Annotated in this window: 58 protein-coding genes and 1 pseudogene (1 of these 59 running past the window's edge); 56 read left to right on the top strand and 3 right to left on the bottom strand. The window is 39.8% G+C overall.

Features of this window, described 5'->3' with window-relative positions:
* On the top strand, nt 1-1,351 hold the 3' portion of the coding sequence (locus tag HED67_RS00320; RefSeq protein WP_221717167.1) for a hypothetical protein. 815 nt of this gene lie to the left of the window's left edge; the window shows 1,351 of its 2,166 coding nt (coding positions 816-2,166); the start codon falls outside the window, past its left edge; it ends in the stop codon at nt 1,349-1,351.
* Nucleotides 1,352-1,353: 2 nt separating this feature from the next.
* Here HED67_RS00320 and HED67_RS00315 read toward each other — a convergent pair whose 3' ends face one another.
* A complete protein-coding gene (locus HED67_RS00315) occupies nt 1,354-2,016 on the bottom strand; it encodes a Crp/Fnr family transcriptional regulator (RefSeq protein ID WP_215631987.1) in 663 nt (220 codons plus the stop codon).
* Nucleotides 2,017-2,101: 85 nt separating this feature from the next.
* Here HED67_RS00315 and hcp point away from each other — a divergent pair, with 85 nt between their 5' ends.
* The 13 genes from hcp (at nt 2,102) to HED67_RS00250 (ending at nt 19,378) form a co-directional block, all read left to right on the top strand.
* Nucleotides 2,102-3,700, top strand: a complete 1,599-nt coding sequence (gene hcp / locus HED67_RS00310) for a hydroxylamine reductase (protein ID WP_221717166.1) — start codon at nt 2,102-2,104, stop codon at nt 3,698-3,700.
* A gap of 326 nt (nt 3,701-4,026) precedes the next feature.
* Nucleotides 4,027-5,412 (top strand): ABC transporter substrate-binding protein, encoded by a 1,386-nt coding sequence (locus HED67_RS00305; RefSeq protein ID WP_221717165.1) that lies wholly within the window; start codon nt 4,027-4,029, stop codon nt 5,410-5,412.
* A 150-nt stretch (nt 5,413-5,562) separates the two neighbouring features.
* Nucleotides 5,563-6,405, top strand: a complete 843-nt coding sequence (locus tag HED67_RS00300; RefSeq protein WP_117539193.1) for a carbohydrate ABC transporter permease — start codon at nt 5,563-5,565, stop codon at nt 6,403-6,405.
* Nucleotides 6,406-7,242, top strand: a complete 837-nt coding sequence (locus tag HED67_RS00295; RefSeq protein ID WP_221717164.1) for a carbohydrate ABC transporter permease — start codon at nt 6,406-6,408, stop codon at nt 7,240-7,242.
* A 112-nt stretch (nt 7,243-7,354) separates the two neighbouring features.
* Nucleotides 7,355-8,389 (top strand): LacI family DNA-binding transcriptional regulator, encoded by a 1,035-nt coding sequence (locus HED67_RS00290; RefSeq protein ID WP_221717163.1) that lies wholly within the window; start codon nt 7,355-7,357, stop codon nt 8,387-8,389.
* A complete protein-coding gene (gene malQ / locus HED67_RS00285) occupies nt 8,386-9,870 on the top strand; it encodes a 4-alpha-glucanotransferase (RefSeq protein WP_221717162.1) in 1,485 nt (494 codons plus the stop codon). Before HED67_RS00290 ends, malQ begins: the two co-directional genes overlap by 4 nt.
* Before the next feature lie 203 nt (nt 9,871-10,073).
* Nucleotides 10,074-11,468, top strand: a complete 1,395-nt coding sequence (locus tag HED67_RS00280; RefSeq protein WP_221717161.1) for an alanine/glycine:cation symporter family protein — start codon at nt 10,074-10,076, stop codon at nt 11,466-11,468.
* A gap of 303 nt (nt 11,469-11,771) precedes the next feature.
* On the top strand, nt 11,772-13,016 hold the full coding sequence (locus HED67_RS00275; protein ID WP_221717160.1) for an ammonium transporter: 1,245 nt from the start codon (nt 11,772-11,774) through the stop codon (nt 13,014-13,016).
* Nucleotides 13,017-13,115: 99 nt separating this feature from the next.
* The gene (locus tag HED67_RS00270; protein WP_215631996.1) at nt 13,116-13,463 is read left to right on the top strand and encodes a P-II family nitrogen regulator; all 348 of its coding nucleotides are present in this window, start codon (nt 13,116-13,118) and stop codon (nt 13,461-13,463) included.
* Nucleotides 13,464-13,827: 364 nt separating this feature from the next.
* The gene (locus tag HED67_RS00265) at nt 13,828-15,309 is read left to right on the top strand and encodes a hypothetical protein (protein ID WP_221717159.1); all 1,482 of its coding nucleotides are present in this window, start codon (nt 13,828-13,830) and stop codon (nt 15,307-15,309) included.
* Between the two features lie 375 nt (nt 15,310-15,684).
* Nucleotides 15,685-17,424, top strand: coding sequence for a class I adenylate-forming enzyme family protein (locus HED67_RS00260; protein ID WP_221717158.1), 1,740 nt, complete (start codon nt 15,685-15,687; stop codon nt 17,422-17,424).
* 361 nt (nt 17,425-17,785) lie between these two features.
* Nucleotides 17,786-18,241, top strand: coding sequence for a MarR family winged helix-turn-helix transcriptional regulator (locus tag HED67_RS00255; protein ID WP_221717157.1), 456 nt, complete (start codon nt 17,786-17,788; stop codon nt 18,239-18,241).
* 75 nt (nt 18,242-18,316) lie between these two features.
* Entirely contained in the window at nt 18,317-19,378 is a 1,062-nt protein-coding gene (locus HED67_RS00250) for an FUSC family protein (protein ID WP_215632000.1), read from the top strand.
* A 388-nt stretch (nt 19,379-19,766) separates the two neighbouring features.
* Here HED67_RS00250 and HED67_RS00245 read toward each other — a convergent pair whose 3' ends face one another.
* Entirely contained in the window at nt 19,767-21,101 is a 1,335-nt protein-coding gene (locus HED67_RS00245) for an MATE family efflux transporter (RefSeq protein WP_221717156.1), read from the bottom strand.
* A 149-nt stretch (nt 21,102-21,250) separates the two neighbouring features.
* Here HED67_RS00245 and HED67_RS00240 point away from each other — a divergent pair, with 149 nt between their 5' ends.
* The 42 genes and pseudogenes from HED67_RS00240 (at nt 21,251) to HED67_RS00040 (ending at nt 56,568) form a co-directional block, all read left to right on the top strand.
* Nucleotides 21,251-22,069: a MerR family transcriptional regulator gene (locus HED67_RS00240; RefSeq protein ID WP_221717155.1), complete on the top strand. Its 819-nt coding sequence runs from the start codon at nt 21,251-21,253 to the stop codon at nt 22,067-22,069.
* Nucleotides 22,070-22,132: 63 nt separating this feature from the next.
* The gene (locus tag HED67_RS00235; protein WP_221717154.1) at nt 22,133-23,236 is read left to right on the top strand and encodes a pyridoxal phosphate-dependent aminotransferase; all 1,104 of its coding nucleotides are present in this window, start codon (nt 22,133-22,135) and stop codon (nt 23,234-23,236) included.
* A gap of 180 nt (nt 23,237-23,416) precedes the next feature.
* Entirely contained in the window at nt 23,417-23,959 is a 543-nt protein-coding gene (locus tag HED67_RS00230) for an NADH peroxidase (protein WP_221717153.1), read from the top strand.
* A gap of 207 nt (nt 23,960-24,166) precedes the next feature.
* Nucleotides 24,167-25,039, top strand: coding sequence for a YitT family protein (locus HED67_RS00225; protein WP_215632005.1), 873 nt, complete (start codon nt 24,167-24,169; stop codon nt 25,037-25,039).
* A gap of 87 nt (nt 25,040-25,126) precedes the next feature.
* Entirely contained in the window at nt 25,127-25,717 is a 591-nt protein-coding gene (locus HED67_RS00220) for a nitroreductase family protein (RefSeq protein WP_221717152.1), read from the top strand.
* 141 nt (nt 25,718-25,858) lie between these two features.
* Nucleotides 25,859-26,494, top strand: a complete 636-nt coding sequence (locus tag HED67_RS00215; RefSeq protein ID WP_221717151.1) for a helix-turn-helix domain-containing protein — start codon at nt 25,859-25,861, stop codon at nt 26,492-26,494.
* 119 nt (nt 26,495-26,613) lie between these two features.
* Nucleotides 26,614-26,931: a hypothetical protein gene (locus HED67_RS00210; RefSeq protein ID WP_221717150.1), complete on the top strand. Its 318-nt coding sequence runs from the start codon at nt 26,614-26,616 to the stop codon at nt 26,929-26,931.
* A gap of 187 nt (nt 26,932-27,118) precedes the next feature.
* A complete protein-coding gene (locus HED67_RS00205) occupies nt 27,119-27,409 on the top strand; it encodes a type II toxin-antitoxin system death-on-curing family toxin (protein ID WP_331467079.1) in 291 nt (96 codons plus the stop codon).
* Between the two features lie 247 nt (nt 27,410-27,656).
* The gene (locus HED67_RS00200) at nt 27,657-28,715 is read left to right on the top strand and encodes a Fic family protein (RefSeq protein WP_221717149.1); all 1,059 of its coding nucleotides are present in this window, start codon (nt 27,657-27,659) and stop codon (nt 28,713-28,715) included.
* Nucleotide 28,716: 1 nt separating this feature from the next.
* Nucleotides 28,717-30,222 carry a class I SAM-dependent DNA methyltransferase gene (locus HED67_RS00195; RefSeq protein ID WP_221717148.1) on the top strand — a complete coding sequence of 502 codons (1,506 nt, stop codon included), beginning with the start codon at nt 28,717-28,719 and terminating at the stop codon, nt 30,220-30,222.
* 48 nt (nt 30,223-30,270) lie between these two features.
* Complete coding sequence (locus tag HED67_RS00190; RefSeq protein WP_221717147.1) at nt 30,271-31,452, top strand: restriction endonuclease subunit S; 1,182 nt, start codon at nt 30,271-30,273, stop codon at nt 31,450-31,452.
* A 28-nt stretch (nt 31,453-31,480) separates the two neighbouring features.
* On the top strand, nt 31,481-32,377 hold the full coding sequence (locus tag HED67_RS00185; protein WP_221717146.1) for an HAD family hydrolase: 897 nt from the start codon (nt 31,481-31,483) through the stop codon (nt 32,375-32,377).
* Between the two features lie 61 nt (nt 32,378-32,438).
* A pseudogene (locus HED67_RS00180) lies at nt 32,439-33,122 on the top strand (tyrosine-type recombinase/integrase); the annotation flags it as partial.
* Between the two features lie 192 nt (nt 33,123-33,314).
* Nucleotides 33,315-33,785 carry a hypothetical protein gene (locus HED67_RS00175; RefSeq protein WP_221717144.1) on the top strand — a complete coding sequence of 157 codons (471 nt, stop codon included), beginning with the start codon at nt 33,315-33,317 and terminating at the stop codon, nt 33,783-33,785.
* A gap of 110 nt (nt 33,786-33,895) precedes the next feature.
* A complete protein-coding gene (locus HED67_RS00170) occupies nt 33,896-34,051 on the top strand; it encodes a hypothetical protein (RefSeq protein ID WP_221717143.1) in 156 nt (51 codons plus the stop codon).
* A 78-nt stretch (nt 34,052-34,129) separates the two neighbouring features.
* Nucleotides 34,130-34,447 carry a hypothetical protein gene (locus HED67_RS00165; RefSeq protein ID WP_221717142.1) on the top strand — a complete coding sequence of 106 codons (318 nt, stop codon included), beginning with the start codon at nt 34,130-34,132 and terminating at the stop codon, nt 34,445-34,447.
* A gap of 19 nt (nt 34,448-34,466) precedes the next feature.
* Nucleotides 34,467-37,757, top strand: coding sequence for a DEAD/DEAH box helicase family protein (locus tag HED67_RS00160; protein WP_221717141.1), 3,291 nt, complete (start codon nt 34,467-34,469; stop codon nt 37,755-37,757).
* Between the two features lie 200 nt (nt 37,758-37,957).
* Nucleotides 37,958-38,278: a nucleotide pyrophosphohydrolase gene (locus HED67_RS00155; protein ID WP_221717140.1), complete on the top strand. Its 321-nt coding sequence runs from the start codon at nt 37,958-37,960 to the stop codon at nt 38,276-38,278.
* Between the two features lie 113 nt (nt 38,279-38,391).
* The gene (locus tag HED67_RS00150; protein ID WP_221717139.1) at nt 38,392-39,432 is read left to right on the top strand and encodes an alcohol dehydrogenase; all 1,041 of its coding nucleotides are present in this window, start codon (nt 38,392-38,394) and stop codon (nt 39,430-39,432) included.
* A 91-nt stretch (nt 39,433-39,523) separates the two neighbouring features.
* Nucleotides 39,524-39,886 carry an amidohydrolase family protein gene (locus HED67_RS00145; protein WP_246612041.1) on the top strand — a complete coding sequence of 121 codons (363 nt, stop codon included), beginning with the start codon at nt 39,524-39,526 and terminating at the stop codon, nt 39,884-39,886.
* 226 nt (nt 39,887-40,112) lie between these two features.
* Nucleotides 40,113-40,703 (top strand): TetR/AcrR family transcriptional regulator, encoded by a 591-nt coding sequence (locus HED67_RS00140; RefSeq protein ID WP_215689997.1) that lies wholly within the window; start codon nt 40,113-40,115, stop codon nt 40,701-40,703.
* 14 nt (nt 40,704-40,717) lie between these two features.
* The gene (locus HED67_RS00135) at nt 40,718-41,368 is read left to right on the top strand and encodes a GNAT family N-acetyltransferase (protein WP_221717138.1); all 651 of its coding nucleotides are present in this window, start codon (nt 40,718-40,720) and stop codon (nt 41,366-41,368) included.
* A 221-nt stretch (nt 41,369-41,589) separates the two neighbouring features.
* Entirely contained in the window at nt 41,590-42,501 is a 912-nt protein-coding gene (locus HED67_RS00130) for an ABC transporter ATP-binding protein (protein WP_221717137.1), read from the top strand.
* On the top strand, nt 42,501-43,403 hold the full coding sequence (locus HED67_RS00125) for an ABC transporter permease (protein WP_221717136.1): 903 nt from the start codon (nt 42,501-42,503) through the stop codon (nt 43,401-43,403). Before HED67_RS00130 ends, HED67_RS00125 begins: the two co-directional genes overlap by 1 nt.
* A 55-nt stretch (nt 43,404-43,458) precedes the next feature.
* On the top strand, nt 43,459-44,073 hold the full coding sequence (locus HED67_RS00120; protein ID WP_221717135.1) for a TetR/AcrR family transcriptional regulator: 615 nt from the start codon (nt 43,459-43,461) through the stop codon (nt 44,071-44,073).
* Nucleotides 44,074-44,236: 163 nt separating this feature from the next.
* Nucleotides 44,237-44,983 carry an N-acetyltransferase gene (locus HED67_RS00115; protein ID WP_221717134.1) on the top strand — a complete coding sequence of 249 codons (747 nt, stop codon included), beginning with the start codon at nt 44,237-44,239 and terminating at the stop codon, nt 44,981-44,983.
* Between the two features lie 26 nt (nt 44,984-45,009).
* Nucleotides 45,010-45,426, top strand: a complete 417-nt coding sequence (locus HED67_RS00110; RefSeq protein ID WP_221717133.1) for a hypothetical protein — start codon at nt 45,010-45,012, stop codon at nt 45,424-45,426.
* Nucleotides 45,427-45,436: 10 nt separating this feature from the next.
* On the top strand, nt 45,437-45,904 hold the full coding sequence (locus tag HED67_RS00105) for a GNAT family N-acetyltransferase (protein ID WP_221717132.1): 468 nt from the start codon (nt 45,437-45,439) through the stop codon (nt 45,902-45,904).
* Between the two features lie 47 nt (nt 45,905-45,951).
* Nucleotides 45,952-46,335 carry a VOC family protein gene (locus HED67_RS00100; RefSeq protein WP_221717131.1) on the top strand — a complete coding sequence of 128 codons (384 nt, stop codon included), beginning with the start codon at nt 45,952-45,954 and terminating at the stop codon, nt 46,333-46,335.
* A 33-nt stretch (nt 46,336-46,368) separates the two neighbouring features.
* Nucleotides 46,369-46,683 (top strand): TfoX/Sxy family protein, encoded by a 315-nt coding sequence (locus tag HED67_RS00095; RefSeq protein WP_221717130.1) that lies wholly within the window; start codon nt 46,369-46,371, stop codon nt 46,681-46,683.
* Nucleotides 46,684-46,791: 108 nt separating this feature from the next.
* Nucleotides 46,792-48,045 carry an ATP-binding protein gene (locus HED67_RS00090; protein WP_221717129.1) on the top strand — a complete coding sequence of 418 codons (1,254 nt, stop codon included), beginning with the start codon at nt 46,792-46,794 and terminating at the stop codon, nt 48,043-48,045.
* A gap of 121 nt (nt 48,046-48,166) precedes the next feature.
* Nucleotides 48,167-48,388: a hypothetical protein gene (locus HED67_RS00085; protein WP_221717128.1), complete on the top strand. Its 222-nt coding sequence runs from the start codon at nt 48,167-48,169 to the stop codon at nt 48,386-48,388.
* A 96-nt stretch (nt 48,389-48,484) separates the two neighbouring features.
* Nucleotides 48,485-48,610: an excisionase gene (locus HED67_RS17610; RefSeq protein ID WP_408639813.1), complete on the top strand. Its 126-nt coding sequence runs from the start codon at nt 48,485-48,487 to the stop codon at nt 48,608-48,610.
* 144 nt (nt 48,611-48,754) lie between these two features.
* Nucleotides 48,755-48,922 (top strand): plasmid mobilization protein, encoded by a 168-nt coding sequence (locus HED67_RS00075; RefSeq protein ID WP_221717127.1) that lies wholly within the window; start codon nt 48,755-48,757, stop codon nt 48,920-48,922.
* 27 nt (nt 48,923-48,949) lie between these two features.
* Nucleotides 48,950-51,490 carry a restriction endonuclease subunit M gene (locus HED67_RS00070; RefSeq protein ID WP_221717126.1) on the top strand — a complete coding sequence of 847 codons (2,541 nt, stop codon included), beginning with the start codon at nt 48,950-48,952 and terminating at the stop codon, nt 51,488-51,490.
* Between the two features lie 182 nt (nt 51,491-51,672).
* Nucleotides 51,673-52,887, top strand: coding sequence for a restriction endonuclease subunit S (locus tag HED67_RS00065; protein ID WP_221717125.1), 1,215 nt, complete (start codon nt 51,673-51,675; stop codon nt 52,885-52,887).
* A 332-nt stretch (nt 52,888-53,219) separates the two neighbouring features.
* The gene (locus HED67_RS00060) at nt 53,220-53,504 is read left to right on the top strand and encodes a transposase (protein ID WP_221717124.1); all 285 of its coding nucleotides are present in this window, start codon (nt 53,220-53,222) and stop codon (nt 53,502-53,504) included.
* Nucleotides 53,501-54,334, top strand: coding sequence for an IS3 family transposase (locus HED67_RS00055; RefSeq protein ID WP_246612039.1), 834 nt, complete (start codon nt 53,501-53,503; stop codon nt 54,332-54,334). Before HED67_RS00060 ends, HED67_RS00055 begins: the two co-directional genes overlap by 4 nt.
* Nucleotides 54,288-54,416 (top strand): hypothetical protein, encoded by a 129-nt coding sequence (locus tag HED67_RS17475; RefSeq protein WP_334300932.1) that lies wholly within the window; start codon nt 54,288-54,290, stop codon nt 54,414-54,416. The genes HED67_RS00055 and HED67_RS17475 overlap by 47 nt, the downstream gene beginning before the upstream one ends.
* A gap of 417 nt (nt 54,417-54,833) precedes the next feature.
* Complete coding sequence (locus tag HED67_RS00050; protein WP_055060280.1) at nt 54,834-55,211, top strand: TnpV protein; 378 nt, start codon at nt 54,834-54,836, stop codon at nt 55,209-55,211.
* Between the two features lie 105 nt (nt 55,212-55,316).
* Nucleotides 55,317-55,796, top strand: coding sequence for an MGMT family protein (locus HED67_RS00045; RefSeq protein WP_055154158.1), 480 nt, complete (start codon nt 55,317-55,319; stop codon nt 55,794-55,796).
* 121 nt (nt 55,797-55,917) lie between these two features.
* Nucleotides 55,918-56,568 carry a helix-turn-helix transcriptional regulator gene (locus HED67_RS00040; protein ID WP_055060282.1) on the top strand — a complete coding sequence of 217 codons (651 nt, stop codon included), beginning with the start codon at nt 55,918-55,920 and terminating at the stop codon, nt 56,566-56,568.
* A gap of 106 nt (nt 56,569-56,674) precedes the next feature.
* Here HED67_RS00040 and HED67_RS00035 read toward each other — a convergent pair whose 3' ends face one another.
* Complete coding sequence (locus HED67_RS00035) at nt 56,675-57,481, bottom strand: helix-turn-helix transcriptional regulator (protein WP_055154162.1); 807 nt, start codon at nt 57,479-57,481, stop codon at nt 56,675-56,677.
* Nucleotides 57,482-57,671 lie beyond the last annotated feature (190 nt).

Raw genomic sequence — 57,671 nt, 5'->3', positions numbered from 1 at the left:
CACAGAAGATGTTGATGTTCCGGAATATGTGGAACTGACAGCGGATGTGACAGATTTTTCACTGGATTTCACAGCAACCATTATCTCCAACGGTATGTTCGGCAATATGGATACGGATGACTTGAAAGATGTAGATGACCTGATTGATGCCATGGATGATTTATCAGAGGCTTCAGACAAACTGGTGGACGGCGCTGCAGAGCTGGCAGATGGTGCGGATGAATTGGGTGACTATTTTGGACAGTATCTGACAGGGGTATCTGCAATGGATGAAGGTTCCGCAGGTTTAATGAAAGGGCTGAAAACCGTCAATGACCAGAAAGGCGCACTTCTTGAAGGTGCCAAAGGCCTGCAGCAGGGACTTGAAACATTGAATCAGTCATTGGCAACAGTGAATCTGGATGGACAGTCTGTGGATATGCAGCCGATGTCAGCAGCCGCAGCAGCACTGGCACAGGATACAGCAAAATTAAAAGAAGCGCTGACAGTCATGCAGTCAACGTTAAATGATGTGAAAACCTTTGCCAATGATGCAAAATCTTATAAGGAATCTGTTCAGAAAAAGACTTCCGAGGCAAAAGGTGCACTGGATGCAGTGGATTTGAGCGAGGTAGAGAAAAAGGCAGAATCAGAAGCAAAAGAGCAGGCATCAAAGGCTGTGAAAGAGGCTCTTGCGGGTACAGATTTGACAGATGATCAGAAAGCTGAGATTCAGTCAAAAGTGAAAGACAGTATTTCAATTTCTGATACAACGGATACGGCTTCAGGAAAGATTGCCGAGGCAAAAAATGCGCTGAAAGATATGCCGGATCTTGAGATTCCGGAGTTTTCACTGGGTACAGATACAATTACCGCATTGGTTGAAGATATGCAGAAGCAGCTGCAGGCACTGGGACAGTATTCAGAAGCCTTGTCGAATCTTGGCACACAGATGTCCGGACTCTCAGGCACACTGGAACAGTTAAAATCCGGTGTCAGCAGCCTGGCCTCCGGCAGCGGTCAGCTTACCGAAGGCGTGCAGGCTTTGAACGATGGTATTGAGCAGCTTTATCAGGGATCGGTGGCATTAAATGACGGTACGGGACAGCTCATCACAGCCGGAAATGCTATCTCTAAAGGATTTGATGGCCTGTCAGAGGGAACAGATGCCCTCAGTGACGGCATGAAAGAATTTGACAAAGAGGGCATTCAGGAACTGAAGAAACTGGCCGGGGATGACCTGGAAAACATTATTACACGTGTACGTGCTCTGAAAAAAGCAGATGAGCAGTACAACAACTTTTCTGGTCTTGAAAAAGGCAAAACCGGAAGTGTACGCTTTATTGTAGAAACAGACGAGATAAAAAAGTAAAGCTATTCTAATATTTTAAATTGGTTCTTATGATAATCTATCCGGCCTTCCCGGCGCAATTTGCTGAGTTCTGCGGACATAGCACTGCGCTCGACGCCGAGATAATCCGCCAACTCCTGGCGGTCATAAGGAATCGCAAAAATTCGGCTTTTATTTTGTTTGGCCTGCATCAGCAGATAAGCCATCAGCTTTTCCTTGGTGGTCCGTTTGGAAGTCAGCTCAATCTTCTGATTCAGCATAATGTTTTTGGCGGCAACAATATGTAGAAGGTTGGCGATAATCCGATTATGAAATTCACAGGAATTGCCGCAGGTGGTGATGACACGGCGGCAGTCCAGCAGAAGAATCTCACTGTCGGTAACTGCGGTTGCAGTGACCGGCAGTTTTTCTATGCCCGCGCAGGCAAAAGCTTCGCCAAAGAGCTGTGACGGCTCCATCATGGAAATGATATTGCGGTTGCCGAAAAAATCATCTTTGGCAATCTGGACTTTGCCGGTTAATACAACACCAATAAGACTTGCCGGTTCCCCTTCCCAGAAAATCGGCTGGTTCTTTGAATAGGAAGCAGTCCGTGCTCCGAGACAGGTCAGCATGCCATCTAAATCATCCTCAGAGATACCTTGAAAAAGTGCTGATTTTTTTATCACTGGAAAATATTCTCTCATAAAAGAACTCCTTTTGTTGGAATTACAACGTAACTTTTGGGCAAAGTATACTATGATAGGTTCATAAAGTCAAGGAGGTATTCCAATGGAAAATAATATGTTTTGTTTTCAGTGTGAGCAGACAGCCGGATGCGGCGGATGTACAGGCAGAGCAGGTGTCTGCGGCAAACAGGCAGATACGGCACAGCTTCAGGATCAACTGACAGGGGCACTCATCGGTCTTGCCCGTGCGGCAGAGGGAAATGTACCGGGACCTTCCACTGATAAAGTCATTATCGAGGGATTATTTACAACCGTCACAAATGTGAATTTTAATAATGAAACCATTAACGCTCTGATCAATCGTGTCCATGAGGAGAAGCATAAACTGGTGCCGGACTGTGGATCATGCGGTTCTCCATGCGGCAGAACAGAAGATTATGATATGAAAGGCATCTGGGAAGCAGATGAGGATATTCGTTCATTAAAATCACTGATTCTTTTTGGTATCCGAGGTATGGCAGCCTATGCTTATCATGCTGCTGTGCTTGGATACACTGACAAAGATGTTAATCAATTTTTCTATAAGGCTCTTTTTGTCATCGGTGAAAATTGGAAAGTGGATGAGCTTCTGCCGGTAGTTATGGAAGTGGGAGAAGTGAATCTGAAGTGTATGGCACTCCTGGATAAGGCCAATACAGAGACTTACGGGACGCCGGAGCCGACAACCGTTCCTTTAACTGTAGAAAAAGGCCCGTTTATTGTTGTGACAGGTCATGATCTGTATGATCTCAAACAGCTTTTGGAGCAGACAAAAGATAAGGGTATCAATATTTACACCCATGGCGAGATGCTTCCGGCTCATGCTTATCCTGAGTTGAAAAAATATCCGCATCTTAAAGGCAATTTCGGTACCGCATGGCAGAACCAGCAGAAAGAATTTGCCAATATGCCAGCACCGGTTCTGTTTACAACCAACTGTCTGATGCCGCCGAAAGCAAGTTATGCAGACAGAGTATTTACTACAGAGATGGTGTCTTATCCGGAAATCGTGCATATCGGCGATGAAAAAGATTTCTCACCGGTGATCGAGAAAGCACTGGAACTTGGTGGTTATAAGGAAGATCAGCATTTTACCGGCATCAACGGCGGGCATGAAGTGACAACCGGTTTTGGTCACGGCACAATTCTGTCAGTGGCTGATAAAGTGGTTGAAGCGGTTAAAGCCGGAGATATCCGTCATTTCTTCCTGGTGGGCGGCTGTGACGGTGCAAGACCGGGCAGAAATTATTTCACGGATTTTGTGAAGCAGACACCAAAGGATAGCATTGTACTGACATTAGCCTGTGGTAAGTACCGTTTTAACGATTTAGATCTGGGAACCATTGGCGGTCTGCCTCGCCTTATGGATATGGGACAATGTAATGATGCTTATGGCGCGATCCAAGTGGCAGTGGCGTTGGCCAATGCCTTTGGCTGTGGTGTCAATGATCTGCCGCTGTCCATGGTACTGTCCTGGTATGAGCAGAAAGCGGTCTGCATCCTGCTGACGCTGCTGCATCTCGGCATCAAGAATATTCTTCTCGGACCGACACTGCCGGCATTTATCTCACCAAATGTACTGAAGATTCTGGTGGATACCTACAATATCGGTGCGGTGACAACACCGGAAGCAGATATGGCGCGATGCCTTGGAAGAGAGTAATAATTGCGATAATGAGTGAAACTCATAAAGCGTGTTTTATCTCGTCAGGGCAGAGAGCGTGCAGTCTGAGACGAATTTTTAACGATGTCGAAAATAGTCAGAAAAACAGGCGAATCTCATGATGAGAATGGCAAAAACAGGAAAACAGCATGTCAATCTGCACAAAAACAGAGACTTAAAATATGAATAACTAACAATTTGACAAAAAAGCAAGAGAATTCTCTTGCTTTTTTTGTTGAAGTGGTATATGATGTAATTACAGAGTTGGAAACGTTTCCAGAAACGTTTCCGGGAAGGTTTTATCTTTAAAACGAGGAGGAATCATAATGAAAAAAAGAAGTTTATTAGCTTTGGCCATGGTTGGCGCACTCAGTGTTTCCATGCTTGCAGGCTGTGGCAGCTCTTCAACAAAAGAGACACAGGCTCCTGCAGGTTCTGAGGCAGCAACAGAGGCAGCAACAGAGGCAGCGAAAGAAAGCACAGCAGCAGGCGACGGCAAGGTTTATTATCTGAACTTTAAGCCTGAACAGGATGCACAGTGGCAGGAACTGGCTAAGCTGTACACAGAAGAGACTGGTGTTCCTGTAACAGTTTTAACAGCTGCATCAGGTAATTATGAGACAACACTGAAGTCAGAGATGGCTAAGACAGATGCACCAACATTATTCCAGGTAAATGGTCCTGTTGGTCTGGCTTCTTGGAAAGATTACTGCTACGATCTGAAGGATTCTAAGATCGCAGGTGAACTGACAAATGATGAATTTGCTCTGATGGATGGCGATTCTATGGCAGGTATCGGCTATGTTATCGAGACATACGGCATCATTTACAATAAAGCCCTTCTTGAAAAAGCAGGTTATACACAGGATGATATCAAGAGCTTTGATGATCTGAAGAAAGTTGCTGAAGACATCACAGCACGTAAGGATGAGCTTGGCTTCTCAGCCTTTACATCCGCAGGTATGGATGGCTCTTCTGACTGGAGATTCAAGACACATCTTGCAAATCTTCCAATCTACTATGAATACAAAGCAGACGACATCGATACAACAGATGCCATCAAAGGTACATACCTTGACAACTATAGAAATATCTGGAATCTTTACATCAACAACGCAACATGTGATCCGTCCCTTCTTTCCACAAAGACAGGTGATGATGCAGTTGCTGAATTCGTAACAGAACAGGCTGTATTCTATCAGAATGGTACATGGGCATACAACGATGTTGCAGAACTCGGTGATGACAACCTTGGCATGCTGCCAATCTACATCGGTGCTGAAGGTGAAGACAAACAGGGTCTTTGTACAGGTACAGAGAACTACTGGTGTGTTAACAGCAAAGCAAGCGAAGCAGATATCCAGGCTACACTTGATTTCATGTACTGGTGTGTAACATCTGAAGTTGGTACAAAAGCTATGTGCGGCGGCGAAAGTGCAATGCCATCCGGTGACGCAGGCATGGGCTTCGTTATTCCTTTCAAAGGCAATCTTGAATCATCTAATCCTCTGGTTAACATCGCTAACCAGTATGTAGCTGATGGCTATACACCAGTTGCATGGACATTCTCCACAATGCCTTCAGAAGAATGGAAGAACGGTGTTGGTTCTGCTCTGACAACATACGCAGCAGACCAGACAGATGATAACTGGGCAGCAGTTGTAAGTGCATTCGTAGACGGATGGGCTAAAGAAGCAGCAGCTTCCAAATAATCAGGAACGCAAACGGTTTTATATCGTAACTGTAGATTAAAAGACAGTGGGCGGGCATCCCTTGCCCGCCCACTGGTTTTTTATGCGGGTAGAATCTGCCAAGCATATTTGGACTCGCACTGTTATCAACTTAAGAGGGAGGTTGATTCTGTGGAAAAGGCTATTAAACGTTATCTTCCGATATTCGTTTTACCGACTCTGGCTGCATTTATCATAGGCTTTATCGCGCCGTTTATTATGGGTGTTGGACTGTCCTTTTGTGAATTTACGACAGTCAAAGATGCGAAATTTGTAGGTATCAGCAATTATGTAAAAGCATTTCAGGATACAATTTTCAGACATTCGTTTTGGTATACGGCACTTTTTGCGATTGTATCACTGATAGTGATTAATGTCTGCGCCTTTGCACTGGCGCTGGCTCTGACTAGGAAAATGAGAGGAACAAACATCTTCAGGACGATTTTCTTTATGCCGAACCTGATCGGTGGTATTGTTCTTGGATATATATGGCAGCTGATTTTTAACGGTATTCTTGCAAAATATTCCACAGCGCTGGCATTGAACCAGTGGCTGGGCTTCTGGGGACTGATCATTCTGGTATCCTGGCAGCAGATTGGTTATATGATGATCATCTATATTGCCGGACTTCAGTCTATTCCTGGAGAAGTTATGGAAGCAGCACAGATTGACGGTGCCAACAGCTGGCAGCGCTTATGGAAAGTTACCATTCCGATGATGATGCCGTCTATTACGATTTGTACATTCTTATCCATTACCAACGGATTTAAGCTTTTCGACCAGAACCTGTCATTGACAGCTGGTGAGCCGTCCAAATTATCTGAAATGATGGCGCTGAATATTTACAACACATTCTATGGCCGTTCAGGATGGGAAGGTGTTGGGCAGGCTAAAGCGGTTATTTTCTTTGTCATCGTTGTGGCTATTGGTCTTGTTCAGCTGAGAGCAACACGTTCGAAGGAGGTGCAGCAGTAAATGAAGAACAAAAAGACATTGAGCTGGATCGGTACAATCTTTTTTACTATATTGGGTCTCGTTTATATTGCACCGATTATTATTGTATTATTTAACTCATTTAAGAAGAAATCATTTATCAATCTGGAACCCTTTAAGCTTCCGTCAGCGAAGAACTTCATTGGTTTGGACAACTATACAACTGCATTGAATCAGTATGGTCTGCTGAAGGCTGTAGGATGGACAGTATTTATTACTGTGGGTTCTGTTATCGTTATTCTGATCTGTACTTCTATGTGTGCATGGGCAATTACCCGAGTGAAGAATAAGTTTACGAATGCATTTTATTTATTATGTGTTTTCTCAATGGTTGTACCATTTCAGATGGTCATGTTTACATTGTCATTAATCGCGGACCGACTGAGATTAAATACACCTTGGGGCATCATTATTATTTATCTGGGATTTGGTGCCGGGTTGGCCGTCTTTATGTTCTGCGGTTTTGTTAAATCCATTCCTATTGAAATAGAAGAAGCGGCTATGATTGACGGATGCAATCCGGTGCGTACATTCTTCTCAGTTGTATTGCCGATCATGCAGCCAACTTATATTTCAGTGGGTATTCTTGAGACAATGTGGATCTGGAATGACTTCCTGCTGCCATATCTTGTTTTGGATATTAATAAATATAAGACGATTTCCATCGCAATCCAGTATATGAAGGGCAGTTATGGACGAGTAGATATGGGCGCGATCATGGCGGCGCTGATTATGGCGGTTATTCCTGTTATTATCTTTTATCTTGCCTGCCAGAAATATATTATCGAGGGTGTTGCAGCCGGTGCTGTTAAGGGTTAGAATTATATGCGGAAATCCTGCTGAGAAATGTGTCTGCGAAGCAGACTGACATTTTGTATCAGGATTCGCAGACAGATATTGAATCTGAAACCTGAAGAGAGAGGTAAAAACTGTGACAATAAAAGACATTGCAAAGGAAGCCGGATATTCCGTAGGTACAGTCTCAAGGGTACTGAATAATCATCCGGATGTTTCTGACAAGGCCAGGAAAAAGGTCATGGCCGTTGTCAAAAAAAATCATTTTAAACTGAACAATAATGCGAAGCATCTGAAACAGCAGTCTAACAGTGGTATTGCAGTGATTGTCAAAGGTAATAATAACATGCTTTTTGCAACGATTGTTGAAAAGCTTCAGGGATTGATCAAAGAGCGTGGCTATGTCTGTCTGATCTACTATATTGATGAGGATGAGAATGAAGTTGAACAGGCACTGCAGATTTGTCGTGAACGGCAGCCCATGGGCATTCTTTTTCTAGGCAGCGATTTAGAGTATTATCGCGGTCGTTTTGGGGATGCCGGCATTCCGGGGCTGCTGGTTACAAACTCGGCAGAGGGGATGGAACTTGAGAATCTTTCAAGCGTCAGTACGGATGATGAAGGTGCGGCACAGACGGCGATAGAGTATCTGTTCACGCTGGGACACAGAGAAATCGGTGTATTAGGCGGCAAATTGGAGAATTCTTACGCAGCAAGATCCAGATATATGGGCTGCCGGAGAGCATTTGAACTCCGTGGACGGAATTTTGACAGGAGCCGACAGTATGAAGGTGCCAGATTTTCTATGGAAGATGGTTATCATGGCATGCTGAGAATGCTGAACAAGATGCCTGAGGTGACAGCCGTTTTTGCTATGTCAGATGTGATGGCGATTGGGGCCATTCGGGCCATCAAAGACCGGGGCCTTCGGGTACCGGAAGATATTTCGGTGATTGGCTTTGATGGTATTGTACTCAGTCAGTATATGTGTCCGAGATTGACGACCATCAAGCAGGATAGTGAGATTATTGCCAGACGTAGTCTGGAGATACTGCTTGGCAATATCCGGGAGGAGCTTCCGGTGACGTATGAGAGAATTCCGTCACTTTTTATAAGGGGTGAAAGTACCTGCGCTCTGTTAGAACAGAATAAAGGAGATGAGAAAAAGTGAGGAAAAGCGGTATTTTGATGCACCTGGCGTCTCTGCCGTCTGAATACGGCGTTGGAACGATGGGGGCAGCGGCAAGAAAGTTTGCTGATTTCCTCAGCGATGCAGGCCAGCAGTATTGGCAGCTTCTGCCAATCTGTCCGACCAGTTACGGTGATTCGCCGTATCAGTCCTTTTCTACATTTGCAGGCAATCCTTATTTCATTGATTTGGATTTGCTGGCGTCTGAAGGGCTTTTGGATAAAAAAGAATATGTATCTGTTAATTGGGGTGATGATGTATCACGAATTGATTATGGAAGACTTTATGAACAACGCTATCCGGTCTTAAAATTGGCCGCAAAACGTTTTTTGGAAAATGAACCGGAAGATTTTGAGACATTTTGCGAGCTGCAGGCTTTCTGGCTGGAAGATTATGCGCTGTTTATGACATTGAAGGATGCCCATGACGGCTGTTCATGGTGGCAGTGGGAGGATGAACTGAAAAGACGCGATCATTCGGCCATTGATAAAGTACGCGAAACAATGGCTGAACAGATTGCTTTCTGGAAAGTGCTGCAGTATTTCTTCTTCCGTCAGTGGAAGAGTCTGAAGCAGTATGTCAATGACAAAGGCATTGATTTTATCGGTGATCTGCCGATTTATGTTTCCCAGGACAGTGTGGATGTCTGGGCCCATCCGGAACTTTTCCAGCTGGATGAGAATCTGATGCCGAAGGAAGTTTCCGGTTGTCCGCCGGATGGCTTTTCTGCCACAGGACAGTTGTGGGGCAATCCGCTCTTTGACTGGGACAAGATGGCAGAAGATGATTATGCATGGTGGGTTGGAAGAATCGATTATTTCTGTCATATTTATGATGTACTGAGAATCGACCATTTCCGAGGCTTTGATTCTTATTTTGCGATTCCGTATGGCGCTGAGACAGCCAAAGACGGTTACTGGAAGCAGGGGCCGGGCATGAAACTTTTCAATGCGGTGGAAGCCAAGATTGGTAAACAGCCGATTATTGCCGAAGATTTAGGCTTTCTGACAGACTCTGTCAAGAAACTTTTGGCTGACAGCGGATTTCCGGGTATGAAAGTCTTTGAATTGGGCTTTGACAGCAGGGATACCAATGGCAACGGCTATCAGCCGCATAACTTTATCAGGGACTGTGTGGCTTATACAGGAACTCATGACAATGATACTATTCAGGGCTGGTTTGCATCCGCGGATCCTGTTGATGCCGAATGGGCCAGAGAATACTTTCGACTGACCAAAGAGGAAGGCTATCACTGGGGTATGATGCGGGCTTTGTGGGGCAGTGTGGCAGACACAGCCATCGTGCAGGCGCAGGATCTTCTGGGACTTGGCAGCGAAGCCAGAATGAACGAGCCGTCCACTGTGGGGCGGAACTGGCAGTGGCGGGCATTGCCGGGAGTGTTCACAGAAGAACTGGCACAGAAGATACATCGGATGATGGTGCTGTATGAGAGAGTGAACTAAAACAGAATTTAAGAGAGAGATTATATAAAGCGGCCGTGAGTGGAAAACTCACGGTCGTTTTTTAGAGTCCTATCAGATAGAATATAAAAGACAAGTTAGTATTGAGCTTTTAACTTTTTTACTGTATACTGTTAAAGGTGAAAGTGATAAAGCACAACTTTTAATAACTATGGCGTTTTGCTATTTAGGGAAGGAAATTTAGAATGTTTATTGTACAGCTTATTGAAGCCACCTACAATTTTCTGTGGGGCGACTTATTTCAAATTCCGCTGCCGGGCGGCGGTTCTATCGGCATTTCACTGCTGATTATATTTCTTGTGCCGGCGGCGGTTTATTTTACGATTCGTACGCGTTTTATGCAGCTTCGCCTGTTCCCGGATATGGTGCGTGCACTGACGGAACAAAAGAGCGGGGAAAATGGTCTGTCACCTTTTCAGACTTTGATTGTATCCACGGCCACCCGTGTCGGTATGGGGAATCTTGTGGGTGTTGTAGCGGCTATTTCTGCCGGTGGTGCAGGCGCCGTTTTCTGGATGTGGATCATGGCGGTTTTGGGTTCAGCCACAGCTTTTATTGAGGCCACACTGGCACAGCTTTATAAAGAAAAAGACCCGCTCTACGGCGGTTATCGCGGTGGACCGGCTTATTATATTCACCGCTTTTTCGAGCGCAAAGAAGGCAGGAAGAAAAGGTATGTTCTGCCGGCGGTATTATTTGCCATTTCGGGTCTGATCTGCTGGTGCGGTATCAGTCAGGTCATCAGTAATTCGGTTTCGGAATCATTTAACAATGCCTTTAACATTCCGCCGCTTTATACAACGATCGCACTGGTAATTTTGGCGGCTGTGATCGTGCTCAGGAAAAATGCGACGGTCAAGGTGCTGGATGTATTGGTACCGGTGATGGCCGTTTTATATTTTGTGATCACATTGATTATCATCGGAATGAATATAACGGCATTGCCGGGGGTTTTTCAGCGTATTTTTGAAGAAGCTTTCGGCATCCGGCAGTTTGCCGGCGGAAGTTTTGGCGCTATTTTGATGAATGGTGTAAAACGCGGCTTGTTTTCCAATGAGGCCGGTTCGGGTTCTGCACCTTGTGCGGCAGCTGCTGCAGAGGGAAAGACACCGGTGACCATGGGACTGGTTCAGTCTCTTGGCGTCTTTATCGATACCATTGTGATTTGCAGCTGCACCGCATTTATTATGCTGCTTGTACCGCAGGAAGTGACAGATGGTCTGTCAGGTATGGCACTTTTGCAGACGGCCATGGAATTTCATCTGGGGCGATTTGGCGTGATTTTTATTGCAGTCACATTAGCTATGTTCAGTTTTTCAACATTTCTCGGTATTCTTTTTTATGCCCGATCTAATGTGGCGTACCTTTTTGGTGATAAATGGTGCTGGCAGACGGCCTATAAAGTATTGGCGCTGGTTATGCTGTTCATCGGCGGTATTGCCGCCTATACATTTGTATGGGATCTGGGTGATGTGGGCATCGGCCTGATGACATTGTTTAATATTTCAATCCTATATCCGTTGTCGAAGGAGGCATTTCAGGCACTGGGCCAGTATGAGAAAGAGAAAACGGAGAAATAGGATTTTTGTAAAGTATTTAAGTCATTTGCATCGGATAATGCCTAGCAAAGTTGATATTTGGTAAAGACGGTAAATTTTGTAAAAAAGTACTTGCCATCTGTTTTAAAGTCTGCTATGATAGTGCCAGACAAAGACGTCAGAAGAATATATCTTTTGGCGTCTTTTTTTTATTCGTAGGAAATGACCTTTCCTATAGAGTTCATTCAGCGCGCGCATATTTTGAACGAACGAATTTTGAATACGAATCGAGAGATGACTGATCTGAGAAAAGATGGATTCGAGAGATGATTGGAGGAATATGTGATGAATGCAGGAGATACTGGTTTTATGATGATTTGTGCCGCCATGGTGTTCTTTATGACACCGGGACTGGCCTTCTTTTATGGCGGACTTGTCCGCAGGAAAAATGTTGTCAATACGATGCTGGCTTGTACAGCCCTGATGGGTCTGTCTGTGGTGATGTGGGTTTTGTTTGGCTATTCGTTGTCATTTGGCGGCAATCATGCCGGTATTATCGGCGATTTCAGATGGTTTGCGTTAAATGGCATTGCTATAAATGAGGCAGGGCCTTATGCAGCCACCATTCCGCATCTTGTATTTGTTGCTTTTCAGATGATGTTTGCCATGATTACCCCTGCATTGGTTACAGGTTCTCTGGTTGGCCGAGTGAGATTTAAAGCGTTATTTATCTTTATTTTGCTGTGGTCGGTTGTTGTTTATTATCCGATGGCCCATATGGTATGGGGAGAAGGCGGATTTCTGGCAGAAATCGGTTCTGTGGATTTTGCCGGCGGCAATGTGGTCCATATCAGTTCCGGTGTCAGTGCCCTTGTATTTGCCATGATTCTTGGTAGAAGAAAAGGCTATGGCAGTACCGCTTACAAGGTTCATAATATTCCATTTGTGGCCCTTGGTGCTTTTATTCTCTGGTTCGGCTGGTTTGGATTCAATGCAGGAAGTGCCCTTGGTGCCAATGGACTGGCAGCCCATGCATTTATGACAACGGCACTTGCCAGTGCCAGCGCTATGATGTCCTGGATGTTGATCGATGTGATCAAAGACGGCAAGCCGACCCTTGTAGGTGCTTCCACCGGTTTGGTGGTTGGTCTGGTAGCCATTACACCCGGGGCAGGCTTTGTACCGATCTGGTCAGCGATTATTATCGGTGCAGCGGTCAGCCCGATCTGCTGTTTTACAATTTCATTTTTGAAGGGTAAGCTGAAAATTGATGATGCACTGGACGCTTTTGGCTGTCATGGCATTGGCGGTATCTGGGGTGGCATTGCTACTGGTTTCTTTGCCAAGAGCGCTATCAACAGTGTGGCCCGCTGGGACGGTTTTATCTATGGCGATTATCATCTTCTGTTGGCACAGATCATCGGTATTGTGGTGACTGCGGCGGTTGCAGTTGTCGGTACATTGATTTGTCTGGCGGTCGTCAGAATCTTTACACCGCTTCGTGTGGATGAGAGAGAAGAAAAAATAGGTCTGGATATTTCCCAGCATGGTGAGAGTGCTTATCCGACATTCAATGGTCTGGATTCATAATGACGGAGTGAATGGTGCTTATATTCAGAACTTGTAAGTCAGGACTGAATAGTTACAGAAATAAAAGTATGATTTGCATAATAAAGGAGCGGACAGATTATGATGATAAAAATAGAAGCCATTGTGCGTGAGGAAGTTTTTGAGGATGTCAAGGAAGCACTGAATAAAATAGAAGTCAACGGCATTACCGTTTCACAGGTCATGGGGTGCGGGGCACAGCGTGGTTACAAAAAGCGCGTGCGTGGTACGGAAGTAGATGTGATGATGCTGCCGAAAATTAAGTTTGAAATTGTCGTATCCTCAGAAGAATGGGAGCAGAAAACCATTGCTGCGATTCAGAAAGCCGCTTTCACAGGCGAAGTCGGTGACGGCAAGATTTTCAGTTATGAGATTCGCTCGGCTATGAAAATACGAACAAGAGAATGCGGATATGACGCATTGAATTAAACGATATTTTAATGTCAGGATCGTTATTAGACAATCCTGACATTTTTATTTACGCGAGCAACGAGCCAAAGTCCGTGCTTGCACGAGACCCTGGCGTTGCTAAGCGCCAGTGGCGCTTGTTTAGCAACGACCGAAACGGAGTGTAGAGGCCGCGATAACTTGAGAAACTCGCGGAGCGTGTTTCTCCTAGTTGGTTGATTTTTGAAGAAGGGGGGCTTAATATAAAGAACTGGATCTTTAGAGGCGAAAATAATGATACAACTTTTTCCATTTTGGGATGAATTGGAGTGCTGTTGACAAAAATGGAATCCTGATGGATAATGATATGCAGAGGGAGAACGACAATAGAAGGAGTGTTATAAAAATGGGAACTGTGGAAAAAAATCGTTTTAGTGAGTTATTGGAGGAACTGCTAAATACGGCTGAGATTAAGAATGCAAATCTTGCCAAGTCTCTGCAGTATGACGTCAGCTATATCAGCAAATGGATCAGCGGACGTATGCTGCCGGCGGAGAAGACGAAGCGCAAAGTTTTACAAGGGATCAGTCATGAAATTGTTAAACAGGGTTCAAAAGAGGGTTGTGAAATATTAAGTTCCAATTATCAGGTTGTTTCAGAAGAGGAACTTGAAGCTGTTATCTATGATAATCTTGAGGCAGAATATGATTATGTACAGGAGCTGCAGCGGACATACGGTATGTCCATCGAACCGAAGACACACTTTTTTGCAAGTCTGAGTCCGGCACAATATATAGCGAAAATGCATCATCCGGTGCTTAGAAGAGTCCAGATGTTGAATATTATGGCTGAGATGGATCTTCTGGCACTGGTTCATGAATACAGGCTTCAGATTGTTCAGGGAGATATGCGTAAAGAGGCTTATCGTTATTATCCGGATGTACATTTTTCACTGCTTATCGATCTTGCACCGGAGAAGATAGATTATACATATGATCCGATATTTTTATTGAATATGATTGCAGATATGTCCCGGGTTGACTTTAATTTTTATAAAGGAAGTCAGGCGGCAGGCCGTATGATTTTTGCAGTTAAAGATGATTTTCTGATTAGTGGCATGCTGATGAAAGATGACAGATGTATGGGTGTGACAATCAGCACGGATGCAGAAAACTGTAATCCGATTTATTACAGTATTGCGGATATCTGTACAAGAGAAATGCTTCTTTGCAGAAAGACAACGATGAATGAGATGATTGAATCCAATGATTATGTACATTCTTTACTGGCAATGAACAAGAAGTGTTTGATCGGTCATATGACGGAGCATTTTCTGCCGGATGATCTTTTTGAGGAATTATTGGAGATAGTAAAGACGAAAAGTGATGTCAATTTTGATGAGGCAGCCCTCAGATATCTTCATGCATTGACAAAGAAAGCCCTGGAAGAGACAGTGCTTGAGATTATGATCGACAGTGATGCATTTTTTAATCTGGCTGTAGAGAATGAACTGGATTTTTTTGATTATAAAATACGATTGTCATTGGTTCAGAGGAAAAAATATATCAGTTATTTACAGCAGTTATGTAATCAAAGGGACAATTTGAAGATTAAGCTGATTTATGGTCAGGTTGTGTCGGATTTCCAGTATAATCTGACACAGTGTATATTCCTTTCCGATACGATTTCATATTTGCGTCTGGATACAAAGAGCAGTGAGAATGATCTGATTGTTTTGAATCACCCGGATATGCAGGTGATTTTCACGCAGTTTTTTGATACGGTATGGAATGGGGAATGTGGAGAGGTTCTTTCAAGTAAGGAGGAAATTGATTCCTTTATTGAGCAGATTCTTCATCGCATTTCTATTCTGGAAAGTGTCGAATAGAATTTGCACAGAAAAATGCATGATAAATACCGGTTAAATTCCTGTAAACAAAGTATTTACAGGAATTTAACCGGTATTTTTTTGCGACTATTCAGACGATTTAAAATAGAGATTCCATTTTATTCCATTCGATTCCCAATATTTTATGTTAAACTATGACATGTATCGACAGAAGTGTAAAAAGAATTTGTAAAAAAGTCGAATGATCGGAATGAGTGTATAATTGTAGCAACTCAGACAATTTACGATTTCGATAATGATGTAAAGTTTAGATAATGATGTAAAGTTTACTTGAAATTCGGAAGTGAAGAAGTAAACAAAGAAGTGTTTAAGAGAAGTCGATACAATCATCTGAATTTATGGAGGGAAAACGACATGAGTCAAGTGTTAACAGGAAAACCGAGTGTAGATAAACCATGGATGCAGTACTATCCGGAACAGCTGATTAAAAATTTGAAAGTTCCAAACAGTACAATTGGAGAATATTTGGCAGCAGCCTGTCCGGGCAAGGATGTTACAGCCATTCATTATTATGGCAAGGATATTACATGGGCACAGATTGAAACAGAAGTTAATAGAGTAGCGAAGGCGTTAAAGGCCGTTGGATTTGGTGTTGGGGATCAGATTCCGATGTTTTTGCGTTCCGTACCGGAATTTATCTATCTTCTTCTGGCAGCAGAAAGAATTGGTGCATCTCTTCTTTGCAGAGACAATACAATTGAAGAAAATGTTGAAGCAGTAAAGAAAGCCAATGCCAAAGTTATTATTGCACATGATTTCCTTTCTCAGTGCGATCTGAATGCTTATAGAAATGAAGCAGGTGTTCAGCAGATTGTTCTTTTAAAACCACTCCGCAGTGGTGATAGGAGTTCCATGCCGGATTACTGCAAAGACGCTCTCAATGATTTATATACAGATTATCCGGCCTATGGTCCGACGACGATCAGCTGGGATGAATTCATTGAATTAGGAGATGCATATACTGGTGAAGTAGATGCACCGCGCGATATTAAACGTCCATTATTCCGTGCTTATACAAGTGGTTCTACAGGCCCTTCCAAGCAGGTTATCCATAGTGCATGTACAATGCTGGGCGCGATTCAGCAGATGAACTTCTACGGTGATTCCAGTGAATTCCGTCCGACATGGCTGGTAACGATTCTTCCTCCTGTACTGGTTGCAGTCGTTGTCTCCATGCTTCTGCTTCCGTTGTCATCCAACAAACTTCTGATTATGGATCCGTTTGTGGATGTCAAGGATATTGACCTTGAGATGATGCGTTATCGTCCAAACTGCTGGCCTCTGATTCCGATGTTCATTGAAATCATCATGAGAAACGGTCGTATTCCGGATGATTATGATATGTCTCATCTATTCTCAGCGGGGGCAGGATGTGAAGCCTACAACAATAATCAGTTGAAGAGAGCACAGAAGTTCCTGAACGACCATAATTGTAATGCTCGTTTCACAATTGGTTACGGATGCAGTGAAGCCGGTTCTAATATCGGTCTTCCGATGTCTGCACAGCCTTTAGGTGATGGTAATGTTGGTATTCCTATGCCGCTTACAACGATTTCTATTTTCAAACCGGGCACAGAAGAAGAGCTCACTTATAATGAAATGGGTGAAATCTGTCAGTGCGGACCAGCGACAATGATCGGTTATGACAGCAAGAGTGCCACAGAAGAAGCAATCAAGATCCATTCAGATGGTACAAGATGGCTGCATACAGGCGATATCGGTTATATGACAGAAGATGGTACGCTCTATGCTTTGACACGTGGAAAGGCACCGCGTTTTAACGGTGGAGATCTTGCAACACTTCCGATGGAGAATCGTCTGGCAGATGCCAATATCGAAGGTATTGACGATGAATTCTTTGTGATCATGCCGGATCCGAATCATCATCGTTGCTTCCTGCCATACCTGTTTGTTGTTTTGGATAAAGGTTATACAGTAGATGATGTTCGTGAACAGATTCTGGATTGTCTTGAAGAATATATGCATCCGGTAAAAATTATTCAGCTTCCGGAGCGGCCATTCTTCCATTTCAAGACAAATCGTATTGGTCTTGCACATGACATTGAAGCAGGTAAGTTTGGTGAATTCGAATAAATAAAATAATATAACAGAAAAGTATAATAAAGGCAGTCTGTATTCATTGCGAGTATGGACTGTTTTTTTTATGTAATAGGAAATTCCGTTGGAACTCCCTATTACATAAAAAGGCACTGCGTGCCAGAAAGCGCAGTTCGCGGAGAGGAATATATAGCTGTGCTATCCGCTCGCGCGCGAAAGTGTGCGTTAAGCGCACACTTTGTTGTATATTTGGGTAAAATACTTGACGGAATAAAAAATTAGCTGTATGATATCTAACAGACTAAATAGTTTACATTGTAAACTATTTGCGGTGATGATATGGAATTGGAACTACCTGACAGGATTTGATGGATAGAAGGCGAATAGGATATACGGAATGAGAAATACAGAAAAGGATCAAAATTGGAGAGAAATGATCAGAAAGCAGGGAGAACTCAGACATTTTGGCAGCATGGCGATTCGCAAAAGCAGTAAAGGCGATATGATCTCGGCACAGGAGGTTGATCTCTTATTCAGGACCGCTTTGTCGGTGGGCATGATGACTCCGGGCCAATTGGCATTGGATATGGGGGTCAGCAAGACGATCATCAGCCGGCTGATAGAAAGCCTGGAGAAAAAGAGGTTGATCGTGAAAGAGAGAACACAGACGGATCGGAGAAGCTATGGTGTCAGTGTGACAGAAGCTGGCAAAGAAGAAGTGGATCGGATGTATTATTACTATCTGGATCCGCTGTATACATTGAGAGAACAGATGGAGACGGAAGATTTTGAGAAGTTATTCAGTCTTATTGAAGAAGCTAATAATATTTTGAATAAGACAAACTGCAGATAGGCAGCAGAATGCAGATAGCATCTGCGGAGTTTGCAGTGAACCGGTCAGAAATAGAAAGGAACAGGTGAAAGTTTAATGACATTTTATCAGGAATTGCAGCTGAGCTCCACAGGCTCCAAGCAATTGATCAGGAACACAACAGATAAGAAAGAAAAGCGCAGACACATTTTAATTTATAATTTTAAAGTTTATCTGGTGATGGCCTTCTGTTTTGCAGTTGTTACTTTATATAGTATGATTTTCGGATCAGACAACAGTGTGGCAGGGGTCGTATTCCTTCTGGCGCTGCTTGTCCTTCGACAGGCAGATTTTGGAATCAGAACCCATCATGGCCTGTTGTGTATCCTGGGTATTTTTACAATTTTGATTGTCGGACCGAGAGTGTCCAATATGGTTTCCCCGTGGCCGGCTTTTGCCATTAATCTGTGTTGTATTTTCGTGCTGATGGTTCTTGGCTGTCACAACGTGATTATGTATAACCATTCAACATTTGTATTGGGATATTTATTGCTGCAGGGGTACGATGTCAGTGGCAGATCTTATTATTTGAGAGTGATCGGACTTCTGATCGGAATGTTGATTTGCATGGCTGTATTTTATAAAAATCAGCATAACCGTCCTTATAGAAGACATTTTCTGGACATTTTCAGAGAATTCAATATTCGTTCCGCCAGAAACTGGTGGTATATCAAATTGACGCTGGTTGTATCTACCGCATTGCTGATTTTCTCATTGCTTGAGCTGCCGAGAGCCATGTGGGCAGGAATTGCCTGTATGTCCGTCTGTTTGCCGTTTTCATCAGATATCATCGAACGTGCCAAAAAGAGAGGACCGTATAATATCGCAGGATGTTTGATATTCATCGTGTTGTATTATGCTTTGCCGGCAGAACTGCATCCCTATATCGGTATCATCGGCGGAATCGGCGTAGGCTACTCTGCAGGATATGCATGGCAGACCGTCTTCAACACCTTCGGAGCCCTCTCCATCGCGGCAGGACTCTTTGGCGTAGCAGGTGCTGTCGCACTTCGAATCGGAGCCAACGTCTTTGGATCGATCTATACCGTATTATTCGACAAAGCCATGAATAAAATTGTGCAGTTAGTGGATAGTCGGGAGTGCAGGAAAACAGTGTAAATCCGTATTCTACATAGTTGATAAAAATAAAACCATAAGATATTTCTTACGGATGAAAAATAGAGTCGGTTAGTTTTATTTAAAAGATGTGACATTTGAATGAAGTTTAAATAAACAGCTGCGAAATTCATAGACTTCAGAAAAGGGAAAATAAAGCCAGACGTTGGCAGCGAGAGCGGCCTGCTATGAACTCTGGCTTTATTTTCCCTTTTGACAGAACTAGGAATTTCGCAGCGTTAAATAAAATAATTGTAACTGTTCAGAGCCAACCTCCAAAATGCTACGCATTTCGTCGGTGTGGCGTATCCGCCAAATAAAATTTCAAAAACAGTCTTAAAAATGCAAGCATTTTATACCTGTTTTTGAAATTTTGCCTGGCTCTGAACAGTTACAAATAATTCTGTTTTCCCGGACGGAAGAAATAGCGTATATGCATAGCTGCAGAGAGGATCAATGTCAGGAATTCTGCAACAGGGATGGCGATCCAGGCACCATTCAGGTCAAGGAAGGAAGGCAGAATTAATAAGCATAATACAATAAATACCAGTGTCCGGCAGAATGAGATAATTGCAGATACAAGTCCGTTGGACAAAGCGGTAAAGAAACCGGAAGAGGTAATATTTAAGCCGCTGAACAGGAAATTAACTGCAAAAATTCTAAATCCGGGAGCTGCCAGGCGAAAGGTTTCGGCATCATGCGTAAAAATTGTAACAATCGGTGTAGACAAAGTAATGGCAGCGATTGTAAGAAGAATTGAGGAAATACCAACAAAAAGGAATGATATTTTGTGTATATTCTTCAGTTCTTTTTTGTTGCCCGCACCGTACTGGAAGCCGACAATCGGGCTGATACCGATGGAAAATCCCAGATAAAAAGCGTTAAACAGGAACTGACCATACAATAAAATGGTGATAGCAGCCACACCGTGTTCACCAGCCAGGCGCATCATGACAATATTAAAAAGGAAAGTGATGATGGCGTTGGAAAGCTGAGAAATCATTTCTGATGAACCATTATAGCAGGCCTGCATGAACTCTTTCAGATGAAGTGAAAGGCGGGTGAAATGTAGACTTCCTTTGGAAAATGCGAAAAATACGAGGCCGGAAACAGCAGGAACCATCTGTCCGATACCGGTGGCGAGACCGGCACCGCTGATGCCCATCTGACAGACAACAATGAATACATAATCTAAAACTGCATTCAGGATACCTGCGATCATTGTCAGAAAGAGTCCGAGATTCGGACGTCCTGCAGTAACAAAATAGGATTGGAAAAGACATTGGAGCATGGCTGCAGGTGCAAAACTGATGACCATGGCAAGATAGCTGTTGCAGTCCGCCAACAGGAGATCACTGGCTCCGAGAATTCTGGAGATGGAAGACAGATTCAGGCGTGTCAGTACAAGAATAATGACACTGATGATCAGTCCAATGACAACAAACTGGGTCATGCATTCTTTGGCTGTTTTGTTCTTCCCTTCCCCCATATAGCGGCTGATGATGGCATTGCCTCCGGTTCCAAGCATGGTTCCGATAGCAAAGACGATATTAATGATCGGGTAGACAATATTTAAAGAGGAAAGGGCATTGCTGCCGACAAAGCGGGAGATAAAAATTCCGTCAATAATGGTATATAATGACATGAACATCATCATGATAATGGAAGGTGCTGCAAATTTTAAAAGTGATATCGGTGTAAAATGTCCGTTAATAGAGTGACTCATAATCAAAATCCTTTCGAAATATAGTGTAACTTGAATCAACATTTGATAGAATATACTATAGGGTAACCCTATAGTCAAGGGGTAATACAAATATTTACAATTGTATGGGTAAAAAGGACAGATAAAAGCATTTTACAGGAGGGATAAGAATGGACAGGCATGAATATATGACAACGGGAGAATTTGCAGCGGCCAAAGGGGTTTCAAAGGATACATTGTTTCATTATGATGACATTGGATTGTTTTGCCCGGAGAAAGTATCCGAAAATGGCTACAGACTTTATTCTATTTATCAGCTGGAAACCTTTGATACCATACGGATGCTGCGGGATCTTGGGATGCCTTTAAAAGAGATCAGAGATATACTTGACAATCGCAGCCCTGAGTGTGTGATGCGTGTTTTTGCGGAGCGCGAGCATCAGATTGATATTCAGATAGAAAAACTGAGATCAATGAAACAATGGTTATCCAGACGTCGTGAAAAGATAGCCAGTGCAGAAAAAACAGATTTTTCTGAAGTGACAATGCAGAAATTTCCTGAAAGATATTATTTATACGGGCATGTGACAGATGGTTCGGAAAAGTCCCTTTACCGGAAAACCAGTGAGTTAATTGCGGAATTCAAAAACTCAGGCATGCGTAGTGATTATGATGTGGCGTATATCCAATATGAAGATAATGTTGCAAAGGCGAATTTTACGGAGTATGACAATACGATTTTGCTGATGGATGAGCGGCCTTTGAAAGGAAAATACCAGACCTTGCCCGGGGGAAAATATATTGTTGCCTATCATGTCGGCCATTGGATAAATATCGGACAGGCTTACTGGCGGTTGCTTCAATATAAAGAAGAAAATCATTTAAAAACAGAGAAATTTTATATTGAGCGGTGTGTGGTGGACAATTTTATCGCCAAGAAAATAGATGATTATGTCAATGAAGTGGCAGTGCGGATTGTGGATGAGTGAGATGGATAGAAAAGCAGGCGTTGAAAGACAGCTTTAGATTTAAAATTGACTGGGAGAGAACAAATGGAAAATATACACGGCGGCGATATTTATCAATATGAAAAGATTCTGGATTTTTCGGCGAATATTAATCCTCTGGGGGCACCGGATTCAGTGAAAAAAGCATTGACAGAGGCAATCGGACAGATTGGGTGCTATCCTGAAATGTATAGTGAAAGTCTGCGAAAAGCGATTGGGACAAAATACCATATAGAAGATAGTCAGATTATCTGCGGCAATGGGGCGGCGGATGTGATTTATCGGTATGTCTATGCTGTAAGACCGACAAAAATCATGGTGACAGCTCCCTGTTTTGTGGAATACGAGGCAGCCTTTTGCAGCCTTTGGGTGGATCATATCAGCGAAAAGGAAGGTATAGCTAATCAGCTGAAGACGGAGGAAGCAAGCCATAAGATTGCAGTTTATCCATTGAATCATCGGGACTTCTGTATAAAAGAGGACATTTTAGAGCAAATTGAGAAGGAAAAACCGGGAGTTATTTTTTTATGCAATCCCAATAATCCAACAGGGGTTTTGATACCTTCGCTGCTTTTGGAAAAAATACTTCAGTTATGCAGCAGAGAGAATATACGCTTGTTTCTGGATGAATGTTTTCTGGATTTTACAGGGCAGGAGGAACAATTAACATTGGTTGGAAAATTGAATCAATATCCTAATCTATTTATCTTGAGGGCTTTTACAAAGATGTATGCCATGGCCGGTGTTCGGCTTGGATTCGGAATAACGGCAGACACGGAAGTGATTGAGCAAATGTATCAGGCAGGGCCGCCCTGGAATGTATCAGTGCTGGCCGGTGCGTCAGGTAAAGCAGCACTGAAGGAAGATTGTTTTGTAAAGGAAACAGTCCGGTACATCCAAAAAGAAAAAGAATATCTGTATGATATATTGGATACACTGAAAATACAGTACCGGAAGAGTACAGCCAATTATATTTTACTGAAAGCGGATACAGATTTAAAGGAGCGGTTGATTTCGGAAGGAATATTGATCAGGGACTGCAGCAATTACAGAAATCTTTCAGAGGGGTATTACAGGATTGCTGTCAAAAGTCATGAGGATAATCGAAAATTGACAGCTGCCTTGACACAGATTTTGGGCAATAAATAAGGTTGGTAGCGATTGATCTCTTTGTAAGATAAAACCAAAAAAATTGAGAAAATGAAAAAAAATGATTGACAAAGTGAGGAGTATGATGTATTATACTAATAACAGTAATTATTACTGTTATTAACGAGAAACAAAACAAAAACAATAAATAAAATCAGATTAGAAAAGGAGATTACGATTATGAAGAAATGGGTTTGTACAGTATGTGGTTATGTTTATGAAGGCGAGAATCCACCGGAATTTTGTCCGGTATGTAAGCAGCCGGCCAGCAAGTTCAAAGAGCAGTCCGCAGATAAGACATGGGCGGCAGAACATGTTGTAGGTGTTGCTCAGGGTGCACCGGAAGATATCATGGCTGATTTAAGAGCAAACTTCGAAGGTGAATGCTCAGAAGTTGGTATGTATCTGGCAATGGCGCGTGTAGCGCACAGAGAAGGTTATCCGGAAATCGGTTTATACTGGGAGAAGGCAGCTTTTGAAGAAGCTGAACATGCAGCTAAGTTTGCAGAACTTCTGGGTGAAGTTGTAACAGACAGCACAAAGAAGAATCTTGAGATGAGAGTAGATGCTGAACACGGTGCAACAGAAGGTAAATTCGATTTAGCTAAACGTGCGAAAGCGCTGAACCTGGATGCTATCCACGACACAGTTCATGAGATGGCCCGCGACGAAGCCCGCCATGGAAAAGCATTCGAAGGTCTGCTGAAGAGATACTTTGGCTAAGATTTAAGGCAATAGAGTTCGCTTGATAAATTGCTCTATACAATTCTGTAAAACGAATAGTATAGAGCAATTTTTTGTGTTACAATATAAAAAGATTACGTATATTTTGAAAATAAAAGGAGAATGAAGTATCGGAGAAACATGTGGGTTCGAAATAGTGGGGACAGGTATACGAAAAAATAAAGTTAGAATAGAGGAAATTGAACTGTGAATAACAAGAAAAACAAACAACTGAGCTATCTGGAAGGTGTAAAGGAAGTGGTGATACTGACAGCGGCAGTGGCAATTATTGCTGCTGCTGTGTATTTCTTCCTTGTCCCGAGTCATACATCTGTCAGCAGTATTTCGGGTCTGGGAATTGTGCTTTCCAATTTTGTGCCGCTGCCGTTATCGGCGATTACCATGATTTTGAATGTGGTGCTGCTGGTGATCGGATTTTTTACCTGCGGCAGGGAATTTGGTATAAAAACGGTTTATACAAGCATTATGCTGCCTGTATTTATCGGTATTTTTGAGAAAATATTTGCGGGTTATGATTCCATGACAGGAAGTCAGGAACTGGATGTGATTTGCTATATTTTGGTTGTCAGCGTGGGATTAAGTATTTTGTTTAACCGCAATGCATCTTCCGGCGGCCTGGATATTGTGGCGAAGATCATGAATAAATATTTACATATGGAACTGGGAAAAGCCATGTCCCTCTCCGGCATGTGTGTGGCATTGTCTGCTGCACTGGTCTATGACAAGAAGACCGTGGTTCTGAGTATTCTCGGCACTTATTTCAACGGCATTGTGCTGGATCATTTTATTTTCGACCACAATATCAAGCGCAGAGTCTGCATTATTACAGAGAAGGAAGAGGCTCTGAGAAAGTTTATTATTCATGAGCTGCACAGCGGCGCAACGATTTATGAGGCCATTGGCGCTTATAATAAAGAGAAACACAATGAGATTATCACGATTGTTGATAAGAGCGAATATCAGAAACTGATGGCGTATATCAATCATGAGGATCCGAAGGCCTTTATTACGGTTTATAATGTATCGCATATGCAGTATCAGCCGAAGGTGTGGGAATAGATATTGTCGGGTTTTAAGTTTAAGGGGGACCGGCGATTGATTCCGCCGGTAAAATATAAAGAATAGAGATTACAGGAGGTAATGTTTATGGAGTTTAAAGATGTTGTCTACGGACGCAGGTCGGTGAGACAATTCAAGGATACACCGGTGGATGACAAAATTTTGAAAAAAATTGTAGATGCGGCCCTGTGGGCACCATCGGGAGTGAATCTCCAGCCATGGTATTATGTGGTTATCCGTACACCTGAGAAGATGACAAGATTGAAAGAAATGATGAGCGTTGTTTCTGACAGGGATAAACCGCATCTGGAAGAACGTTTTTTGGCTCACCCGGAAGTTGTAAAGACGACACTTTCGTTCATCAGTACACTTGGCGGGGCGCCTGCGGTAGTACTGGCTTTCAGGGACAAGCCGGATTATACATGGGCCCTTCTGGATGAAGGTGTTGTTCAGAGTGTTGCAGCTTCCATGGAGAATCTGGTTCTCAGTGCCTATGACCATGGTGTGTCCAGCTGTTGGATGACAGCAGCAAACCAGGCTCATATGACAAAGGATCTTAGAGATGAATTTGCACCGGGACATGGTGAACTGGTGGGAATTATAGCTTTGGGATACAATGCAGCGGAGGAGGCGCCAAAGGCACCGAAGAGGAAAGCAGATAAGTTTGTGCTGATTTGACAATCACGTTTGTGACAGAGATATTTATTTTGAATTGACAAATTTATTGTAACTATGGGGCATCCATGGCAATTCTACCACGGAGAGGTGTTGATTTTTAGCTGGTCATGTTATGCTGAAAAGGTAAAAAGGAGGATTGCCATGGATACAGTTAAGATTGGAAAATATATTGCCGGAAAGAGAAAAGCCCTTGGAATGACGCAGGCACAGGTGGCAGAGAAACTGGGAATGAGTGACAAGTCCGTTTCCAAGTGGGAGCGGGGCATCTGTCTGCCGGATGTTTCTGTTTATATGGCGTTGTGTGAAATCCTCGGAATATCTCTCAATGAATTTATTGCCGGGGAAGATATTGAACCTGCTGAGGTGGTTCAGAAATCCGAGGAAAATCTGATCCAGGTGACGGAGGATGGAGAACACCGCAAGCACAAATTGAAAAAAATCATTGTGTTGCTGGCAGTTTTCGGAAGCGTGATGGCGGGGATTCTGATTTATCTGTTGACGTTTAAAAATCAGCCGAGAGTGAATTACATAGAACCGCTGGCACAGGATAGTACAGAGATGAATATTGCCGGTATGCTTTCAGATGCGGATGGCGCTTTTTTATATGATTATGCTGTGGATAAGGAAATTAAAGGTATATCATTTGAATTGGCTGTTTACAAAAAAGGTGTGTTGGAATCCGAAAGCTCGCTGGGAACAATAAGCTGGTCCGAGCTTGAGCAGATTTCGTTAAGAAACGGAATGATTGCGGTTATACCGGATTTTCAGAATTTGTAACTGTTCAGAGCCAGGCAAAATTTCAAAAACAGGTATAAAATGCTTGCATTTTTAAAACTGTTTTTGAAATTTTATTTGGCGGATACGCCACACCGACGAAATGCGTAGCATTTTGGAGGTTGGCTCTGAACAGTTACCAGAATTTTAAAGTTAAACTGATTGCTGCCGGTGAAGGAACAAAATTTTCTACGGAATTTAATATTTTGGAGGATGTACAGGGTAGAAATTATTACGGACGGTCAGCAAAAAGCATTGATGAAGGGAAAATAACGATTCAGCCCGGAAAAGAAATCGGCATATTGGCTTTGTATTATGCAAAAAACGCGTTGAGTGTGACACCATTCTCAGATATTGAAAATGAAAAGGTTGACAGCTGTAATGATGAGGTTTATTATCTGACAGTGAAATTCGAAAAAGACGATGATGCTTGGGATTAAAAAGTCAAATACAGCGTATAATATAGGTGAATGAAATAATAAGGCAATGAAGGTGCAGCGTATTTAGGACGCTGCATTTTCCATTGTAGAAATAAATATTTTCTTTGGAAGATTGGCTGGAGAAAGAATAGAATGTTGCAAAAATGATAGAATCTCAGCTGATATGTTATACTGATTTAAAGGCAGTATTGGAAACATTTATCAGTCTTTTGCGGGCATGGAAGTTTATCCGACATTGGAAGAGAAAGCGGCGCATTTGCTGTATTTTGTGACGAAGAATCATAGCTTTTTCGATGGCAATAAGAGAATTGCAGCAGCGATGTTCTTGTATTTTCTTGATAAGAATGATGCACTGTTTTCAAATGGTCAGAAGACAATTGATGACCATACACTGGTAGCGCTGACGATTATGGTTGCTGAGTCCAGACCGAATGAGATGGAAATGATGATTACGGTTGTAATGAATTGTATGAAATAAGATAGGCAGAGAAGAAAAAGGAGAATATGCCGGTTGGCTGGTTTAGGAAAATCAGTTGACCGGTTTTTATTTTATAAAGATAGAGAATCAAAGACTGGCATTTTAATTTGATCAATAATGATTTCAATTTGATCATTTGCAAGCAAAATGATTAAATTGAATGGATTTTTGACACATTAAATGTTATAATTTAATTACATCAAAATAGGTTAAAATAGTAATATTAAAATCAGAATGAGGAATTTGGATGAGGAATTTTGAGTTTAGAAGAGAATATGAAAACCTTCTTACACCTGACATAGTGGATTTGATTGCACAGATTCATGAGTATAAAGGACAGCAAAAACTGTTTATAGAAGCAAATCAGGATGCACTATCTGAATTACTTGAGATTGCCAAAATTCAGAGTACGGAGGCATCTAATCGAATTGAAGGAATTACCACTACGGAAGACAGGTTGAAGAAAATCGTCAAGGACAAAACAACGCTGAAAAATCGGAGTGAACGTGAAATTGCAGGTTATAGAGATGTTTTAAATACTATTCATGAAAGTTATGATTACATTCCGGTGCGCCCGGGAATGATTCTGCAGCTGCATAGAGATCTTTATAAATTTAGTGGCAGCGGTATTGGCGGAAATTTCAAAAATTCAGATAACGTCATTGCAGAAACATTGCCGGATGGTACAAGCAGAATTCGTTTTAAACCAATTCCAGCTTGGGAAACATCAGAGGCGGTAACAGCTTTGTGTAATGCATTTAATGATGCAGTGAATACACGGGAAATGGATCCGCTGCTATTGATTCCGATTTTTATTCTGGATTTTTTGTGTATACATCCTTTTAATGATGGCAATGGCAGGATGAGTCGTTTAATGACCTTGTTGACATTGTATCGCGCAGGCTATCTTGTTGGAAAATATATCAGTATTGAGAAAATGATTGCGGACAGTAAAGAGACTTATTATGAAGTTTTGCAGGAGAGTTCCTATGATTGGCACGATGAAATGAATGATTATGCGCCGTTTGTGCGATATATGCTGGGGATGATTGTGGGAGCGTACAGAGAATTTTCATCCAGAGTGGAATTGCTGACAAATCGTAACCTTTCTAAACCGGATAGAATTCGGGAAATCATTAAGAGTTCTTTGGGAAAATTGACAAAGACAGAAATTATGGCAAAATGTCCGGATATCAGTCAGGTAACCGTGCAGCGGACATTAAAGGATTTACTGAAGAATAATGAAATAATTAAAATTGGCGGAGGCAGATATACGGCCTACGTTTGGAACAGGGAGAATGAATAATATGGTTACAGGAGAATTAAAAAGTAAGATTGACAGTTTGTGGGAAATATTCTGGACAGGTGGCTTGACAAATCCTCTGGATGTCATTGAGCAGATGACGTATTTAATGTTTATTCGCGATTTGGATGATGCAGATAATTTGCATGCAAAAGAGGCAGCAATGTTGGGGCTGCCTTATCAGAGTGTTTTTGCCAAAGAAGTTCAGATTGGTGAGCGTACGATTGATGGCAGCCAGCTGAAGTGGAGTGTCTTTCATGATTTTCCAGCAGCAAAGATGTATAGTACGATGCAGGAGTGGGTATTTCCATTTATCAAGAATTTGCATGGGAATAAAGAAAGTGCCTATTCAAAATACATGAGCGATGCTATTTTTAAAATTCCTACACCGTTGATGCTGGATAAGATTGTGACGGCTATGGATGCTATCTATGAACAGATGTCACAGCTGAAGGAAGCAGATACTCGTGGTGATGTTTATGAATATCTGCTTTCAAAGTTAGCGACGGCAGGTGTTAATGGACAGTTCCGTACACCTCGCCATATTATCAAAATGATGGTAGATATGATGGAACCAAAGGCGGACGATATTATCTGTGACCCGGCCTGTGGAACATCCGGTTTCCTGGTAGCAGCCAGTGAATATTTAAAAGATAATTGCAAACAGGAAGTATTTTTTAATCGCCAGAATAAAGAACATTATATGAATCATATGTTTCATGGCTATGACATGGATCGCACAATGCTCCGTATTGGTGCTATGAATATGATGACCCATGGTGTGGAAAATCCTTTTATTGAGTATAGAGACAGTTTGTCTGACCAGAATCCAGATAAGGAGAAATACAGTCTGATTCTTGCAAATCCACCTTTCAAAGGCAGTCTGGACTATGACATTGTATCGGCTGATTTGCTGAAAGTATGCAAGACAAAGAAAACAGAATTACTGTTTCTGGCGCTTTTCCTGCGTATGTTGAAGGTGGGCGGCCGTTGTGCCTGTATCGTTCCGGATGGTGTTCTTTTTGGCTCATCCAAAGCCCATAAAGCCATTCGTGAAGAAATCGTCGAAAATAACCGTTTGGAAGCAGTCATCTCGATGCCGTCTGGTGTATTTAAGCCTTACGCAGGTGTTTCAACAGCGATTCTGATATTTACAAAGACCGGACACGGTGGCACAGAAAAAGTCTGGTTCTATGATATGAAAGCAGATGGCAAGAGCCTGGATGATAAAAGAACACCTGTGGCAGAAAATGATATTCCGGATATTGTAGCCAGATTTCATCATCTTGAAGGCGAAGAAGAACGTCAGCGCACGGAGCAGTCTTTCTTTGTAACGAAGCAGGAAATTGCAGATAATGATTATGATTTGAGCATTAATAAATATAAACAGGTTGAATATGTACCGGTGGAATATCCGCCAACATCGGAAATTATAGCCGATTTGAGACAGCTGGAGAAAGAAATTGGTGCAGCAATGGATGAACTGGAGAAAATGTTGAATGAGCAGTAGTTGCGTGGGTGGAAAAGAGAGAAATTCGTGTTTGTGGGGATGGTGTAGATGGTAAGAACAGTAGATGAGTGCTTCTTTCTAATACAGAATGGTGTTAATATTAAACAGGGAAACAGGGAGGATGGTTTCCCTATTACAAGGATAGAAACAATTGCAAATGACAAATTTAATAGAGATAGAATGGGATATGCAGGGATAAAGGATATTTCTAAATATGAATCTTATGTTTTAGAAGATGGTGATTTACTGATGTCGCATATTAATAGCGTTCAGTATTTGGGAAGAACGGTTTTATACATTAAAGAGCCAAATGAAATTATTATTCATGGAATGAATTTATTAAGACTCAGGGCTAGAAGAGATATTGTTAATCCTGCTTATGCAAGATATTGTTTTTATGGGCAGCAGTTTAAAAGTCAGATAAGGAATATTACAAAAAAATCTGTTAACCAAGCAAGTTTTGCAGTGAAAGACTTGAAGAAAATTAGGATAGATATTCCGTCAATATCTAAGCAAAGTGAGATTGTTGGACTTTTAGATAAAGTGCAACAGATAATGAAATTAAGAAGGAGAGAATTGTTGGACTTAGATGACCTTATAAAAGCCCGATTTGTGGAGATGTTTGGAAATCCAGATAATAATACAAAAGGGTGGGAAGAATGCGCATTATCGGAGAAACTTGACGTATTAGGTGGATATGCTTTTAAAAGTGATCAGTTTGATGAAAATGAAGGAGTTCCTGTACTTCGTATTGGCAATATTAATGCTGGATATTTTAAATCAGTCAATATGGTGTATTGGAAAGAAGATAAGAAGCTTGAAAAATATATTATGTATCCGGGGGATTTGGTTATGTCATTAACAGGAACTGTTGGGAAGGATGACTATGGCAATGTGTGCATATTGAATAATGATTATGAGAAGTACTATTTGAATCAGAGAAATGCGAAACTTGAAATAAAAGAAGGAATAAATAAATATTATTTATCTCAGTTACTTAAGTTTCAAAGAGTAAAGAAAAAGCTTACAGGAATTAATAGAGGAGTAAGACAGGCGAATATTTCAAATAGGGATATTCTTAATTTGGTCGTGCCAATTCCACCAATGGATATTCAAAATCGGTTTGCTGATTTTGTCAATCAAGTCGACAAATCAAAAGTTGCCGTACAGGCAGCTTTGGATAAAGCACAGCTGCTATTTGATAGTTTGATGCAAGAGTATTTTGGATAAAAAATAATCGGAAGGGAAGTGTAATAAAATGGCGAATGTGATAGCTGTTATATGGGATTGTGATAAAACTCTAATTGATGGGTATATGCAAGACCCTATTTTTAAGAAATTTAATGTAAATGCACATGAGTTCTGGAATAAGGTGAATGAAATCCCTTTAAAATATAAAAAACAGGGAATCAGAGTAAATGCCGATACATATTATCTCAATTACTTTATCCATTGTGCTCAGAATGGAGAGTTTTCAGGGTTGAATAATCAAATGTTACATGACTTTGGAAAAGAACAAAAATTTTATCCTGGTATTCCTGAAATATTTGCAAAAACAAAGGAGATGTTTAGTAATGATCCAAGTTATTCAGAATACGGAATCAAAGTAGAGCATTATATCGTAAGTACTGGGTTTGCAGAGGTGATTCGCGGTTCAAAATTGTACGAATATGTCGAGGATATATGGGGATGTGAGTTAATAGAAGATGAGGATGAGAACGGGAAAAAAGTTATTAGTGAGGTCGTGTACACGATTGATAACACTACTAAAACTAGAGCTATTTTTGAGATAAACAAGGGAAAGGATGTAGAAGTGAATGCTAAGATTCCAAAAGAGTTAAGGCGTGTACGGTTTGAAAATATGATATATATTGCAGATGGGCCAAGTGATATTCCGGCATTTTCTGTTGTTAAACAGAATGGTGGAGCAACTTTTGCAATTTACCCCAAGGGTGACTTGAAAGCAATGCAGCAAGTAGAACAGATGAGAGCAGATGGCCGTGTAGATATGTATGCCGAGGCTGATTATTCAGAAAATAGTACGGCTAATATGTGGATTACCAACAAAATTCAACAAATTGCAGATAGAATTAAGAAGCAAGAGCAAGATAAAATACTTAGTTCTACATCAGGGACACCACACCATTTGACATGAATTAAATAAGGCTAGGAGTTGGGGAAGGATGTTGGTATACATTTGAAAGGAGTATATCGACATGGAAGAAAAACTGGTGAATATTTTAAATGAAATGGATGAATATTTGAATATTGCTCAAATGAAAAAATTGCAGGAAGTGCTTTTGAAGAATTTAACAGAAAATGTTGCAGCAAAAGTAGAAATTACCAATGCGGACTATTTGCAAATGTTTCTTGCTTCAAAACAGATTGAGGGATGTTCTGAACGAACATTACAATATTACCGTGTGACGGTAGAGCGTTTTTTTCAAAGTATTTCATCGCCAATTCGAAAAATCACTACAGAGGAGATAAGAGGATATCTTTCGAATTATCAGCAAAACAATAGGTGCAGTAAGGTAACTGTTGATAATATCAGACGGAATATTTCAAGTTTTTTTTCTTGGTTGGAGGAAGAAGATTATATTCTAAAAAGTCCTATGCGGCGAATTCATAAGATAAAGACGAAACAGCAAGTGAAGGAAATTATTTCGGATGAAGCAATTGAGCAATTGAGAGACCATTGTGCTTGTACACGAGATTTGGCAATGATTGATTTACTTTATTCTACAGGAATTCGTGTTGGTGAGTTGGTTAATTTAAATATTTCAGATGTGGATTTTGAAGAGCGTGAATGTGTAGTGTTTGGAAAAGGTGATAAGGAACGTAAGGTGTATTTTGATGCGAAATCAAAGCTGCATTTACAGAAATATTTATCCAGTCGTTAGGCGGATTAACAAAGTATTTGACAATGAAAATTTTGGGTACACTTGATTTTATTGTTCCGTCAATAAAAGAACAAGAAAGATTTGATGAATTTGTAAAGCAAGTAGACAAATCAAAATTGTTCGCCTTAAGATTGTTTTTTGGCATAGAAAAGGTGCTTATGTTATTGCGCTATAAAGGGGTTATAGTCTATGAAAAATGTTTTCTTTGAGGATGAAGAAATTACGGACAATGATTTATACTTCATCTGTTATATGATAGAAAGAGTGGCGCGTAAACTGCATCAGCGAAATAAATATGTGGTGAATAATGTAGAGCCAATGGAATGGCGGCGATTAATCAGCCTGGCAAATGTACTACATTGTGAAAATCCACTGAAAGTTGAACAGGAATGGATTGACGAGAATGAATTGAAAACAGGAACGTTTGATATCACAGATGTTGATAAAGAACTGGTCGACGAAATTCCATGGGAAACACAGATGGGAAAAGTCTATACGCGATTGATATTAAATACTTTAGGTGAAAATGAAGATTATATTGGTGGTATGATTCGTGTATATAATGATGACATATGCGAAACCATTGATAATTATAATGCCAGCGCATACTATGAGCCATCGTATGTAATCGCAAGAGCTTATAATGAAGGTGGTTTTTAAGGCCGTATTGTTTTAAATGAAGATGGTGTTTGCACGTTTACATTGGAAAATGCACAGTTATTATGTGGAAGCATAACACACATGAAAATCTCCCAGAAAGGAAGGATAAAATGCCTGATTTTATATTACAGCTTTTCAATTCTCCATATTGGGCACCTATCAGCAATGTTTTTACAGCCATTGGTGTTATCAGCGTTATCCTTGCCATTGTCCGTTTTGTACATAACCGTCGTCGCAAAGAATGGAAAAGTAATGTCTCTATTTAGGATTAGCCGACAGATTACGATGTTGAAATGGAATGCCGGAATGAAATTTATTCGAAAATATGGACCGAGGAGCCGACGATGGGCATATTAACAATTGTGTTCAGGCCGGTGGATTGTGTGATACCGAAATTGAAGGTGTATGGCGTTAACAGTTGTGGAAGGACGGATGGGGTTATAGACACTTTTAGGGATTTGACACCGGAGGATGCGGTTTGTTTTCGGCTTGAGAGGGCAGAGTGCATACCTCGTTATAAAATACGATGGTATTCTGAATATGGGGAGTATGCGGAACATGAATTTAGTGATAATCTCAGAAATGGCATCAATACAGTGGATGGCATTGAGTATCATATAAATTTTGTGTCGGTGCTACGAAGAGCTTTGGATTTGCGGTAATCATGTGAGGGGTGATGGAATGACTAATTTTGACTTTTTGAAAAAAGAAAAGAAGTTCAATAGTTTTGCGGATGTGGCTGTTTCTGCTGAGAAAATTTTGCCGATTGATTATGCGGCGTCGGTTTTAAATTGCAGACGGGCCATGGAGTTTGCTGTTAAATGGATGTATTCTGTTGATGGTTCGCTTGTTGTTCCCTGGGATGATAAACTGGTGAGTCTCATGAGTACAGATGAGTTTAGGGATATTGTGGATGCAGATTTGCTTCAACGGATGCATTTTATTTGGAAGATGGGCAACAATGCGGCTCATGCAGGAAAGAAGATTTCAAGGGAACAGGCAGTGCTTTGTCTGGAAAATCTGTACATATTTATGGATTTTGTTGCTTACTGTTATGCGGACGAGTACGAGGAAGGCGCTTTCAATGCAGCGTTATTGGAAGAAAAGCCTGCGGTGACGGTTCTTCCTAAAGAAACAGAACTGAAGCTGGACAAACTCATGAAGGAAAATGCCGAACTGCGTGAAAAATTGACTTCAAGACGTGAAGAGCAGCAGCAGACATATGTTCCAAAACCTTTGGATATTTCTGAATACAAAACCCGCAAAATTTATATTGATACGATGTTGGAAGATGCAGGTTGGATTGAAGGCCGGAACTGGCTGAATGAATATAAAATTCCAGGAATGCCGAATAAATCAGAAGAAGGATATGCAGATTATGTGCTGCTGGGGGATGATGGTAGGATTTTGGCTATTATTGAAGCAAAGCGTACATGCGCGGATGTTTCTAAGGGCAGGCAGCAGGCGAAATTATATGCAGACTTAATTGAGAAAAATCAGGGACAGCGACCGGTTGTATTTTTAACCAATGGTTTCGAAACACGTATTGTGGACAATCAGTATCCGGAGCGCAAAGTGGCAATGTTTTATTCCAAACGTGATTTGGAAAAGCTGTTTAATTTGCAGAAAATGCGGTCCAGTCTGCAGTATATTACAGTAGATAAAGAGATTGCAGGCCGTTACTATCAGGAAGCTGCAGTCAAGGCTGTTTGTGACAGCTTTGGAGTGAAAAACAGACGAAAAGCATTGCTTGTTATGGCTACCGGTTCAGGTAAGACCCGTACGGTTATTGCATTGGTGAAGGTTTTGCTGGAGCAGGGATGGGTGAAGAATGTTCTTTTCCTGGCTGATCGTAATTCTCTGGTGACTCAGGCAAAAAGAAGTTTTGTTAATTTATTTCCAGATTTATCTGTGACGAATCTATGTGAAGAAAAAGATAATTTTGGGGCACATTGTGTCTTTTCCACTTATCAGACTATGATGAATTGCATCGACTCAGTTCATGATGGAGAGGGAAAATTATTTACTTGCGGACATTTTGACCTGGTTATCTGCGATGAGGCACATCGTTCCATTTACAATAAATATCGGGATATTTTCAATTATTTTGATGCTCCATTGGTTGGATTGACAGCGACACCAAAAGATGAAATTGACAAAAACACATATGAAGTTTTTGAACTGGAAAATGGTGTTCCGACTTATGGATATGAATTATCTCAGGCAGTAAAGGACGGTTATCTGGTAGATTTTATGTCGGTGGAGACACGGTTGAAATTTATCGAACAGGGTATTGTGTATGACGAGCTTTCTGCTGAAGATAAGGAAGCTTATGAAAATACTTTTGAGGATGAAAATGGAGAACTGCCGGAACGTATTGCTTCGTCTGCATTGAATGAATGGATTTTTAACAAGGATACGATTCGTGAAGTGTTAAACGTTTTAATGCGTGAAGGCCTTAAAATTGATTATGGCAACAAAATAGGCAAGACAATTATTTTCGCCAAGAACCATAAGCACGCGGAGAAAATTCTTGAAGTATTTGGCAAAGAGTATCCGCATTTGAATGGCTATGCAAAGGTGATTGACAATCACATTAACTATGCCCAGAGTGCAATTGACGAATTTTCTGATGCGAAAAAACTGCCGCAGATTGCTATTTCGGTTGATATGCTGGATACAGGTATAGACGTTCCGGAAGTGTTGAATCTTGTTTTCTTTAAAAAAGTGATGAGCAAGGCAAAATTCTGGCAGATGATAGGCCGCGGTACGCGCTTGTGTCCGGGATTGATGGACGGCGAGGACAAGCAGAAGTTTTATATTTTTGATTTTTGCGGGAATTTTGAATTTTTCCGTATGAATAAAGGCAAACCGACAGCCAATATGATGGCGCTGCAGGGGGCATTGTTTAGTCTGCAATTTGAAATTTCTTACAAATTACAGGCAATGGAGTATCAGACGGAGAGGCTGATTGCGTATCGAAAAAACCTTGTTGAGCAGATGGCAGGTAAGGTAAAAGAATTGAATCGGGAAAACTTTGCGGTTCGTCAACATCTGAAATATGTAGATCAATATGCGGTAGAAGACAATTATCAGGCTTTGACTTATGAAGACACACTCCTGGTACGTCAGGAACTGGCTCCGTTAATTGAACCGGAAAAGGATGATGCGAAGGCTTTGCGTTTTGATGCCCTAATGTATGGTATCGAATTGGCCTATCTGGCAGGAAAGAAATATAGCCGCGGTTCCAATGAATTGTTTAAGAAGGCTTCAGCAATTGCAAATGTGTCCAATATTCCGGAAATTATGATGCAGGCGGACTTGCTTGACAAGATTCTTCATACGGATTATGTGGAAAGAGCAGATATTGATGAGTTTGAGCATATTCGAAAAAATCTCAGGAACCTTATAAAATATATTCCAACCGGCCGACAGACATATAATACAAATTTTGATGATGAAATTTTGTCTATGGAGTGGAAAGAATCAGAGTTGGAAAATGATGATTTGAAGAACTACAAAGCAAAGGCAGAATATTATGTCCGTCAGCATCAGGACAATACGGCGATTGCAAAATTAAGAGAGAATATACCGCTCACATCGGCGGATATTAAGGAACTTGAAGAAATTCTCTGGAGCGAAGTTGGAACCAAGCAGGACTACGAAGCAGAATATGGTGAAAAACCGTTGGGCGAGTTTGTCAGGGAGATTGTTGGACTTGATATGGCCGCAGCGAAAGCGGCATTTTCAGAATACCTGGATGAAACAAACCTGGACAGTAGGCAGATTTATTTTGTCAATCAGATTGTTGAATATATCGTTCAAAACGGCATGATGAAGGATTTTTCAGTTCTTCAGGAGCTGCCTTTTACGGAACAGGGCAGTATTGTGGATGTTTTTACTGATTTATCCGTATGGATGGGTATTAGAAAGGTGATAGAACAGGTCAACGCCAATGCATTGGCGGCGTAAAAAGTTATAATAATATGTAACTGTTCAGAGTCAAGCAAAATTTCAAAAAACAGGTATAAAATGCTTGTATTTTTAAGACTGTTTTTGAAATTTTATTTGGCGGATACGCCACACCGACGAAATGCGTAGCATTTTGGAGGTTAGCTCTGAAAAGTTACAATAATATAATGAACCTATCTGGTGAAAAGTGAGGAATTATTATGAAACAGGAAACAATAGACAGAATTAGAAAGTTTACAAAAGACAGGGAGTGGGAGCAGTTTCATTCTCCGGGCAATTTGGCAAAATCCATAGTCATTGAAGCGGCAGAATTATTAGAGTGTTTTCAGTGGAATGATAAGGAGTATGATTTGCAGCATGTAAAAGAGGAATTGGCAGATGTGATGGTGTATTCCCAGAATCTGTTGGATGCCCTTGGATTGGACGCGGATGAAATTATCAATATGAAGATGACAATGAATGAGGCAAAATATCCAGTGGAGAAAGCAAAAGGCAGCGCAAAGAAATATAATGAGCTTTAAGAAGGAAGCGGGCTGAAATAGTGTGTTATGGCGGCCACAGTGCCTTATCGGGATGGAGATAATCCGAAAGAGCAAACCGCTTTATATTATTCGAAAATGGTGGGGAGAAAACAATGCAGGCTTATACATATGTATCAAAAGGAAAATTTGAATTAAGAGAAAAATCGAAACCGGTAATCATGCATGAAAGGGATGCTATTGTAAAGGTAACGCTTGCGAGTATCTGTTCCAGTGATTTGCATATCAAGCATGGAAGTGTTCCACGTGCAGTTTTGGGAATTACTGTTGGTCACGAGATGGTTGGAATTGTTGAAGAAGTTGGAGGCGCTGTTACGCATGTTAAACCGGGAGACAGAGTAACAGTAAATGTGGAGACATTTTGTGGTGAATGTTATTTCTGTAAAAAAGGTTACGTCAATAACTGTACTGACAAAAATGGCGGTTGGGCTCTTGGTTGTCGCATCGATGGCGGTCAGGCTGAGTATGTGCGTGTACCGTTCGCAGATCAAGGATTAAACAAGATTCCAGACGAAGTTACAGAGAGACAGGCATTATTCGTTGGAGATGTTCTGGCTACCGGCTACTGGGCAACTCGTATTTCTGAAATTACAGAAGATGACACAGTACTGATTATTGGTGCAGGTCCTACAGGAATCTGTACATTGCTTTGCGTTATGCTGAAGAATCCAAAGCACATTATCATGTGTGAGAAAGATGAAGAACGTATCCAATTTATTAATAAGCATTATCCGGATGTACTTACTGTTTCTCCGGAAGAATGTGAGAAGTTTGTTAAGAAAACAAGTGATCATGGTGGAGCAGATGTTGTTCTCGAAGTTGCCGGAGCAGAATCAACGTTTCGTCTTGCATGGGAGTGCGCAAGACCCAATGCAATTGTAACAATCGTTGCACTTTATGATAAAGCACAGAGCTTACCGCTTCCGGATATATATGGTAAAAATCTTATTTTCAAAATCGGCGGAGTAGATGGATGCGACTGCGATGAGACATTGAAACTGATTGCTGACGGAAAGATTAATACAGAACCACTTATTACGCATACCTATCCTTTAAGTAAGATTGAAGAGGCTTATGATCTCTTCGAGAATAAGAGAGATGGTGTTATAAAAGTAGCTGTTGAGTGTTGGCATTAGTTGTTATCGCAGCACTTCTGACATTTCTTCTACCAAAGGGATTTTACGAAACATAGGATATTTTATTGCACTTGATAATTGGGAGTGATTTATGATGAAATTAATTCAGAATATTGATGTTTATGCCCCACAGCATCTGGGGAAAAAAGATGTACTTACAATCAATGATAAGATTGTTAAGATTAAAGATGCAGGTTCTATATCCGCAGACGGATTTCTTTCTGAGGCAGAAATAATCAATGGAGAGGGGTTACTTTTAACTCCAGGATTCATTGATAGTCATGTTCATGTACTCGGAGGCGGTGGCGAAGGTGGATTCGCCAATCGTACTCCGGAAGCAACTATGGAAGGAATTACGAAGTTTGGAGTAACAACAGTTGTTGGCTGCCTTGGAACAGATGGAATCGGTCGTGATATGTGTGCACTGGTTGCAAAGACAAAAGGATTGAAGTAATTGCAAAAGGAAATACAGTTTATACAAAATAAAGTATATTGATGTGGAATATACTCTGCCTAATGGACAAAAAGTGAAAATCCAGAGCTGTTGACTTATAAAAAGAGATAATATAAGCAAAAGAAAAGATAATATGAGCAAAAGAAAAGTCTTGACAAATAAACGACCGTTTACTATTATGAAGATGTAAACGATCGTTTATTTTTTGAATTGGAGGTTTACCAGCGTGGGTAATAGGAAAGAAGAGATATTAATTGTAGCCTTGCATCTGTTCGCCAGAGATGGTTATGAGGCTGTCTCCGTCAGCCAGATAGCAGGAGAGCTTGACATGACAAAAGGGGCATTATACAGACACTATAAAAGTAAGAGAGATATTTTTGATTGTATTGTGCAGCGTATGGAGCAGCAGGATGGTGAACAGGCAGTAGAATATGATATGCCGGAAGAGGAAAAAGAAAAAATGCCTGAACAGTATGAGAATGTATCTCTGGATGATTTGGTGGAATACAGCAAGTCTATGTTTGAATACTGGACAGAGGATGATTTTGCATCATCGTTTCGAAAAATGCTGACCATAGAGCAGTTTCGCAGTGAAGAAATGCAGAATTTATATCAGCAATATCTCGTGGCTGGACCTGCTTCTTATGTGAAAGATTTATTTGAAAGTATTGGAATTGCAAATGCTAAGGACAAAGCTGCCGGATTTTATGCAGTTATGTATTTTTATTACAGCATGTATGATGGAGCAGAAGATAAGCAAAATGTAAAAGATGAATTTGTATCAGCTATAAAAAGTTTGGTACAAGAGTTGAAGTGAAGGAGAATCAGATCATGAAAAATAATATAGTAATCCGTTTAGAAGAAAAAAGTGAATATCGCGAGGTGGAAAATCTGGTAAGAGACAGCTTTTGGAACGTATACCGCTCCGGATGCCTGGAGCATTATGTCATTAACCAGCTGAGAAATGATCCGGCATTTGTACCGGAACTTGATTTTGTGATGTATCTGGACGGAGAACTTGTCGGGCAGAATATCTTTGTGAGAACTGCAATCACAGCAGATGATGGAAGAAGCCTTCCAATTATGACGATGGGACCGATCTGTATCAAGAATGAATATAAGCGGAAAGGATATGGTAAAATCCTGCTTGATTATTCATTGGAGAAAGCTGCAGAGCTTGGCTGTGGTGCAGTCTGCTTTGAAGGAAACATTGATTTTTATGGCAAGAGTGGATTCAGACAGGCAAGCGAGTATGGTATCCGATATCATGGATTGCCAGAGGGGGAAGATGCATCATTCTTTTTGTGTAAAGAACTTTTACCTGGTTATCTTGATGGGATTACCGGAGAGTATGCCACACCGGAAGGCTATCTTGTAGATGAGCGGGAAGCAGAAGAGTTTGATAAGCAGTTTCCATATACAGAATTATTCCAAGAGGCTATCGTGTATGGGCATCTCCAGCAGAACTTTATGATGCGATGATTTATGTTTCGGATGCTCATCCGATAGAAGTGATAGAAGATTAGAAAAAGATTGACAAGTTACCAATTGGTTACTATAATGTAAGTAACCGAATGGTAACTAATAAGAGGCGTGGACAATTTTTGCATTCATATTACTTTTTAACATATGGATTCTATTAAAAAAGGTAAATCCAACGTATACTGCGTCATTTAAGGAAAGATGAAACAAAAGGAGAAAATATGGAATCAGATATAATTAAAATCAGCCACTTGAATAAAAGCTTTGGCGAAGTAAAAGCGGTAAATGATTTAAGCTTTCGTGTGAAAAAAGGAGAATTGTTTGCATTTCTAGGAGTAAACGGTGCAGGGAAAAGTACAACCATTTCTATTCTTTGTGGACTGCTGAAAAAAGACAGTGGAACGGTTCAGGTAAACGGAATAGAAACTGACAAAGCCGGCGCACAGACAAAAAGGATGATTGGTGTTGTATTTCAGGATAGCGTACTTGATAAACCGCTTACGGTGAAAGAGAACCTAATGAGCAGAGCTGCTTTGTATGGCATTACAGGAAATGCCTTTGATAAGAGATTACAGGAGCTAGTCGAGATTTTGGATTTTGACGAGTTTTTAAACAGACCAGTAGGAAAGCTGTCGGGAGGTCAGAGAAGAAGGATTGATATTGCCCGCGCATTATTGCACAGACCGGAGATTTTGATTCTTGATGAGCCTACCACAGGGCTTGATCCACAGACAAGGCAATTAATCTGGAATGTTATCGAGAAGCTTCAGAAAACTGAAAATATGACAGTATTTCTGACTACACATTATATGGAAGAGGCTGCTAATGCCGGTTATGTTGTGATTCTTGACAAAGGAAGTATCGCAGCGGAAGGTACACCGTTTGAACTTAAAAATGATTATGTACAGGATATCGTGTCTATTTATGGTGTTTCCGAAGATGAAATAAAGACATTGAACAGGGAATATAAAAAAATACGTGACGGATATCAGATAAAAGTAAAAAATACGAAAGAAGCTACGGAGCTTATTGTAGAGCATCAGGATCTATTCATGGATTATGAAGTAGTAAAAGGCGGAATGGATGATGTATTTCTTGCAGTCACAGGGAAAAAGCTAGGAGGTGAACGCTGATGAGAACAGTATTGGCATTAATGAACAGGAACAGAAAATTGTTTTTTAAAGATAAAGGTATGTTGTTTACAGCAATGATCACACCAGTTATTCTGATTGTTCTGTATGCTACGTTTCTTGCAAAGGTTTTCAGAGATTCTTTTACAGCTGCGATTCCTGATATGATCACGATTTCGGATGAGCTCATTAATGGAACCGTGGCAGCACAGCTGACAGCATCACTTATGGCAGTAAGCTGTATCACTGTAACATTTTGTGTGAATCTGACTATGGTGCAGGACAAGGCAAATGGAACAAGGAAGGATTTTGATGTTTCACCGATCAGCAGGGGGAAAATCTATTTAGGATATTTTCTGTCAACGGTCGTTAATTCTTTGATGGTCAATGGACTTGCATTTGTATTATGTCTGGGATATCTATTTAAAATGGGATGGTATATGAATGCAGCAGATGTATTATGGGTTTTATTTGATATGATATTGCTCGTCCTGTTTGGAAGTACGCTATCAAGTATCATTAGCTTTCCATTGACAACACAGGGACAGCTTTCGGCTGTAGGTACAATTGTCAGTGCAGGATATGGTTTTATATGTGGTGCTTATATGCCGATTTCAAATTTTGGTTCAGGTCTTCAGAAGGCACTGTCTTATCTTCCGAGTACATATGCCACTTCATTGATTAAGAATCATATGCTTCACGGAGTTTTCAGAGAGATGGAGAGAAAGCATTATCCGGATGAAATGGTTGAAGCGATAAGAGACACTCTTGATTGCAATCCGGTATTTCATGGAAATGTGGTAGGTGTAAATCAGATGATCGGTATTATGATGGGAAGTATAGCTGTATTCGGAATTATTTATTATTTTGTTACATTGCTGCCAAAGGGTGAGGACAGACGATAGATAATTAAAGTTACCAAAAGATAACTTGATGGCAGATTTAAATTAGGAGATAGACATGGAAAGCAAAGAAAAGAACACAAAGGAAAAAATATTGGAAGAAGCCTTAAAGTTATTTGCACAGAGTGGATATATGGGAACATCCATGAATGATATTGCTTCAAAACTTGGAGTAACCAAGGCTGCATTGTATAAGCATTATAAAAGCAAGCAGGAGATATTGGACAGTATTATTGAAAAGATGGATGAATTGGATATTGCGAGAGTAAAGCAGTATGAAATGCCGGAGGGTGATCTGGAAAAGGTTACAGCCGAGTATAAAGAAACGGCATTTGATAAGATCAAGCAGTTCACAAAGGTTCAGTTCCTTCATTGGACAGAGGAAGAATTTTCAAGCTGTTTTCGTAAGATGTTGACATTGGAACAGTACAGGGAACCACAGATGGCACAGTTATATCAGAATTATCTTGCGAGCGGACCATTAACTTATATGGAAGCTTTGTTTTCAGGAATGCTGGGAGATGCAGGAAAAGCCAGACAGACAGCACTTGATTTTTATGGACCTATTTTTTTACTTTACAGCATATATGATGGAACAGAAAACAAGAGCCATGTGATAAAGTTACTGGAAGAGCATATGGATCAATTTTTACAGGAAATGCAGATAAGATGAAAGGGTGAAACGATTTGAACGATGATTCAGAACGAGTATCTTTACAGAATTTGAAGGCAGTTACTGAGTGGTACAAAAGCATTAATTAGGCTCAGTTGAATTATGCATAACGTTACAGTATAGAAGAAGTGATACTATGAAAGTAGAAATAGTGGAGAGATTTATGGAATATATTAAAGTGACAAACGAGAATATAGACAAAGAGCACATATGCTGTGCTATTTCCAATAACAACGATATTCAGGTGTCATCCAAAAAAGAATGGTTAAAAGAGCAATTTAGGGAGGGGCTTGTTTTTCTGAAAAGTGTAGAACGGGGGAAGTGCTTTATTGAGTATCTGCCTGCTGAAAATGCATGGAATCCGATTACTGCAGATGGCTATATGTATATTGACTGCCTGTGGGTAGCCGGTTCTTTCAAAGGACATGGTTATGGAGCAGATCTGCTGGATGCCTGTATGGAGGACAGTAAGAGCAAGGGGAAAAAAGGGCTGTGTATATTATCTTCCGGAAAGAAAAAACCATTTTTGTCAGATCCAAAATTCCTGCAGTATAAGGGATTCAAGGTTTGCGATGAAGCGGACAATGGGATTCAGTTATGGTATTTGCCATTTGCAGCAGATGTGCCTTTGCCTGAATTCAAGGAATGTGCCAGACATCCCCATATCGAGGAGAAGGGCTATGTTTTATATTATACCAGCCAGTGTCCGTTTAATGCGAAATATGTTCCGATTGTAGAAGAAGTTGCAAGAGAAAATGGCGTATCATTCCGGGCTATTCATTTACAGAGTAAAGAAGAAGCGCAGAATGCACCTACTCCGGTTACAACTTATGCGTTGTTTTATAATGGGGCATATTTAACCAACGAGCAGATGAATGACAGGAAATTTTTGAAATTGTTATCAAAGTAAATGACAAATAGATGGAGGGAAAAAGGTTGAAACTCTATTTTGAAAATATGGTAACAACAGTTACTACACTTATGATTTTATCGCTGGTCGGGTTTGTTGTATATTCAATCAGTAGCAGAAGCAACATTAATTACTGGGGCAGAAGGAGTCTGTTTGTTTTGGCCTATGGTCTTGTTATATGCTGCTTTGCAGCTGCAAGAGACGGACTGGATAAAACAATTCAGTATACGATAGATGGAAGCTGTAATCCTGGAATATTTTCACTTGTGAGCGTTCCAAACATTGTTGGCTGTGTCGGAGCCGCAATCATAATGATTGCAGCAATAGCAACACCAATAGCAAAATCACAGCATATGCGTGAGATATGGTTTTATGTAATGTCCGGCGGAGTGATGCTAAAGATTGTAGTTATGGAGATCGCAAGAATTATACAGATGTTTTAGGAGTGTTTTCATGAGAGTAGAGACTGAAAGAATGTATCTTTATCCTTTAAGTGATGAAGAAATGCGGTTAGTTATTGAAAATGAATCTGATCCTGAGATGAAACAGGCTTACACGGAGATGCTTGAAGGGAGTCTTTCAAATTCTGATAAGAGAATATGGTATGCAATCTGGAATATGGAATTAAAAGATGAATCAGGAATTATAGTAGGTGATTTTTGCTTTAAGGGTCTTAGTGATGATGGAGTGATTGAGATTGGATATGGTCTGAAAGAAGAATACCGGCATTACGGATATATGACAGAAGCATTAAAAGCAATCACGGAATGGGCATTGTCACAGGAAAGTGTGAAGCAGGTGGAGGCGGAAACTGATGCAGAAAATATAGCCTCACAGAAAGTCCTTTTGCAATCAGGATTTATCAGTAATGGAAAGATGGGAGAAGAAGGTCCAAGATTTGTAGTTTCTTTAAAGAGATAAGGTGATTGTAGTAATGGAGCTGATTATGTAGAATTGGAGTAATAATTATGAGAATTGAACATGTTGCACTTTATGTAAAAGATTTGGAAAATACACAAAAATTCTTTATGAAATATCTGGGAGCAAAATCAAATGATGGATATCATAATCAGAAAACAGGCTTTTGTTCTTATTTTCTCACATTTGAGGATGGTGCACGTATTGAAATCATGAATATACCGGAAATGGCTGATTTACCGAAGAAACTAGCTCGTACTGGATATTCACATATAGCTTTTAGCGTGGGAAGCATAGAAAAAGTGGATGCATTGACAGCAGAATTAAAAGCGGATGGTTATGAGGTTATCAGTGGACCACGGACTACGGGTGATGGATATTACGAAAGCTGTATCGTTGCGGTTGAGGATAATCAAATTGAGATCACAGTATAATTTGAAAATGCAGGCATTTGAAAGGAAAAAAACATGGCTTCAAGCAAAGAATATTTACATTTTATATTAGAGCAGTTATCTGATTTAGAAGAAATTAATTATCGTGCAATGATGGGAGAGTATATCTTATATTATCGGAGCAGGATTGCCGGAGGCATATATGATGACAGGTTACTTGTGAAACCAACAAAATCTGCAGTTTCTTACATGGTAACTGCGACTTATGAATTACCGTATGAAGGGGCAAAAGAGATGTTGTTAGTAGAAGACGTTGACAGTAAAGAATATCTGACTGGACTCTTTAAGGCAATGTATGATGAATTGCCGGTTCATAAAGCACATAAATAGAAAATGGCTATAAATTAATCAAAAAATCAATCGTAAATTTTTACGATTGATTTTTTGCGTATTTATGCATATAATATAATCAATGAATTTGGAAAGGATGTGATCATTATGCGTGAAACGAGAATATTAGAGTTCAAGGAAACGATTACGAATACTTTTTTAAAAACAGTCAGTGCCTTTTCAAATTACGATGGTGGAACAATTCTTTTTGGAGTGGATGATGATGGAAATGTAAAAGGCTTGCCGGATGTAAGGCAGGCGTGTCTGGATATCGAAAATAAAATCAATGACAGTATTTCGCCTCAACCAAACTATATACTTGAAATACAGAATAATGATCAGATGATAAAACTCACTGTAACCAGTGGTCTTCAGAAGCCATATTTATATAAATCAAAAGCATACAAAAGAAATGATACAGCGACGATAGAGGTAGATACTCTGGAATTTTCAAGACTTGTATTAGACGGCAAAAATATTAGATTTGAAGAATTGCCTTGTAAAGATCAGGATCTGTCTTTCGAAGTTTTGCAATGTAAGCTGAAAGAAAGTATTCAGATTGAAACTTTTAATCCAGATACATTGAGAACATTGAACTTGTATGACAATGTAAATGGTTTTAATAATGCAGCAGGGCTTTTGGCGGATAAAAATCATTTTCCGGGAATTGATATTGTCAAGTTCGGGGAAAACATCAGCATTATTCAAAAGAGAACAACGATTGAAAATACATCCGCTTTGGATGCGTATGAAAAGGCACTTGCTGTATTTAGGGACTACTATCAGTATGAAGTAATACAAGGTGCTGACAGAAAGAAGATGGAGAAAATACCAGAAGCAGCCTTCAGAGAAGCAATTGCGAATGCTCTGATCCATAGGGTATGGGATGTGGATACACACATCAGAGTTTCCATGTTTGATGACAGAGTAGAAGTTGTATCTCCAGGTGGATTGCCATCCGGAATAACAGCGGAAGAATATTTGTCAGGTAAACTTTCCGTTTTAAGAAACAGAAATCTTGCAAATGTGTTTTATAGATTGGGATTTGTTGAGATATTTGGAACCGGAATTACAAGAATAAAACAACTGTATGCGGAAGGTCTGATGAAACCGGATTTTGAAGTGTCAGAGAATGCTATAAAAATTGTGCTTCCTTTATTTGAAAAGGATGCTAATTTAAGCGAAGACGAAAAAGTAATTTATAAACTCTTAAGCAAGACTATGCTGAAACCAATAAGTGAAATTGCACCATATATACCTTTTGGAAAATCAAAGACAACAAAGTTACTGAAAGATATGGGTGAAAAAGGTGTGATAGCAATTGAAGGTAAAGGCAGAGGTACGAAATATATAATTAAGTAATTGGGGATATAGGGGATTTTAAATTTATAAGAGAGGAAGTAAAATTGCATGATAAAAGTACTCTTTATCTGCCACGGCAGGGCTTTGGGTACAGTTATAAGTGGCGATGAAGTGCGATAGAATGGTGCAAATCGTGGTGGATGAGAGATGTAGGTACTACGTTTTTTATACGGATGAGAATGGAAAATGGATGAAATATTTAGTCATCACGGCAGGACGTCCTAAGAAGATTTATACTATGGCGGAACTTGACCGAATAAGGACAGAATTTTGTGGGTGTGAAAGAAAAGAATTACTGTTTTACTACGAATCAGCAATGATGGAATTGTGGTCTGTGGCTTGACGTATTTACATTGACTTATAAGGTATCCAGAGTGAAAAATGGGATTAATAAATGGTCTAGGAGGTAGTCAAGATGTAAGAAACCAAGAGTAATAGAATAGAAGTACCAATTAAGGATAAGTATCTGCTTACAATCAGGGAAGCAGGTGCTTATTTTAGTTTGGGGACAAAATATATGCATAGAATTGCTGAGGCTAATGAAGGTGAATTTGCTACTTTATAGGTAATAAATATATGATTATCAGAAGAAAATTTGAGGAATACATGGACAGAATGGCTATGAAAAACGATATTGAATAGGTGGGACTTTGTATTGTAAATGTTCCACACTCATGATATAATTTTGGCATTATGGGAGGAACTATATATGAATAAAACATATTCAATGAGTATTAGGGTAAGTGAAGAAGAACTTAACAAATTAAAACAGGCGGCAAAACTAGAGTCGTATTCTTCTTATAGTGAGTTTGTGAGACGAATTGCGTTAAAAGAAGCCAATAGAGTGATAAAAAATTACCAAAATGAAGAAATATAGAAGAATATAAAAAAGGAGATCTATAATATGATTACCGTAAATGAACTACGAGAAGTGCTTAGGTCAATTGGATTTGTTGAAAAAAATGATGTTTTTTCAAATTCGTATTCATCAGGTGCATGCATTGATGTAAATTTTAAGGAAAAGAAGATTATTTATTCGCCAGTTGATGAAGATTTTAAAGAAGGATTATTTCCAACAAAAGAAAAGCAAGCAAATGGTTTTGTGATTCATAGAGATACTACACTTAATTTTAATGTAAATGAGAATTTCGTTTGTCTTATTTGTGTGCATTTTCTATTGAAAAAAGGATATGAGGCGAAACACATTGTTTTTGAACCAGCATTCAAGGTAGGTCATGTGAATAAACCATCTTATGGCGATATTCTTGTTTTTGATAAAGAATATAATCCGCTCGTATTGATTGAAAATAAAACCTTTGGAAGTGAATTTAGTAAAGAATGGAACCTTATGCAAAAAGATGGAGGACAGCTTTTTAGCTATTTAGGACCTCTTGTAAATGAAATGGGGCTTTGTGAAAATTTAGCACTTTTTGCGGTCGATTTTGATGATACAGATTTAATCCCTAAAAGTCATATTATTACGCTAAAGGATAACGAAAAGCGTATTGCTGAACTTGAAAATCCGAAAACATTTGCAGATGCAAAAGGCAAATATTTTGAAGTATGGAGCGAAACTTATGGAAAATCCTTTGAAACCAAAGGATTATTTGAAAACGATATTGCACCCTATACGATTGGAAAACTTAAATATACTATTTCAGATCTAAAGGGATTATCACATGCAGAAATAAAACCTATATATCATGAGTTCGCAACTATTTTGCGTAATAATGCAATTACTGATTTTGAACATTCATTTTATATATTAATAGATTTATTTCTTTGTAAAATAACAGATGAATTAAATAATCCAGAAGATTTGCAATTTTATTATAAAGGTGTTGCCAGAGATACTCCGAAAGAGTATTGTAATCGTCTTTTGAAATTATATCAGCAAGGGAAAAAACAACTTTTTGATGTAGATGTTGTCAATAAAGAAGAAGAGGATATAAAACAGATATTCGAAGATACTAATCGTTCTATTACAAACGGACTTTTTGCTGGTATAAAAGAGCTGTTTGAAGAAATAAAATTTTATAACATAAAAAAATTCAATTTTATTGATGTAGAAAATAAAGAAGAATTTGATATGAATTTTCAAATTTTAATAAAGATAGCGGCACTTATTCAGGATATAAATTTAACTAACAGTGATACAAATCACTTTTTCGGTGATTTGTTTGAGGGACTTCTTTCGAAAAATGTGCATCAAACGGAGGGACAATTTTTTACACCATTACCAATTGTTAATTTTATTATTAATTCATTACCAGAATTTCCAAATTCTGAGAATATAAAAGTATTGGATTATGCCTGTGGAGCCGGTCATTTTTTGACAGAGTTTATAAAAAAATATTCTAAAACTCAAGTATATGGAATAGAAAAGAGCCAAACATTAAGTCAGGTTGCTAAGATAGCCACGATAATAAATGGTTCAAAAAATTCTCGTATTGTTTTTAAAGATGCATTAAGTTATTTGAATACTTTAGAAGCAAGATTTGTTTCTTTTGATAAGGAGAGCTTTGACTGTATTATTGCAAATCCACCTTACAGTGTAAAGGGATTCTTGGAGACTCTTGATGAGAGAGATCGAAGACAATTTGAACTTACGAAGGAAGTTGATGAGAAATCATATGCCAATAATAATTCGATAGAATGTTTTTTTATAGAACGAGCTAAGTTTTATTTAAAAACAAATGGAATAATGGGAATTATTTTGCCGAGTTCATTATTGAGTAACGAAGGGATTTATGCAAAAACGAGAGAATTACTTTTTGCAAATTTTAATATCCTTTCAGTAGCAGTGATGAATTCTAGAACATTTGGTTCAACAGGAACAAATACAATTATTCTTTTTGCACAAAAGGTTGGGAAAAATGCGGAAGGTTTATTAAATACGTTTATAGCTAAAAAAGATTATAAGCAGTATTTGAGTTGGGAAGAAATTGATAATTATATTGAAAAACAAAAATATGACAAGGATGAGTTTATTGATTTTATGCAAGATGGTATTTTAGGTGAAAAAATATCAAATCATGAAATATTCAAAGATTATCGAGACAGTTTCAAAAAAATTACAATCTCTAAGCAGTTGCAAAAAGAGTGGTTCAAAAAGTCGAGTTTGTATAAAGATAATTTGAAAGAAAAATCAAAAGAATATAAACAGATTTTCTTAGCTTTTTTGGCGTCAGAAGAATATGCTCTTTTAGAAAAAGAAGAACAGGAACGACAATTTATAAATGAGGCAAAAAATATAGAGTGCGATAAGTTAATAACATTTATTCAAACAAATAGCAATGTAGTTGCTCTGCTGCAATCGCCTCCGGATAAAGTTAATGGAAAGACGAATAAGAAGGAGATTGTTGAATTTTTAGGTTATGATTGGAGTAATCGAAAGGGCGATGAGGGAATAAAGTATATTATTGACAAAAAAATGAAGATATAGAGGAAGATGATAGTGATAAGGATGCAGAAGTTGTTGCAGCAATTAATTCTATTAAATACATAAAGACACCTTTATATAATCCAGAGAATTCAAATGATACTTCTAAATTTTCTTATGGTATAAGAAAACATGTGACAGAAAATTGTTCTAAGTTTTCGTTTGGAACAAAAAGTGGTGAAATAATGGAAGCGTTTAATGCTGAAATACCACAATTATTTAGTTACAGACGTTTATCAGATATGATAGATTTTAGCCATGCAGTATTTAACAAAAAAATAGATATAAAAGAAAATAAAACGATTGAAATAATAACTAAATGGCCAATAAAAAAACTGGGTGAAATTGCAGAAATAAAAAAGGGAAAATCTATTACATCATCAGACGTAAAACCTGGAAAGATAAAAGTTGTCGCTGGAGGACAGAATTATGCTTTTTTTCATAATGAGTCTAATTGTTCTAGCAATACAATAACAGTTAGTGCTTCGGGAGCATATGCTGGTTTCGTGAACTATTGGGAAGAACCTATTTTTGCTTCTGACTGTTCCACTGTTAATTGTAGTGATTTGTTAACTCAAAAATACATATACTATTATTTAAAATATATGCAAAATTCAATATATGATTTACAAAAGGGACAAGCTCAGCCTCACGTATATCCAGATGATTTAAAAGAGTTTCCCATTCCTTTCCCATCTATTGATGTACAAAAGAAGATAGTAGATTTATGTATAGAGGAAGAGAAAAAAGCGAAGAATGCATTAAAGGAGATTGAAGAATTAAAAGATAGTATAAACGGTATTGTAAAAACTATTAGTGGAGAAAAATACAAATTAGGAAAAATTGCTCAGTTTAGGAATGGCCTAAATTATAAAAAAACTAGTATGGGAGAAGAGGTAAATATAGTTAGTGTCGCAGATTTCAAAGATAATAAGTCTCCAATTTGGCAAGAAATACAGCAAGTAAGAATTGATGGTGAAATTAAAGATGATTATTTATTACATAAAAATGATTTGCTAACAGTTAGATCAAATGGATCGCAAGAACTGGTTGGACGATTTATGTATATAGATCAAGAACCGCAAGAAAAGACATCTTTTTCAGGTTTTTCAATTAGAGTTCGTCCTGATTGTGATGTAGTGATAAGTGAGTTTTTATATTACTTATTGTCATCTCGTGATATAAGAAATCAGCTTACGATTGGAAGCAATGGTTCTAATATAAAAAGCTTAAATCAAACTTTACTTTCGAATATTGAGATTCCTATACCAAGTATTGAAAGTCAGAAGGAGATATTGGAAAAGTTGTTGATGCACGAGAAAAGAATAGTAGAAAAGAGAATGATGGTAGATACATTAGAAAAAAGGAAAAAGGAAGTATTCGAAAAAGAATTAGTATAATTATGTCTTATGATACGGTTGATTAACTGATAGGGGCATCGTGAATCTCTACCCTCTTTCATCTTAAAGACCGATGCCCCCTCTCACACATATTTTCGCGAAATTGTACAGGGGGTATTGTGTTAACTTGGTTTTAGCAACTCGAATGGCTGAAATTAAGTAAAAATCTATAAATGAGCAAATTTAAAAAATTGCACAAAACTACACTGCTAATTTCATAAACGAATCAAAATCATTGGTGCTAGAATATAAATAGTACAAGTCAAAATGAGAATCCCTAATTACAAATTTTATGGTACTATGTAGTTACCGCACTGAAGGAGGATCTCATTATGGCAAAGCACTATGACAAACAATTTAAATTGGATGCAATCCAGTATTATCATGATCACAGAGAATTAGGATTGCAGGGTTGCACTTCAAACTTAGGAATCAGTCATCAGACACTGTCTCGCTGGCAGAAAGAACTGCGTGACACCGGAGACATTGAAAGCCGTGGTTCCGGCAACTATGCTTCTGATGAAGCAAAGGAAATTGCACGTTTAAAACGTGAACTACGTGATGCGCAGGATGCACTTGATGTATTAAAAAAAGCCATCAACATTCTGGGAAAATGACGGAAGCCATTTACCTCGAAGTTACTGAGAAGGCAGAAGCAGCCCGCAAGGCTAAACGCCGTGTTTCTGTCTCCGGAATGTTGAAAATATTTGGCGTTTCACGTTCTGGCTATCGCGCATGGCTGAAACATGTTCCTTCCAATGCTGAAAAGCGTCGGGAATCAGTAAAAGCCAAAATCAAGGATATTTACGATAAATCCAAACAGAATTACGGTGCTCCCAAAATCACACAAGTGTTGCGAAAAACAGGAGAGACTATTTCCGAGCGTACTGTTGGGCAGTACATGAAACAAATGGGCATTAAGGCTCAGCGGGTAAAGCCGTGGACAATCACCACAAAAGACTCCGATTTCAGTAGCAAACTTCAAAATATCCTTGATGAACAATTTAATCCAGAACGGCCAAATGCAGTTTGGTGTTCTGACATTACCTATATCTGGACGATAGATGGCTTCGTCTATTTGACCAGTATTATGGATTTATATTCCAGAAAAATCATTGCCTGGACATTGTCAAATACATTGGAAGTGTCCTGCGTGATTGAAACAATAAACAAAGCTAAGGCAAGACGAAAAATCAAAGAACCATTGATTATGCATTCCGATCGCGGTGTACAGTATGTTTCCAAGGAATACCAACGTATCACTGCAAACATGCAGCGCAGTTATTCTAAAAAGGCTTATCCCTGGGATAATGCCTGCATTGAATCATTTCATTCAGTGATCAAGCGCGAATGGCTGAATCGCTTCAAGATCCGCGATTATAATCATTGCATATCGATTGGTGTTCGAATATCTGGAGGCATTCTACAACACCAATCGAATCCATAGTCATTGCGATTACATGTCACCAAATGACTATGAAGAACTATATCGCAGATTGCAACAGGACGAAGAGCCAATCGCAAGTTAAAATGGGGAAAACCTCATTTTAACTTGTACTAAATCTTGACATAGGACCAACATTGATGATAAAAATTAGTAGTAACCCTTTCCCCCTTTTACTACCAACTTTACTACTAACAGGAAGTAACAACTTGCTCAATTCTGCTCTGATTTGCCATAATCTGTAATTTCAGAGCATATCACAATAACCCCGGAAAACCTTGCAAAACAGGGCATTCCGGGGCAAATCAAGGAGAACCAAAACTATGATAAAAGTACTATTCATTTGCCACGGCAGGATTTTCTGTTCAGAATGAAAAGTCTCAAATCGTCTTAAATACTTCTATAAATAGCATTTCTTGTGTTCCATTCTCAATTTTACCAATGATTTACCAATATTTCTGGAGAGTCAGACTTGCAAAACCAGAATGAGGAGATTAAAAATATGAGCAAATTGAAACCAAGAATAACGGAAAACGGAATTGATTATATCCTTGTCGGAGATTACTACATCCCGGATTTGAAACTGCCGGAGGAACACCGCCCCATTGGGAAGTATGGACGGCTACATCAGGAATATTTAAGAGAAGTCCACCCAGCCAGATTGAACACATTGATATTGACCGGGGAGTTATGGACATATCTTGCAGACCTGAACGAACAGGCACAGGAACGGTTAGACATCATCATGGAACAGATGAAAACTGCCGAGGGCGTAACCGAGGAATTGAAGCGTACCCATCAAATGGAATGGGTGCAGCGTTGCAATAACATTCACAACCGGGCAGAAGAAATTGTTTTGCATGAGATGATTTATTCGTAATGATATGTTAAGAGTTAAGCAAATATGAAGTTGTCAAGTTTTTTCAAACAGCCTCATTGCATAGAAATGACAAACAGATTATTCTTAAAGCAGGAGGTGGCAGAAATGGCAAACGAAGATAAGAAAGATTTTAATGCTATGTTGCACGACAATAAGGATATGCCAAAATTTCAAATCATTACAGACCAGAAAAGTATTGAAAAATATGGTGGCAGTAAAATGTATTTTGCACCGCCAATCGACTATGACAAAGTAATGAAAAAAATTCCGTATGGTAAAGTGATTACCGTCGGGAAAATACGAGAATACTTTGCGGAGTTAAGTAGTGCAGATTTTACAGAACCGATTACAGCAGGAATTTTTGTTTCTATTGTGGCATGGGCGAGTTATCAGCGTTCAGAAGATGAAACGCCTTATTGGAGAACATTGAAAGCAAACGGAGAACTAAATGCTAAATACCCAAATGGTATTGAAGCACAAAAAGAAAAATTAGAAGCAGAAGGACACACCATCATTCAAAAAGGGCGTAAAAATGTACGATACTATGTAAAGGACTATGAAAACTCCCTCTTTGATTTGAAATAGGTAAATTTGAATTTGGCAGATGTAAAAGGATTTTGACACTCATAATAAGTGATGTCAAAGCTATTTTGTAGACAATAGTGGGTGTTTTTCCTACAATAAAAGTGCAAGGAGGTATAGTGGCATGGAGCATGATATTGGATGCAAAATCAAGGCAGCCCGAATTGAAAAAAAGCTGACGCAAGAACAGGTTGCCGAATTGTTGGGTGTGAGTCGTCAGACCATCTCAAATTGGGAAAATGAAAAATCCTATCCAGATATTATCAGCGTCATTAAAATGAGCGAATGCTACGATGTCTCTCTTGACTATCTATTGAAAGGAGAACAAAAAATGAAAAGCTATTATGATTATCTTGAAGAAAGTACGAATGTTGTGAAAAGCAATGCCAACAGAAACAAGATTATTACGATTCTCTCCTATCTCTTGATTTGGGCGTTTGCAATGATAGTGTTCTGGTTTTTTGCAAGTGGAAGTGACGCTATGGGTTACAGTTTGATGTTTCTTTGGTTTATTCTTCCTATATCCACATTTATTGTATCTATTGTTATTGGTAAAAATAACTTTTGGGGAAAAGGAAAATGGGCATTCACTCTTTTCTTTGGCGTAATGTATATGCTTGCTGAATATGGCACATTCAAAATGGCAAACAACATTGCTTTTAACAAACTGAATGCCCCTGACTTGGGAATGATTGTAGCCGGAGCAATAATCTCTGCAATCGGTATGTTGGTAGGTTCACTGTGGAATAAGAAACGCCACAATCAAAAAAAATAAGTAACAAGAAAAATCCCAACTTGTTATTCTGAAAATTTAACTGAATAACCACAGCACAAACCGCTGCTACATGGAAGCTAACAAACCATGCAACAGCGGTTTTTCTTTACCGTTTTTTCCTCTGACTGATAGGCGTTCCCATTTTCTTTGATTTTTTGAGAATCCGAATCAGCCAGCGAAATTCTTCGTCTGACAGATTTTTATAGTTGATACCAAGCTGCTTGCAGTAAAGAACAACCAGCTTTTCATCCCGACTGCCCTTGAAATTTTCGACTGCTTCCAGATTTTCTTTCAGTTCATCGGCAACGGTAGTTTGGGGTGCGCTCTCGCTGTCCTTTTTGTGGGCTTCCCGAATATCCCGGATAATGAGATTGAGGTCATCCCGTACCATGTGGCTGAAATACTCATCATCACTGATATGGGCAGCTTGCAGCACCTTTAAATGCGGGTCATCTTCGCCGGGGCGATACCGTTCAATGATTTCATGTCGGACGGTATCGACAAGGGCATTGAGGTTCTGAATCTGCATGGTGGCAATCCCATCCACATAAATCTCAATGTCCGCAAGAAACTTGATAAAGTCCTTATGGGTGGCAAGTTCGCAGAGCAGGCGGTTGTTAATCCGACCGCTTTTCAGGAGTGCCACCATTTCATCACTCAAATGCAGCTCCCTTAATGGCGTGTTGATCTCTGTCCTGTTCTCTGACCGGCAAAAGAGATAATCGAGGGACACCCCATAAAAATCTGCCAGCAGGATAAGGTTGCCATGATTGATTTCCTTATAGTCATCTTTTTCATAACTGCCAAGAGCCGATTTTGAAATACCCGTTTGCTCTGCCAGTTCTTCCAGTTTTAATCCTTTGTTTAATCGTAAATCTTTTAGCCGTTCCTGTATTGTAGTAGCTCCGTTCATTGAAGCAGCTCCCCCTTTTTGACAACATATATAACCGTTGAATTGATTATACCATATCAATTCCGCAATCGTGGAAATTTCTGATTTTTACCCCTGATTCCTACTTTGTGGACATACGGCACAGGGCACAAAAATGTTCTATGATACAGGTAGTTCATCGATGGATTATTCCAATCGAATGACCAGCCTG

Source organism: Pseudocoprococcus catus (assembly GCF_019734885.1).
GTDB lineage: Bacteria > Bacillota > Clostridia > Lachnospirales > Lachnospiraceae > Coprococcus_A > Coprococcus_A catus.
This window is presented reverse-complemented; position numbering and strand designations above follow the sequence as displayed.

Coding starts and splice junctions, on each gene's coding strand:
- HED67_RS00165 (WP_221717142.1), top strand. CDS start 34,130: ATGGGCATATTAACAATTGTGTTCAGGCCGGTGGATTGTGTGATACCG.
- HED67_RS00075 (WP_221717127.1), top strand. CDS start 48,755: ATGAATAAAACATATTCAATGAGTATTAGGGTAAGTGAAGAAGAACTT.
- HED67_RS00095 (WP_221717130.1), top strand. CDS start 46,369: ATGGCTTCAAGCAAAGAATATTTACATTTTATATTAGAGCAGTTATCT.
- HED67_RS00050 (WP_055060280.1), top strand. CDS start 54,834: ATGAGCAAATTGAAACCAAGAATAACGGAAAACGGAATTGATTATATC.
- HED67_RS00090 (WP_221717129.1), top strand. CDS start 46,792: ATGCGTGAAACGAGAATATTAGAGTTCAAGGAAACGATTACGAATACT.
- HED67_RS00060 (WP_221717124.1), top strand. CDS start 53,220: ATGGCAAAGCACTATGACAAACAATTTAAATTGGATGCAATCCAGTAT.
- HED67_RS00145 (WP_246612041.1), top strand. CDS start 39,524: ATGATGAAATTAATTCAGAATATTGATGTTTATGCCCCACAGCATCTG.
- HED67_RS00055 (WP_246612039.1), top strand. CDS start 53,501: ATGACGGAAGCCATTTACCTCGAAGTTACTGAGAAGGCAGAAGCAGCC.
- HED67_RS00170 (WP_221717143.1), top strand. CDS start 33,896: ATGCCTGATTTTATATTACAGCTTTTCAATTCTCCATATTGGGCACCT.
- HED67_RS00175 (WP_221717144.1), top strand. CDS start 33,315: ATGAAAAATGTTTTCTTTGAGGATGAAGAAATTACGGACAATGATTTA.
- HED67_RS00040 (WP_055060282.1), top strand. CDS start 55,918: ATGGAGCATGATATTGGATGCAAAATCAAGGCAGCCCGAATTGAAAAA.
- HED67_RS00135 (WP_221717138.1), top strand. CDS start 40,718: ATGAAAAATAATATAGTAATCCGTTTAGAAGAAAAAAGTGAATATCGC.
- HED67_RS00185 (WP_221717146.1), top strand. CDS start 31,481: ATGGCGAATGTGATAGCTGTTATATGGGATTGTGATAAAACTCTAATT.
- HED67_RS00035 (WP_055154162.1), bottom strand. CDS start 57,481: ATGAACGGAGCTACTACAATACAGGAACGGCTAAAAGATTTACGATTA.
- HED67_RS00215 (WP_221717151.1), top strand. CDS start 25,859: ATGGATACAGTTAAGATTGGAAAATATATTGCCGGAAAGAGAAAAGCC.
- HED67_RS00255 (WP_221717157.1), top strand. CDS start 17,786: ATGAGAAATACAGAAAAGGATCAAAATTGGAGAGAAATGATCAGAAAG.
- HED67_RS00315 (WP_215631987.1), bottom strand. CDS start 2,016: ATGAGAGAATATTTTCCAGTGATAAAAAAATCAGCACTTTTTCAAGGT.
- hcp (WP_221717166.1), top strand. CDS start 2,102: ATGGAAAATAATATGTTTTGTTTTCAGTGTGAGCAGACAGCCGGATGC.
- HED67_RS00120 (WP_221717135.1), top strand. CDS start 43,459: ATGGAAAGCAAAGAAAAGAACACAAAGGAAAAAATATTGGAAGAAGCC.
- HED67_RS00100 (WP_221717131.1), top strand. CDS start 45,952: ATGAGAATTGAACATGTTGCACTTTATGTAAAAGATTTGGAAAATACA.
- HED67_RS00230 (WP_221717153.1), top strand. CDS start 23,417: ATGAAGAAATGGGTTTGTACAGTATGTGGTTATGTTTATGAAGGCGAG.
- HED67_RS00275 (WP_221717160.1), top strand. CDS start 11,772: ATGAATGCAGGAGATACTGGTTTTATGATGATTTGTGCCGCCATGGTG.
- HED67_RS00125 (WP_221717136.1), top strand. CDS start 42,501: ATGAGAACAGTATTGGCATTAATGAACAGGAACAGAAAATTGTTTTTT.
- HED67_RS00250 (WP_215632000.1), top strand. CDS start 18,317: ATGACATTTTATCAGGAATTGCAGCTGAGCTCCACAGGCTCCAAGCAA.
- HED67_RS00160 (WP_221717141.1), top strand. CDS start 34,467: ATGACTAATTTTGACTTTTTGAAAAAAGAAAAGAAGTTCAATAGTTTT.
- HED67_RS00270 (WP_215631996.1), top strand. CDS start 13,116: ATGATGATAAAAATAGAAGCCATTGTGCGTGAGGAAGTTTTTGAGGAT.
- HED67_RS00070 (WP_221717126.1), top strand. CDS start 48,950: ATGATTACCGTAAATGAACTACGAGAAGTGCTTAGGTCAATTGGATTT.
- HED67_RS00200 (WP_221717149.1), top strand. CDS start 27,657: ATGAGGAATTTTGAGTTTAGAAGAGAATATGAAAACCTTCTTACACCT.
- HED67_RS00240 (WP_221717155.1), top strand. CDS start 21,251: ATGGACAGGCATGAATATATGACAACGGGAGAATTTGCAGCGGCCAAA.
- HED67_RS00195 (WP_221717148.1), top strand. CDS start 28,717: ATGGTTACAGGAGAATTAAAAAGTAAGATTGACAGTTTGTGGGAAATA.
- HED67_RS00085 (WP_221717128.1), top strand. CDS start 48,167: ATGGTGCAAATCGTGGTGGATGAGAGATGTAGGTACTACGTTTTTTAT.
- HED67_RS00305 (WP_221717165.1), top strand. CDS start 4,027: ATGAAAAAAAGAAGTTTATTAGCTTTGGCCATGGTTGGCGCACTCAGT.
- HED67_RS00190 (WP_221717147.1), top strand. CDS start 30,271: ATGGTAAGAACAGTAGATGAGTGCTTCTTTCTAATACAGAATGGTGTT.
- HED67_RS00245 (WP_221717156.1), bottom strand. CDS start 21,101: ATGAGTCACTCTATTAACGGACATTTTACACCGATATCACTTTTAAAA.
- HED67_RS00280 (WP_221717161.1), top strand. CDS start 10,074: ATGTTTATTGTACAGCTTATTGAAGCCACCTACAATTTTCTGTGGGGC.
- HED67_RS00130 (WP_221717137.1), top strand. CDS start 41,590: ATGGAATCAGATATAATTAAAATCAGCCACTTGAATAAAAGCTTTGGC.
- HED67_RS00155 (WP_221717140.1), top strand. CDS start 37,958: ATGAAACAGGAAACAATAGACAGAATTAGAAAGTTTACAAAAGACAGG.
- HED67_RS00265 (WP_221717159.1), top strand. CDS start 13,828: ATGGGAACTGTGGAAAAAAATCGTTTTAGTGAGTTATTGGAGGAACTG.
- HED67_RS00295 (WP_221717164.1), top strand. CDS start 6,406: ATGAAGAACAAAAAGACATTGAGCTGGATCGGTACAATCTTTTTTACT.
- HED67_RS00260 (WP_221717158.1), top strand. CDS start 15,685: ATGAGTCAAGTGTTAACAGGAAAACCGAGTGTAGATAAACCATGGATG.
- HED67_RS00235 (WP_221717154.1), top strand. CDS start 22,133: ATGGAAAATATACACGGCGGCGATATTTATCAATATGAAAAGATTCTG.
- HED67_RS00045 (WP_055154158.1), top strand. CDS start 55,317: ATGGCAAACGAAGATAAGAAAGATTTTAATGCTATGTTGCACGACAAT.
- HED67_RS00065 (WP_221717125.1), top strand. CDS start 51,673: ATGGAAGCGTTTAATGCTGAAATACCACAATTATTTAGTTACAGACGT.
- HED67_RS00115 (WP_221717134.1), top strand. CDS start 44,237: ATGGAATATATTAAAGTGACAAACGAGAATATAGACAAAGAGCACATA.
- HED67_RS00220 (WP_221717152.1), top strand. CDS start 25,127: ATGGAGTTTAAAGATGTTGTCTACGGACGCAGGTCGGTGAGACAATTC.
- HED67_RS00105 (WP_221717132.1), top strand. CDS start 45,437: ATGAGAGTAGAGACTGAAAGAATGTATCTTTATCCTTTAAGTGATGAA.
- HED67_RS00150 (WP_221717139.1), top strand. CDS start 38,392: ATGCAGGCTTATACATATGTATCAAAAGGAAAATTTGAATTAAGAGAA.